Annotated in this window: 49 protein-coding genes and 1 pseudogene (2 of these 50 cut by a window edge); 26 read left to right on the top strand and 24 right to left on the bottom strand. The window is 62.6% G+C overall.

Annotated features, from left to right (window positions below):
* The 7 genes from ACVW1B_RS17585 to ACVW1B_RS17555 all read right to left on the bottom strand — a co-directional run.
* Positions 1 to 664, bottom strand: partial view of a hypothetical protein gene (locus tag ACVW1B_RS17585; RefSeq protein WP_456821826.1) — the 5' portion only. It extends 353 nt beyond the left edge of the window; only the first 664 of its 1,017 coding nucleotides appear in the window; the start codon lies at positions 662 to 664; its stop codon lies off the left edge, out of view.
* Positions 665 to 712: 48 nt separating this feature from the next.
* On the bottom strand, positions 713 to 1,351 hold the full coding sequence (locus tag ACVW1B_RS17580; RefSeq protein ID WP_456821825.1) for a hypothetical protein: 639 nt from the start codon (positions 1,349 to 1,351) through the stop codon (positions 713 to 715).
* A gap of 406 nt (positions 1,352 to 1,757) precedes the next feature.
* Positions 1,758 to 3,041 carry a hypothetical protein gene (locus ACVW1B_RS17575; RefSeq protein WP_456821824.1) on the bottom strand — a complete coding sequence of 428 codons (1,284 nt, stop codon included), beginning with the start codon at positions 3,039 to 3,041 and terminating at the stop codon, positions 1,758 to 1,760.
* Positions 3,042 to 3,100: 59 nt separating this feature from the next.
* Complete coding sequence (locus ACVW1B_RS17570; protein WP_456821823.1) at positions 3,101 to 3,565, bottom strand: hypothetical protein; 465 nt, start codon at positions 3,563 to 3,565, stop codon at positions 3,101 to 3,103.
* Between the two features lie 155 nt (positions 3,566 to 3,720).
* On the bottom strand, positions 3,721 to 5,094 hold the full coding sequence (locus ACVW1B_RS17565) for an AAA family ATPase (protein WP_456821822.1): 1,374 nt from the start codon (positions 5,092 to 5,094) through the stop codon (positions 3,721 to 3,723).
* Entirely contained in the window at positions 5,091 to 5,303 is a 213-nt protein-coding gene (locus ACVW1B_RS17560) for a hypothetical protein (RefSeq protein ID WP_456821821.1), read from the bottom strand. Before ACVW1B_RS17560 ends, ACVW1B_RS17565 begins: the two co-directional genes overlap by 4 nt.
* A complete protein-coding gene (locus tag ACVW1B_RS17555) occupies positions 5,300 to 5,590 on the bottom strand; it encodes a hypothetical protein (protein ID WP_456821820.1) in 291 nt (96 codons plus the stop codon). Before ACVW1B_RS17555 ends, ACVW1B_RS17560 begins: the two co-directional genes overlap by 4 nt.
* A gap of 439 nt (positions 5,591 to 6,029) precedes the next feature.
* On the opposite strand from ACVW1B_RS17555, the gene ACVW1B_RS17550 reads away from it, so the two are divergent.
* From ACVW1B_RS17550 to ACVW1B_RS17525, 6 genes and pseudogenes are all read left to right on the top strand, one after another.
* Entirely contained in the window at positions 6,030 to 6,389 is a 360-nt protein-coding gene (locus ACVW1B_RS17550) for a hypothetical protein (RefSeq protein ID WP_253636031.1), read from the top strand.
* A gap of 199 nt (positions 6,390 to 6,588) precedes the next feature.
* On the top strand, positions 6,589 to 7,761 hold the full coding sequence (locus ACVW1B_RS17545) for an efflux RND transporter periplasmic adaptor subunit (protein WP_456821819.1): 1,173 nt from the start codon (positions 6,589 to 6,591) through the stop codon (positions 7,759 to 7,761).
* Between the two features lie 23 nt (positions 7,762 to 7,784).
* Positions 7,785 to 8,480 carry an ABC transporter ATP-binding protein gene (locus tag ACVW1B_RS17540; protein ID WP_253608149.1) on the top strand — a complete coding sequence of 232 codons (696 nt, stop codon included), beginning with the start codon at positions 7,785 to 7,787 and terminating at the stop codon, positions 8,478 to 8,480.
* Positions 8,477 to 9,736, top strand: coding sequence for an ABC transporter permease (locus tag ACVW1B_RS17535; RefSeq protein WP_253608150.1), 1,260 nt, complete (start codon positions 8,477 to 8,479; stop codon positions 9,734 to 9,736). Before ACVW1B_RS17540 ends, ACVW1B_RS17535 begins: the two co-directional genes overlap by 4 nt.
* A gap of 129 nt (positions 9,737 to 9,865) precedes the next feature.
* A pseudogene (locus ACVW1B_RS17530) lies at positions 9,866 to 10,323 on the top strand (cupin domain-containing protein).
* Between the two features lie 408 nt (positions 10,324 to 10,731).
* On the top strand, positions 10,732 to 11,667 hold the full coding sequence (locus ACVW1B_RS17525) for a hypothetical protein (RefSeq protein ID WP_456821818.1): 936 nt from the start codon (positions 10,732 to 10,734) through the stop codon (positions 11,665 to 11,667).
* 17 nt (positions 11,668 to 11,684) lie between these two features.
* Here ACVW1B_RS17525 and ACVW1B_RS17520 read toward each other — a convergent pair whose 3' ends face one another.
* The 3 genes from ACVW1B_RS17520 to ACVW1B_RS17510 all read right to left on the bottom strand — a co-directional run bounded on the left by ACVW1B_RS17520 (position 11,685) and on the right by ACVW1B_RS17510 (position 15,185).
* Positions 11,685 to 13,067, bottom strand: coding sequence for a hypothetical protein (locus ACVW1B_RS17520; protein WP_456821817.1), 1,383 nt, complete (start codon positions 13,065 to 13,067; stop codon positions 11,685 to 11,687).
* A 27-nt stretch (positions 13,068 to 13,094) separates the two neighbouring features.
* Positions 13,095 to 14,180, bottom strand: coding sequence for a hypothetical protein (locus ACVW1B_RS17515; RefSeq protein WP_456821816.1), 1,086 nt, complete (start codon positions 14,178 to 14,180; stop codon positions 13,095 to 13,097).
* Between the two features lie 126 nt (positions 14,181 to 14,306).
* A complete protein-coding gene (locus ACVW1B_RS17510; protein WP_057019602.1) occupies positions 14,307 to 15,185 on the bottom strand; it encodes a hypothetical protein in 879 nt (292 codons plus the stop codon).
* Positions 15,186 to 15,314: 129 nt separating this feature from the next.
* Between ACVW1B_RS17510 and ACVW1B_RS17505 the strand changes: the two genes are divergently transcribed.
* Positions 15,315 to 15,944: a hypothetical protein gene (locus tag ACVW1B_RS17505; protein WP_141339674.1), complete on the top strand. Its 630-nt coding sequence runs from the start codon at positions 15,315 to 15,317 to the stop codon at positions 15,942 to 15,944.
* A 56-nt stretch (positions 15,945 to 16,000) separates the two neighbouring features.
* Here ACVW1B_RS17505 and ACVW1B_RS17500 read toward each other — a convergent pair whose 3' ends face one another.
* From ACVW1B_RS17500 to ACVW1B_RS17460, 9 genes are all read right to left on the bottom strand, one after another.
* Positions 16,001 to 17,587, bottom strand: coding sequence for a class I SAM-dependent methyltransferase (locus ACVW1B_RS17500; protein WP_253608156.1), 1,587 nt, complete (start codon positions 17,585 to 17,587; stop codon positions 16,001 to 16,003).
* Positions 17,588 to 17,592: 5 nt separating this feature from the next.
* A complete protein-coding gene (gene tssH, locus ACVW1B_RS17495) occupies positions 17,593 to 20,229 on the bottom strand; it encodes a type VI secretion system ATPase TssH (RefSeq protein ID WP_253608159.1) in 2,637 nt (878 codons plus the stop codon).
* Between the two features lie 96 nt (positions 20,230 to 20,325).
* Positions 20,326 to 21,390: a type VI secretion system baseplate subunit TssG gene (gene tssG / locus ACVW1B_RS17490; protein ID WP_225160383.1), complete on the bottom strand. Its 1,065-nt coding sequence runs from the start codon at positions 21,388 to 21,390 to the stop codon at positions 20,326 to 20,328.
* Positions 21,354 to 23,321 carry a type VI secretion system baseplate subunit TssF gene (gene tssF / locus ACVW1B_RS17485; RefSeq protein ID WP_253608160.1) on the bottom strand — a complete coding sequence of 656 codons (1,968 nt, stop codon included), beginning with the start codon at positions 23,319 to 23,321 and terminating at the stop codon, positions 21,354 to 21,356. The genes tssG and tssF overlap by 37 nt, the downstream gene beginning before the upstream one ends.
* 1 nt (position 23,322) lies before the next feature.
* Positions 23,323 to 23,871 carry a type VI secretion system baseplate subunit TssE gene (gene tssE, locus ACVW1B_RS17480; protein ID WP_253608162.1) on the bottom strand — a complete coding sequence of 183 codons (549 nt, stop codon included), beginning with the start codon at positions 23,869 to 23,871 and terminating at the stop codon, positions 23,323 to 23,325.
* A 68-nt stretch (positions 23,872 to 23,939) separates the two neighbouring features.
* Entirely contained in the window at positions 23,940 to 24,425 is a 486-nt protein-coding gene (locus ACVW1B_RS17475) for an Hcp family type VI secretion system effector (protein ID WP_016843423.1), read from the bottom strand.
* A gap of 52 nt (positions 24,426 to 24,477) precedes the next feature.
* On the bottom strand, positions 24,478 to 25,980 hold the full coding sequence (gene tssC / locus ACVW1B_RS17470; RefSeq protein ID WP_057019596.1) for a type VI secretion system contractile sheath large subunit: 1,503 nt from the start codon (positions 25,978 to 25,980) through the stop codon (positions 24,478 to 24,480).
* 17 nt (positions 25,981 to 25,997) lie between these two features.
* A complete protein-coding gene (gene tssB / locus ACVW1B_RS17465; protein WP_092082334.1) occupies positions 25,998 to 26,525 on the bottom strand; it encodes a type VI secretion system contractile sheath small subunit in 528 nt (175 codons plus the stop codon).
* Between the two features lie 128 nt (positions 26,526 to 26,653).
* Positions 26,654 to 27,967, bottom strand: coding sequence for a type VI secretion system protein TssA (locus tag ACVW1B_RS17460; RefSeq protein WP_253608163.1), 1,314 nt, complete (start codon positions 27,965 to 27,967; stop codon positions 26,654 to 26,656).
* Positions 27,968 to 28,317: 350 nt separating this feature from the next.
* Here ACVW1B_RS17460 and ACVW1B_RS17455 point away from each other — a divergent pair, with 350 nt between their 5' ends.
* The 9 genes from ACVW1B_RS17455 to ACVW1B_RS17415 all read left to right on the top strand — a co-directional run bounded on the left by ACVW1B_RS17455 (position 28,318) and on the right by ACVW1B_RS17415 (position 41,921).
* Positions 28,318 to 30,186 carry a type VI secretion system Vgr family protein gene (locus tag ACVW1B_RS17455; protein ID WP_253608164.1) on the top strand — a complete coding sequence of 623 codons (1,869 nt, stop codon included), beginning with the start codon at positions 28,318 to 28,320 and terminating at the stop codon, positions 30,184 to 30,186.
* 5 nt (positions 30,187 to 30,191) lie between these two features.
* Positions 30,192 to 30,755, top strand: coding sequence for a DUF6931 family protein (locus ACVW1B_RS17450; protein WP_225160378.1), 564 nt, complete (start codon positions 30,192 to 30,194; stop codon positions 30,753 to 30,755).
* A 12-nt stretch (positions 30,756 to 30,767) separates the two neighbouring features.
* Positions 30,768 to 32,144, top strand: a complete 1,377-nt coding sequence (tagH, locus tag ACVW1B_RS17445) for a type VI secretion system-associated FHA domain protein TagH (protein WP_253608166.1) — start codon at positions 30,768 to 30,770, stop codon at positions 32,142 to 32,144.
* Positions 32,145 to 32,192: 48 nt separating this feature from the next.
* On the top strand, positions 32,193 to 33,530 hold the full coding sequence (gene tssK / locus ACVW1B_RS17440) for a type VI secretion system baseplate subunit TssK (protein WP_028335406.1): 1,338 nt from the start codon (positions 32,193 to 32,195) through the stop codon (positions 33,528 to 33,530).
* Positions 33,531 to 33,814: 284 nt separating this feature from the next.
* Entirely contained in the window at positions 33,815 to 35,050 is a 1,236-nt protein-coding gene (gene tssL, locus ACVW1B_RS17435) for a type VI secretion system protein TssL, long form (protein WP_256558703.1), read from the top strand.
* Positions 35,051 to 35,095: 45 nt separating this feature from the next.
* Positions 35,096 to 38,638 (top strand): type VI secretion system membrane subunit TssM, encoded by a 3,543-nt coding sequence (gene tssM, locus ACVW1B_RS17430; protein WP_456821815.1) that lies wholly within the window; start codon positions 35,096 to 35,098, stop codon positions 38,636 to 38,638.
* Positions 38,635 to 39,336: a type VI secretion system-associated protein TagF gene (gene tagF, locus ACVW1B_RS17425; protein ID WP_309145026.1), complete on the top strand. Its 702-nt coding sequence runs from the start codon at positions 38,635 to 38,637 to the stop codon at positions 39,334 to 39,336. The genes tssM and tagF overlap by 4 nt, the downstream gene beginning before the upstream one ends.
* Before the next feature lie 6 nt (positions 39,337 to 39,342).
* Positions 39,343 to 40,119, top strand: a complete 777-nt coding sequence (locus tag ACVW1B_RS17420; RefSeq protein WP_253608172.1) for a PP2C family protein-serine/threonine phosphatase — start codon at positions 39,343 to 39,345, stop codon at positions 40,117 to 40,119.
* A complete protein-coding gene (locus ACVW1B_RS17415) occupies positions 40,116 to 41,921 on the top strand; it encodes a serine/threonine-protein kinase (RefSeq protein WP_253608175.1) in 1,806 nt (601 codons plus the stop codon). The genes ACVW1B_RS17420 and ACVW1B_RS17415 overlap by 4 nt, the downstream gene beginning before the upstream one ends.
* 8 nt (positions 41,922 to 41,929) lie before the next feature.
* Here the strand turns inward: ACVW1B_RS17415 and ACVW1B_RS17410 are convergent, their stop codons facing one another.
* A complete protein-coding gene (locus tag ACVW1B_RS17410) occupies positions 41,930 to 42,910 on the bottom strand; it encodes a DUF4424 domain-containing protein (RefSeq protein WP_456821814.1) in 981 nt (326 codons plus the stop codon).
* An 88-nt stretch (positions 42,911 to 42,998) separates the two neighbouring features.
* The gene (locus ACVW1B_RS17405) at positions 42,999 to 43,295 is read right to left on the bottom strand and encodes a hypothetical protein (protein WP_253608182.1); all 297 of its coding nucleotides are present in this window, start codon (positions 43,293 to 43,295) and stop codon (positions 42,999 to 43,001) included.
* A gap of 156 nt (positions 43,296 to 43,451) precedes the next feature.
* Between ACVW1B_RS17405 and ACVW1B_RS17400 the strand changes: the two genes are divergently transcribed.
* The 3 genes from ACVW1B_RS17400 to ACVW1B_RS17390 all read left to right on the top strand — a co-directional run bounded on the left by ACVW1B_RS17400 (position 43,452) and on the right by ACVW1B_RS17390 (position 47,969).
* Complete coding sequence (locus ACVW1B_RS17400; RefSeq protein WP_253608183.1) at positions 43,452 to 45,176, top strand: NHL repeat-containing protein; 1,725 nt, start codon at positions 43,452 to 43,454, stop codon at positions 45,174 to 45,176.
* A 139-nt stretch (positions 45,177 to 45,315) separates the two neighbouring features.
* Entirely contained in the window at positions 45,316 to 47,094 is a 1,779-nt protein-coding gene (locus ACVW1B_RS17395) for a caspase family protein (RefSeq protein ID WP_253609989.1), read from the top strand.
* 20 nt (positions 47,095 to 47,114) lie between these two features.
* Positions 47,115 to 47,969: a DUF4384 domain-containing protein gene (locus tag ACVW1B_RS17390; RefSeq protein WP_456821813.1), complete on the top strand. Its 855-nt coding sequence runs from the start codon at positions 47,115 to 47,117 to the stop codon at positions 47,967 to 47,969.
* Here ACVW1B_RS17390 and ACVW1B_RS17385 read toward each other — a convergent pair.
* Entirely contained in the window at positions 47,966 to 49,804 is a 1,839-nt protein-coding gene (locus ACVW1B_RS17385) for a caspase family protein (RefSeq protein ID WP_253608185.1), read from the bottom strand. The two genes, ACVW1B_RS17390 and ACVW1B_RS17385, sit on opposite strands and share 4 nt — an antisense overlap.
* 621 nt (positions 49,805 to 50,425) lie before the next feature.
* Between ACVW1B_RS17385 and ACVW1B_RS17380 the strand changes: the two genes are divergently transcribed.
* From ACVW1B_RS17380 to ACVW1B_RS17370, 3 genes are all read left to right on the top strand, one after another.
* Complete coding sequence (locus tag ACVW1B_RS17380; RefSeq protein WP_253608186.1) at positions 50,426 to 50,983, top strand: zinc-dependent metalloprotease; 558 nt, start codon at positions 50,426 to 50,428, stop codon at positions 50,981 to 50,983.
* Between the two features lie 88 nt (positions 50,984 to 51,071).
* Positions 51,072 to 51,527 carry a cupin domain-containing protein gene (locus ACVW1B_RS17375; protein ID WP_253608187.1) on the top strand — a complete coding sequence of 152 codons (456 nt, stop codon included), beginning with the start codon at positions 51,072 to 51,074 and terminating at the stop codon, positions 51,525 to 51,527.
* Between the two features lie 87 nt (positions 51,528 to 51,614).
* A complete protein-coding gene (locus ACVW1B_RS17370; protein ID WP_229158945.1) occupies positions 51,615 to 51,797 on the top strand; it encodes a hypothetical protein in 183 nt (60 codons plus the stop codon).
* Between the two features lie 48 nt (positions 51,798 to 51,845).
* On the opposite strand, the gene ACVW1B_RS17365 is transcribed toward ACVW1B_RS17370, so the two are convergent.
* The gene (locus tag ACVW1B_RS17365) at positions 51,846 to 52,841 is read right to left on the bottom strand and encodes a phosphotransferase (RefSeq protein WP_253608188.1); all 996 of its coding nucleotides are present in this window, start codon (positions 52,839 to 52,841) and stop codon (positions 51,846 to 51,848) included.
* Between the two features lie 128 nt (positions 52,842 to 52,969).
* Between ACVW1B_RS17365 and ACVW1B_RS17360 the strand changes: the two genes are divergently transcribed.
* The 4 genes from ACVW1B_RS17360 to ACVW1B_RS17345 all read left to right on the top strand — a co-directional run bounded on the left by ACVW1B_RS17360 (position 52,970) and on the right by ACVW1B_RS17345 (position 56,600).
* Positions 52,970 to 53,440: a copper chaperone PCu(A)C gene (locus ACVW1B_RS17360; protein WP_307720401.1), complete on the top strand. Its 471-nt coding sequence runs from the start codon at positions 52,970 to 52,972 to the stop codon at positions 53,438 to 53,440.
* A 135-nt stretch (positions 53,441 to 53,575) separates the two neighbouring features.
* On the top strand, positions 53,576 to 55,348 hold the full coding sequence (locus ACVW1B_RS17355) for a PQQ-dependent dehydrogenase, methanol/ethanol family (RefSeq protein WP_129965109.1): 1,773 nt from the start codon (positions 53,576 to 53,578) through the stop codon (positions 55,346 to 55,348).
* A 134-nt stretch (positions 55,349 to 55,482) separates the two neighbouring features.
* Positions 55,483 to 55,977: a c-type cytochrome gene (locus tag ACVW1B_RS17350; RefSeq protein ID WP_035631104.1), complete on the top strand. Its 495-nt coding sequence runs from the start codon at positions 55,483 to 55,485 to the stop codon at positions 55,975 to 55,977.
* The gene (locus tag ACVW1B_RS17345) at positions 55,974 to 56,600 is read left to right on the top strand and encodes a hypothetical protein (RefSeq protein WP_253608189.1); all 627 of its coding nucleotides are present in this window, start codon (positions 55,974 to 55,976) and stop codon (positions 56,598 to 56,600) included. The genes ACVW1B_RS17350 and ACVW1B_RS17345 overlap by 4 nt, the downstream gene beginning before the upstream one ends.
* A gap of 162 nt (positions 56,601 to 56,762) precedes the next feature.
* Here ACVW1B_RS17345 and ACVW1B_RS17340 read toward each other — a convergent pair whose 3' ends face one another.
* Positions 56,763 to 57,671, bottom strand: partial view of a protein kinase domain-containing protein gene (locus tag ACVW1B_RS17340; protein ID WP_253608190.1) — the 3' portion only. 765 nt of this gene lie beyond the right edge of the window; only the last 909 of its 1,674 coding nucleotides appear in the window; the start codon falls outside the window, past its right edge; the stop codon is at positions 56,763 to 56,765.

The following is a 57,671-nucleotide window of genomic DNA, read 5'->3' as shown; positions in this document are numbered from 1 at the left end:
TCAGCGGCGACACATCAGGTCGAGCCGCCTCGATGCGCTGCTCGAGCTGCTCGCGGATAAGTTTCTTGGCGAGAGCCACCGGGAACGGTGATGCCAAGACCGCCTGCCTGTCAGCCTTGAGGGTGCGGGTGCGGCGCGCGGCGCGCTCCAGTGCGTCGATGGCGGTTTCACCTGATTTGAGAGCCGAAGCATCGCCATCATACAGCCGAATGCCGCCATCCTCGGCATCGAGCAGATACCGTTCGAGGTTGGTCACGAGCCGAGCTGCGGACTGCCAGGACGTGCTCAGCTCGGAATTGCGCTCGGTCGAGCGGGCCAGCGCCGCGGTCGCATTCTTGATCTCTGTATTGGCCTCGATGAACGCGGGGTGGCTATCGTCGTTTCGATGTTCGGGCGGCATATTGGTGCGAAGGTTTTGCAGCCGACCTTCCCAGGTCTGCAGGTGCAGCCGCATTTCCGAGACACTGTCAGAAACCCGGCGCAAGGCCGCGTGTCGATCGCCCTTGATGTCGCGCAAGCTGAGGAGCTTATCGCGGATCTGGTGCGGAATACGGTCGGCGATGTCGGGTGCCAAGCGGAGCGGCTCGGCACCGGCCTCGCTGCGATCAGCCTTGGCCTTGGCTTCCACTCCCTCCGACAACGTCGCGCCGCGAATGATGCTCATGTTTTTTGCTCCCAAATCAGTTGCCGAATTCGTCGCGCATCGCATTGCTCACCGCAACTTGGCAAGAATTCGCCTTATCGTTGATGGACTTGGAGTGTCCGGATTCGGCGGCGCTGTCCGAAGGATCATCCAGTACAGCCCCATCCTACCTGTTGCTGGTGGCGTCGCTGCGGATCGATCTCGGCGCCAAGCGCCCGCCGCATAGCGGCTCAGGCCGCGCGAGATCTCATGCGCCGCGGCGTGGTCAGCGAGCTCGGCGAAGTATCGGCGCCGGCAGTCGACGATTAGCGCGTCCCGCTCGGCGTGCCTCGCCGGCATCACCACCGCGCGCAGCAACGCCTCCGCGGCCGCTGCCCTGTCCGAGACCGACAACTCGGCGCCGGCCTCGATCGCTGCGGCAATCCGCAGGTTTTCGGCCGCCGAATCGTACCCCTGGAAAAATTGTTCGCCGTCGGAACAATTCTTGTCCCGCTCGGCACTGCGGGGAGAATGGTCTGTCACCACGTCACCGGTGACATCGGTGGTTTTGAAACCTGCTCCTGCGCGCGTGTGCGCACGTTGTATGTTTGTATTACTAGTTACTGTGGTGACAGTGGTGACAATGCAGGATTGGCCGATGGTTTCCGCGTCACCGCTGCGCTTGCTGTCACCGGCTTTGACTTGTGCCGAGGGCGAAGCGAAGGCCATTCCTTAGGCACCTCGCCGATAGTGCCAAGCTCGTTTGTCCCCAGTGCGGACCTGGACGCGCAGCCAGCCACGGGCCCGCAGGCACCGTGCAACGCGGTTCTGCTCGGGCTGGCCCATCCTCGATCGGTCGACGCAGATGGCCTCCGATAGGATCTGAGCCACGGTCACCGCATTAATCCAAACGCTGGAAGGTAGCTTGAGCACTGGGTGGAACTCGGGGGCGAGAGCCCGAAGACGCTCGCCCCGTCCTGTTCGTTCTGGCTGACGCGAAGGGGAAGGGAACGCCCCTGCGATATCGAGGGGGGAGCGCTACCCCGGTCAGAATGGCGCTCCCCGCGTCCACCAGCGGGAGTCCGCCGCCGAGGGGGAGAAGGTCCCCTCATTGCCGCGCTGTGGACGTACTGCATCAGATGACATCCTCCGGCATTGCCGGCATGCTGCTGGCCAGTCCGAGCACGACGCGCGGATCGGCGTCGCCGCGACGGTAGACTGGCAACTCACGCTCCTCGGCTTGGCGGATCAGCTGCTCCTCCTCGCGCTCGGCGAGGATGATCTTGGCCCGGATGTCTGCCTCGCCTTGGGCTCGCTGCTCGTCAGTGATCGCGTTCGCGTCGTCGGAATACCGGTCAACTTCGGCGTCGATCGCCGTGATCAGCGTGTCCTTAAACGCGAAGCACAGGACGCCGAGGGCATCGGACACGCCGCCGACCGAATAGGCTTCCGGCGGGACCGTGAGATCTGAGCCGACCAGTTCCCGCGAAACATGGTGATTGCCGCGCACGCCGACGGTCGGCCAGAGGATGTCCTCGCCGTACTCGAGAGCGCCGAGCACGCGCGGAGGCTTGGCAGTGGCTTCGACCAGCTGGCGGACCTTGCCCTTCACCTGCGCCGATGGGCGGGGCTTTGCCTGGAGTTCGCGGAGGTCGGCGAACAATTCGGCGATCTCCTGCCGGATATCGGCGATCGCCTTTTTCAGGTCTGCGCCGGCCGGCCTCTTGGCCTGCTTGCCGTCGTGCGGAACAAACTCGACTGAATGGCTCAGCAATTGGCGTGAGTATGCGCGGCACCGCTCCTGAAGTCGGTCCAGATGCTCAAACTGCGGCTTGGTGTCTTCCATTCGAGCATTGAGCTTCTCGATCCGAACGTCGAGCTTTGCCTTTTCGGCCTGAAGCTTGATTACGGTCGGATGATCTTCAGGCAGTAGAAGAAGATTGCTGTAGCCGGGATGCGGCTGAGTGGAGGTCTTGATCTTGGCGACGATCTGCCCGCGCTCATAGATGGCGGCCTGCAAATCCTCCATCCACTCGCGACGCTTCGCACGAACCTCATCGAGTTGATCGTCCAAGCGCTCAAAGATCGCCTGCACCCAGTCGGGAAGCCGATCACGGACCAGCGCGAAGCTGGCGTTGGTGATCGGCGCGGTCGACGGTGCCAGCGCCTCGATGCTACGACCGAGAGATCCCTGCACTTCGGCAGTCCGAGCTGCTGCGGCTGCATCGTGCTCCTGAAACGCGTGCGCTGCTCGGCTGTAGGCGGCCTCCGCCTGTGGCGACAAAGCACTTGCGTTCGCCGTGCGCGCGGCGAGTGCTACCCGGGCGAAAGTCGCCCTTTCGGCCGGCGTTCTTGCCGTTGACCGGGCCTCGTTGGCCAGCCTCTCGAGATCAAGCGGCTCGTCGCGGTGGTCGTCCATCGATTGTCTCCTCGGTGATTCGTCCTGACCTTGCCTCACATCGTTGGCCATGAGCTGCCCTAGCTCGTGGCCAACAGTGCACGGATGCGCCGGGCAGACAGGGGCCGGTCGATCACCCTGAGGACGGCCCAGCAGTGACCCCGCAGCGTGTCCCGGTAGGCGATGCTGTCAGCGGTGCGGTCGCGCTTCCAATCGGGCCCGGACCGATACCGGGCCAGCCTCTGGGCGATGCCGTCGGCGGCCGCGCTGGCAGATTGGCCGGCGTAGAAGGTCGACATCATGGTGCGCAGCAGCTGCTGGTGTTCGGCCTGCGCCATCCTGGTCGACGCGCTGCGCTGGCCGGGCTTGGTCGGCATCAGCACCAGCGAGGCGGCGCGCAGCGCCTCCGCGGCCGCGGCACGCTCCTCCGGTGTCAGGTCGGCGCCGGCGGCGAGCGCCTCGGCGAGGCGGTGAAGGTCGAAAGATTGGCTCTCCGGCGTTACCGATCTTTCTTGAGGCGAGGGGAGCGCCTGCGGCCCTCCCAAAGGGCCGCGTTGGGCGCTTCCAACGCCCGGGGGGTATGGGGGGTTGGAAGCACAAGCTTGGTAGGAGGGTTGGAAGCGGTTGGTACCCTTGTTGGCAGGGGTGTTGGTAGGGGGGTTGGAAGGTCCAAAATTGAGTTGGTAGGGGGGTTGGAAGGTCACTGCGTGACCCTCTCGATGTGCTCCCGGCGCCGACTGGCGGGACCGGTTTCGACCTTCTTGATCTTGCCGGCATCAAACAGCCGCGACATCGCGCGGCGAAACGCGTCGGCCGTGGTGCCGTTCGCTTCCGGATCGATCGCGAACTCGGTGGGCGCGTTCCCCTTGGCGTTGCTGGCGTGAACGGTGCGACCCTGCGCGTTGCGCTTGTCCAGGAGGCGCAGGAACAGCTCGTCGACGTCCCGCTCGGCAGCGGCCTTATGGTGCGACGGAGCGCCGCCCATGCCCTCCGGAACGAACGTGAGGCCATCCCAGCGCAGGGTAACCTTCTCGCCGAAGCGGCCATAGTTGGACTTCTTGACCTCCAAGACCCGAAGATCCTGGTCCTCCTTTTCGGGGTCGCTCAGATGCAACATCGACCGCACCGAGTTGCGCCAGTCGACACTGTTGGCGGTGCCGGAGCCGTCGGACATGCCGCGGACGCTGGGGTGGTCCAGGAGCACGATCGCCGTGTCGTGCTCTCTGGCGACCTTCCGGAGCATTGCTAGGAAGGCGCGCACCTGTCGCCGAGCGATGGCTTCGCCGTCGAACACCGCTGCGATGGAGTCGATGACGACCAGGCGCGGTTTGTTTGCCGCGATCCACTTCTCGACCTTGTCGAACAGCGGTGTCTTCAGCACCCGGCCGGCGCGGTCGACGGTGACTAACCATGTCTCCTCAAGGTCGGGATAGTGCTGATGCAGGTTGTCGATTGCGTTGGGATCAATGCCGCGCTGCTTGCAGATGCGCTCAACCCGGTCGCGAATGTTTGCCTCTGGCTCCTCGCACGACAGGAAGAAAACAGGACCGCTCTCGACAACACACCCAAGCCAGTCGCCGAGACCCGCGGCCACCGAAACCAACAGCTGCACCGCTGTCTCGGTCTTGCCGGCGCCGCCGTTGCCCGAATAGAGGGTTAGATCGCCGCTCGGAATCCGGCCGTAGGCGAGCCAGCGCTGCTTGATCGGCTCCGTTCCTTTCCATGCCGCCGGCGTGATGGTCTGCAGGGCGCCCTGCGACTTGGTGCTGTCATCATTTGGCGACGACTGGGCGGCCTCGATCGCTTTGGCCATCAGATTTTCGATGGTGTCGGGCCCGTGGGTGGCGACGAGCCCAGCGGTCTCAGCAGCCGCCCAAAGACGCCCGGGGATATCCTCCTCGTCGGTCAGAAGGCCGTGGTGCTGCAATCGAGCATAGCGCTTGGTGAGGTCGACAAACCCGAGCAGCGCTTGGTCGCCTTCCATATTGCGAAGGAAGTAACCGCATTTTGCTAGCTCATTGCGCGCCTTGACGGGGGTGAGGTCGGCGAGAGGCGGAAACGTGAGCACATTCACAGCGACAACCTCGCGCCCAAAAAGGTCGCGAGTACTAACGCCGCTGCCTCAGCCTGAGAAACTTCATCGAACTGGGGCGACTGCCAATGGGTCGCCTTCGAGGTGTAGAGGACGGCCCACCGCGCGCCACCGTCGGCCGGATTGCGGACCAAGCCGATGGAGACGGTGCCGCCGATCGCCCGCGTGGCCTTTTGAACTGCGCTGCTCATCGCTGCGGCCCCGCGTCGAAGGCCAACTCAGCGAGCAGCGTCGCGGTGGGGAGGGGCAATCCGAAGGTGCGCCGGAGATGTTGCGCCTGGGCCGCAACCGCGCCATTGTCGACCGGTCCACGTTCGGACAGGACGGAAAACCCGTTTGAGTTCAGTGAGCGATTTTTTATCGATTTGTCCGAACGGCCTTTGAAAGCATGCAGCCGCCGAACCCCTTCCAAGCTGAATACGAGGGTTCGATTCCCTTCACCCGCTCCAACATCCGCTTGCGGTACGGTCATGTGCATTTGGCGCGCTTTGGACGCCGCGCTCGCTGGCTGATCTCCTCGAAACACAGACCGATCTCGACGGATGGCTGGCTCAGCTCAGCGCCCGGATCGCAACTGCTGGTCCTGCGCCAACTTCCGGAACAGCTTTGTGAGACGACCTTCGGGCGTGAGATGGCCCTGGCCGTAACGCCACCCGATTTCACGGAGGACCTGTCAAATGTCGACGGGACGAGTCACGTCCGTAGGCAGTGCTCAACGAATTCTTGATTTCAGAAGAAGAGACCGTTCGCGACTTCGACGATTCTGACTTCCCTGTCAGAAACTATCTCATTCGTCATCTCGGACATTGCTCGATTCCGGCGAGAAATAGGAACCGCGGCGGGTCAACGGCATTCAAGCGTTCGGCGCCGTCAGCCAACTTGGCGCCCCGGCGACGCAAACCAAACAGGAGTTGATGATGAGAAAACTCGCAATCCTTGCGGCGGGCGTATCATTGCTCGCGGGCACTTACCCCGGCCAGGCATCCGACCATCTGTTCACGGCGGTCGGTGCGGGCGGCCTGACGACCTCCAGCAATCCGTTCGTCAAAACCAATGGTCGATCAGCCGACATCGTGCCGGGGCAGGGAAGTCCGCTGTCCGGCGCAGATCACACCACCCCGGCGGCCGAAGTAGAGTCGTTGCTCACGCATCACTTCACTCAGCCCAACACCAATGCCAATCCCGGCAACGGCACCCTGAAGACGCCTCCACCGGTCACGGCCGGAAAGACGGCGCCCTCAGCCAACAGTCCACATACAGCGGTCTTCATGCCCTGATCCGGCCCAGGGCGATCACTTCGGATCGCGGCCGCGGCGGCGTGGCGACGTCCCAGGCTATCTGGGTCTCGTCGCGCCGTCTGCGGCATCGGAAAGCGCGGCAGCTACGCCTGCTCTCAGCACGGAGGACCGCATCGGTCGGCGCGGTGAGATCATCATTCGTAAGGTCGATCAACCGAACGTCCCGCGAAAGCTTCTGGTGCGTGGAGCGCTGGGAGTTCTTGCGGTTGCCGCAACCTATCCGTTGTGGGCTCCGGATAGTCCGGTCTCCGCGATCGGGGACGGTCAGGATGACCTGCGCTATGTCAGCATCGCCCGCGACAACGTCGTGCAGAATGTCACCGCTTCCGGAACGCTCGAAGCGGTCGACACGGTCGAGGTCAGCTCCCAGCTGTCGGGTCAGGTCGCGAGGTTGATGGCCGATCACAATTCCCCCGTCCGGGCCGGCGAGCCGCTTGCGGCGCTCGACAGCGCGACCTTTGAAGTCCAGGTCAAGGAGGCGGATGCTGCCCTTGAGGTCGCATTGGCGCAGCACGAGGAGGCCAAGTCGGTGATCGAGGGCGTACAGGCACGTCACGATGACGCTCTGCGTGATCTTCAGGTCAAGAGCACGCTCAGCAGAAACGGCAGCGTTTCCCAGCGTGACGCCGAGCGCGCCCAGATGGCGGCGCGGTCGCTCGCCTCCGAATTGTCCGCGGCCAAGGCGCGCGAGCAGATACGCGCGGCCGGAGTGACGGCCGCGCGGGCTTCACTCGAACGGGTTCAGCTCGATCTCGAGCGAAGCATCATCAAATCGCCGATCGATGGCGTTGTCATCCGGCGCAGCGTGGAACTCGGTCAAACCGTGGCCGCGAGCCTGCAGGCGCCGACGCTGTTCACGATCGCGCGCGATCTTTCGGACATGCGGGTCGACGCATCGGTGAGCGAGGCCGACATCGGTGCGGTGCGAACCGGGCAGCGCGCTCGATTCGGCGTCGATTCGTATCCCGGGCGCACGTTCGAAGGGCGCGTGCTTGAGATCCGAAAGGCGGCACGGATGGTGCAAAACGTGGTGACCTACACCGTGATGATTTCAGCGCCCAATCCCGAAGGCTTGTTGCTTCCCGGCATGACTGCAGACGTCCGCATCGTGGTGCAGGAGCAGCAAGACGCGATAGTCGTTCCCAATGCTGCGCTGAGTTTTCGGCCAAGGCAGGAAGGCGCAAGCCACCCCACTCCCGGAACAGGGGTGATCTGGGTTCGCATGAAATCGGGCGCTTTGAAGTCCACTGCCGTTTCACTGGGCGCCAGCGGCGATTCCCTGACCCAGATTCTGTCGCCAGATATAAAGATCGGCGAACGGGTCGCCATCGGTTATCGGAGCAAACCTTAGTGGAGCCGCCCGGCGGTTAGCGCATGAGTCCGCTCGTCATCCTCGATCATATCCACAAGCAACATCGGCTCGGCAACCAAGCCGTTCAGGCGCTTTCGGACGTCTGTCTGGAGATCGATCGCGGAGAATTCGTCGCCGTCGTGGGTCCATCGGGATCGGGCAAGTCGACCTTGCTTTCGATCCTGGGCTGCCTCGACCAGCCGTCGCGCGGGCGTTACCTTCTCCACGGCGAGAATGTGTTTGCGCAGTCGAAGATCCGCCTGAGCGAGCTGCGCAATCGACGCGTTGGAATTGTCTTTCAAAACTTCAACCTGTTGCCGCGCCTCACCGCGCTCGAGAATGTCGCGCTGCCGCTCTTCTACCGGACCGAGCCGCTGCGCAATCCGCTGGCGCGTGCGCGCGCCGTGCTCGAAAGGGTCGGGCTCGGCCTTCGGATGCACCACGTGCCCTCAAAACTGTCGGGGGGAGAGCAGCAGCGCGTTGCAATCGCACGAGCCATCGTCAACGGCCCGGACCTTCTGCTGGCGGATGAACCGACAGGCGCGCTGGACACGAGCACGCGTGACGCCATTCTCGCGCTGCTCTGCCAGTTGCAGCGCACCGCACTCACGGTAGTGCTGGTGACGCACGACCCCGAGGTCGCAGCGTGCGCGCGGCGCATCATCAGGTTACGGGACGGCGCGGTCGTCGGCGAACCGGAACGCCACGTCACGTCATGAGCCTCGATCCACATGGGATTTCGATGCGATCGTTCGGCTATGTTGCTCTGGCGTTTCGGTCGGTACGTGCGCACATATTGCGCTCCATTCTCGCTGTGACCGGCATTGTCATCGGCATTGCCGCCGTCGTGGTCGTCGTTGCGGTGGCGGAAGGCGCGCGTGCTGAAATCTCGAAGCAGATAAATTCGCTTGGCTCAAATCTGATGCTTGTGCAGCCCGGTGCGCAACTCGCGCAGGGCGTCCGGCATCAGGCCGGCACCATTCTCTCGCTCACAACGGCTGATGCGCTGGCGATCGCTCGCGAGGTGCCCGATATTGTCGTTGCGGCACCGTTCGTCGGTGAGCAAAAGACGACAATATCAGGGGACATGAACTGGTCGACCCTCGTAGCCGGTGTGACGCCGAATTTTTTTGAAGCGCGGGGGTGGAGGCTCGCGGAGGGCCAACTGCTTAGCGACGATCACGTTGTATCGGCCGCAAAAGTTGCAATTCTCGGCCGCACTTTAGCCCGTGAACTGTTCAAGGGCAGCGACCCGCTTGGCCGTTTCGTCCGTATTGATCGTTCGTCCTATCTCGTGATCGGAGTGCTCGCCGAGAAAGGCCAGGACTTCACCGGTCGGGACCAGGACGACGTCATGTTCATTCCGTTGTCGTCCGCGAAAATCTTCACGATTGGACGCAGCCAGGCTAACCCGGATGCCGTGCATAGCATTCTCGTGAAGACGGAGTCCGCTCAATCGATGCAAGCCGCGGAGGCGGCAATTGCGCAAGTCCTGCGGCTGCGCCACAAGATCGTGGGGCGCAAGGCTAACGATTTTCGCATCCAGAACCTCATCCAGATCGCCCAGACGAGCGACCGGGCCTATCGCCAGTTCACCTTGCTGGTGTCCACGCTTTCGGGAATCTCCCTGCTGGTCGGCGGCATTGGCGTGATGAACATCATGCTCGTATCGGTCACAGAACGGATCAACGAGATTGGAATCCGGTTGGCGTTCGGCGCCCGCCCACAAGACATCCGCGCACAGTTTTTGCTGGAAGGGGTACTCCTGTGTACCATCGGCGGACTGTTGGGACTCGTTGTCGGTTACCTCTGCGCACGCGTGATCCCCTCCGCTCTAGGCTGGCCTGTCGAGTTCAATGGACAGATGGCGTTGATCGCGATCGCCTGCTCCAGTCTCGTCGGTATTGTCTTCGGTCTTCTGCCCGCCGAACGGGCTGCGCGTTTGGATCCGGCGACGCTGCTAAGGTCCGGGTAGTCCGGGCGCGTGATCCGCGTCGCTGGGTGGTGGCCATGAGCTTTGCGAGACGGGGCGGGCCATTGCGATAGGCGCAGATCCACGCTTATGGTCGCGCATTCGCTTGCTGCCATCGTCCGAGGAAATGCCATGCCCAGGACCGATCTGACAAAAGTGCCGGAACGCAAGGAGACCGGCTATCCGGCGGAGTTCGCCGCGCCGTGCGCCGAGCGGGTGCGGCAGCGTCTCGGCGATGCCGGCGGGCTCGCCGACTTCGGCGTCAACCTGATGCGGCTGCCGCCCGGCAACTGGTCGAGCCAGCGCCACTGGCATTCGGACGAGGACGAGTTCGTCTATGTGCTCGCGGGCGAAGTGGTGCTGGTGGAAGACGGCGGCGAGACGGTGCTGCGCGCCGGCGATTGCGCGGCGTTTCCAAAAAAAACTCCGGCAACGGGCATCATCTGATCAACAGATCGCAGATGACGGCAACCCATCTCGAGGTCGGCTCGCGCTCGCGCGGCGACGTCATCACCTGCTCCGACATCGACATGATGAGCCCGAGCTCCGACGGCCGCTTCCTGCACAAGGACGGCACGCCGTACGAATAGCCGCACCAGCCGCGCCGGGCGCGAAATCAGGCGTTGCGGATTGGCCGGCGAAGGACCAATGTTCCGGCAAGGGAGCTTTGGTCGCGTCCATGGCGGAATGGTATTTCATCTGGGTCGACGGTCCGCGCGGACCCGAGCCGCAGAAATGGTCGTCGGACGCGCTGTGGGGCCAGCTCGCGCGTCAGGACGTGATTGTGCGTTTTCCCCTGAGCGATCGCGAGGCCGAATGCGCTCGGCTTGAGTCGGCATTCGCCCTTGCTGCTCCACGACACCAAGCGAAATCAACTGCCTCGCAAGGCCAATTTCCGCTATCTTGCTCGCTCAACCGGACAAGATGATCCCGGATGGATATGCCCGGCGCGATGGACCGTGCGAGATCCCGTCCGTGGATTAGGAGGGGGGGGAGCCATGCCGAGCTTCGTTCAGTTCCTGCAGAATTCGGGTGTGTACGCTGCGCAAAATTTCATGATCGTTCCTCGGGAAGGCTTCAACCTGGTCTGTCTCCGCGACAGCAAGGACGTTGGCCTGTCGTATGATCGCAATCGATTACTGGTCGAGGATGTGCGGCTCGATGACGTCGAACGTGTCGCTCAGGAATACATCAAGACCCGCTTCAGGGAGCAAAAAGGCCAGGAGCGCGACGACCAGTTGCTGCGTCTGCGTACAGCGCTGTATGCCACTGCACGGCCGGACGGCCCTGCGCGCGGCCTCAAGGTCTCGCCCAAGGATAAAGGCATTCCCGAGCTTAAAGCCGTACGCGGCAGCACAAGCATCAAGTTGGATGTCGCCATTCTGCCGCGCAAGGATTTCACGATCGCGTTCAAATTCCTCAAGTACCTCGATCAATCCGGCAATCTGATCAACGCCACGAAATGGACGCCGGACGACGTGCCCTGGTTCCTCACCAAGCTGAACTGGACGTTCGGGGCTCAGGCAAATATCTTCTTCACCCCGGCAGAGGCGACTTGGATGACGGTCCGGAAAGCCCTGGGGCCAAAAATCTCGCGGGATGTTTTCCGCAAGGAGATCGTCCCGTTCAAGGTACGCGGCGCCGATCTCACGTGTTTTCTCGTCGGCGACTATGACGCAATGGATAACGAGGCGGCTGGAGAATATCTGCCCGACGAGCAGGTCTTCGTGGTTGTCGATCAGGGCAATCCACCCGTGTTCGACTATGGCGAGGCGTTCATTGGCGTCATGGCGCACGAGGTCGGTCACTTCCTGCGCCACAAGCGGAACATTCCCGGCAATGGGCACCATAATCGAAGCGGCATCTTGCTTTCCAGCGGCATGGAAAGCCTGTCCCTGGACAAGCAACTCGTCACCGACCTCAACGCGTGGTGAGAGCGCTCGTTCTCCGCTCACGCTTTGGCAGCAATGTACCCGTAATAATTCATAAGGAAGTCCCCAATCGAGAGAGGCTTCTGAGCGCCACCCTTGCCCGGATGCGGGATCGCGTAATCTCCCTTGCCCCATGTGAACATCGTTGTCGTCACGTTTCCATTCGACACTTGTATCCTGTCACGCAAGACGACCCAGTGCCGCGTCAACACCGAGCCTTCGTCCGACTGGTCGTCATATTCGATCATGTTGGCGCTTATGAACAGGCATACGCGGTATCCACTGGCGAGCAGGGCGTTGGCTTCGTTGACGCTGTCGATGCCTTTGCTGAATTTCAGATTGGTCTCCTCGCGCACGTCCTGGTATCCGGCCTTGCGGAACCATTGCTCCATTTCGCTCGGCAAGGTGATCCCCGCGACGTCGCTTACTCTGCCGGTGTCGTCAAAATCGAGGAACCAATTTTCGGAGTCGCGAATGGAGGCGCAAGTCAGCCAATCGACGTGGTCCAGCGAGTAGGGCGGCGTGTAGTTTTTCACGTCCTTTCCCGGCTTGATCAGCAGGCGGCCGAGGTTTGCCTGCCCCTTCTGATACAGATCGATGGCGAACCGCGCATATTGCCCCGGCTTGTCGGATGCGTAGCTGAACATCAGCGCGGACGGACCGCACATGCTCGCTTGATCCTGATCTATGAGGCTCGGCTTCGCAATTCGCCTGAGAATACCTATCCCGACGCGGTGCGGGTCGAGCTTCGGAAAGAACGTGGTCCTCGTGTTCTTGAGGAAATCGCAGACCATCTCCGCGGCAAGCTTCTTTTGATCCGAGTTGAGGTCGTACGGTCCAACCCCGAGCCACTTCTTCTTTTCGTCGCCGACGAAGAGCGTGATGAGTTTCTTCGAAGTCGGAGAAAGCGTTCTGGAGGTGTTTGCAATGGTGGTCAGGTCGTCCAGCTCGAATGCGGTGACCATGCCGTCCGTGACGGTCGCCCTGATGATGTCGACGACTTCCGCGTAGTCCAGCCTGGAATCGTCGAGCAGACCCTTGCGAAGTGCGGCATCGACGGATGGCGTCGCGATCCCGTCCCATTGACCCTTGGGAGGAGGAGGCTTGGCGGCTGCCTTTGTCGCGAGGTCGACCAGCCGAGTGAATGTTGGCCCGCCGGGCCGGATATAGCCGTCCGGCGTGCCCGGGAAGTTCTTCTGCTGGAAATACAGGATCGAGTTGTAGAGGCTGTCGCTGGCGTGACCCGTCACGACCATTTGCGGTTTGAGCGTGGTCTCGGCTCCTCCGTCGGAAATGGCGATCTTGTTGAGGAGCGAGATGACCAGCTCCTGGTCTTGCTTCCAGTTCTGGCAGCTGCGACCCGTCGCGGCAAACCGACCGACTTTGTCTTTCAATTGCGGCATGAGCAATCACCAGCAATATGATCGTTTTCAGTGGCGGATTGCGGGTTCAACTATCGCATTGGTGGTCGGCTGAAGCGTCCACGCTAGCTTGTCGATGAACTCGTACTCAAATAGCGCCTGCGGATCGGTTCCGAAATAATATCCATACTGATGCAGAATCTTGGAGCCCTTGGCGACCATCTCGCGCTTCCATTTCAGGTCCTTGGCAGAGCTGAACTGAAATCCAATCACCACCGCATAGTTTTCGTACGCTTCGGCCACTTGCAGAATGGTCGCGCGCGTCAGGATGCCAGCAGGGTCTTCCAGACCTTGAACTCTGAACGCGGTGATGCGGTTCAGCAGATTTGATGCAACTTCCTCCTCGGACCAACCCATGACGCCCGCTGCAACGCCCTTTGCGAACCCCTCCTTGATGAACTTGACTTGAATGTTCTTGAGTGCCTCTCGGGCCGCGACCTTGTCAGCCACCATAAGGACCAGATCGGGGATCATCGCAGCGATGTTCTCGGCCTTGAAAGCCTCCTTTAAACCCGCCTTGAAGCCGGCCTTGGCCGCGCTCCAAAATCCTTCGCCAGCGACGGAGCCTGCCGGCGGCGGCGGGACCTCTGGCGGGGTCGGTGTGTTCCGCGGGACCTTCAGTCTCACCTCCGGTGCCCGGAAGTCGAGCGCTTGAACGCCTCTCCTGCGCATCGCAATGAGCGTTCCTCCGCTGTCCCTGGTCAGCAACACCGGATTCTTGATGCCGCGAGCCACTCCGCCTGCCCTGACCTGGGCAACAACATCGGAATCGAACGCGGAAAGCCCGTGATTCAAATCCTCATTGCCCCACTTCCAAACTTGCGCGCGGGGCACCTGGGTCATCATTTTGTCTTCGACGATCCGCAAGTCAGTGAGCAATTTTTCGCCGGACTGAGCACGCGCTCCCTTTAGAAATTCAAACTTGACCCGCGGTGAGATCAGAACCTCGTGACCGTCCTTGGCCAGATTGAGAATTTCATTCTCGAAGCGTCGGCTGAGCGCTTTCTCGGCGGTGCTCGCCGCAGCTCTTTGCCCGTTCTGTATGTCTATAAGAATATTGGTATCGAGCCAGACGGGGGGCTTTAAGGGCGCCATTGCAACAACACCATTGGCATAAACTGTAGGACGCATTTTGCGTCGGCGAGCCTATCCCTCAGTCGCGTCTGCTGAAGCGCCGGTTCAAGCGGCTCTGCCGCACCCTCGATCGCAGACATGCGATCGTCAGCGCGCGCCTTTCGGCTTGGAGCCAAGCAGATCATGCGTTCCACTGACGCTTAACGTTCCCGAGCACTCGAATCCTCCGAAAATGCCGCAGGAGCCGGTGACGGTGACGCGCAAGTCCTTGCGTTGATACAGGTCGACCGAAACGCCAAATCGCGAAAAATCGTTGGCGCTGTTCGGCAGGATCAGGTCGATGTGATCGATCGCCCAGCGCGGCAGGTGAGGATTGCTCTTCCAGAACAGTTCATTGACGGCGTGGTGGCCGAAATTCGGTCCGACCGTGAGGGCGCCGTCTGCGCCCTCAAACACGAAGCCGGTCTCGTCGATGTGAACATTGACCCGGTCCGGCGCTACCGCGAAATGCAGCGACGTGATGTCCTGCGGCTGCGGGTCCTTGCCGAACTGCGCGCTATAGTCGTCGCTCCATTGCCCTCGGCCGCGCCCGAGCCCGAAGCCGTGCCGGCCCGGAAGGTCTCGCGTCGAGAGCGGCCGGTCGGATAGCTTTGGGCGCCAGATCTCCCGGAATCCCTTGCCGATTGTGGCTGCCATCGACAGATCGAGGGCCCAATGCGACGGCTTCTCCGGGCTTTTGCCTTCGGCGAAGGCGTCGAATCCGTCCGACGTCTTGGCAATGCGCAGCGTCTTGATCAGGTCTTCCCAGTCCTTGGGCAGGAACGTGACGCCGTCGAGCGTGCTCGTCGCGGCCGCGACGCCATACTTCTCCAATTGGCGTCGGATATAGGCCTTCTCGTCATAGAGGCGGACATTGGGATTCGGCCCCGCGAAATATTTCGACAGATCGATCTGCGGCCGGAGCATGGTCAGCCGCGCCGCGATCTTGCGGTAAGTGTCGGTCGTGGTCGGGTCGGTGGTCGTCACGGGGCTGCCCTCCGAGTGAAAGCCAGTCCCCGATTTGTCTGATCCGGCCGGGGCCGGGTTCAACTGAACCTCCCAACCGGAAACGCCGACCACCATTCGTGGAGCAGTGTCAACAGCAAGGACGATCCGATGTCACTTCGGAGCAGGGTGCTAGACGTACTCAATGGCCCGGCGGTCGCACGCATTCGCTTCCGGTTTCCGATCCGTGGCAGCCACGTGACGATTGCACCGCAAACGTTCCATCACGTCGCTCGCGCGATCCGGTTGGGACAGGTCAGCGTCAGAGTTCCGACGGACCTCGCGGCAAATGTTGCGGCACAATATAACGACGTCGCGCGGACCCGGGCGGACGGTACGGTCGTCGCGGCGAATACGTTGGAGGTCGTGTCGGCGACGGGGCGAATGGACGAAGCCTATATCGTCCACGAGGCCTTGCATGCGGCTTACGATCTGCTGCGTACTGGCCTTGACGGCAATGCGGAGGAGGCGTCCGCCTATGTCTGTACCGCGCTCTACTGCCGCATGACGGGCCTGCCGCGACCCCGCTGGGCGAACGGCCCGATCTACGCCAATGCCGCGGAAGTCGCCCGAACGTTGCTGTCGCAATATCAGAAGGGTGATCCCGGCATTCCCTGGGTCGGCGAGCATGAATGGCAGATGCTGCGCGCCGGTGTCGGCCTTAGCGCGGTCTATGCCAGCGGACCCGGCGGCATTCTCACCGGGTGGCTGCTCGGCCAACAATACACCCACGACGGCTGATGGGACGTGGGGCGTCCGCTCCACAAAATGACGGGCCGGCTCCTTGCCGCCCGTCCTCAGGCCACCAGCAAACCCAGTTTGCCGACCGTCGCCAGCGAACGGTCAACGCTTTGTCGGGTTGACAGCAGCAACGGCTCGGCGGGCTGCCCGGCATCATCCAATTGCTTGACCTGGATGGTCGGTCCGAAGGTTTCAGTCATTTCGGCTGTGATTTGCTCGATCGTCCGGGAGCCGTCGAGCAGTTGCAGAAAGTGGCGCGTCCTGTCGTCCTCCAACTGCACGGTTTGGTGAAGCAGATTGGTGACCAGCGGGCCGCTCTGCGCCTGTCTGCGGGCGAGGAGACTCGCCTGCGGACAATCCGTGACTTCTTTCACGAGAAACGGCCGTGATTTCAGAAAGGAGACCTCGCCGCTGCAGGCCAGGATATAGAGCGCTTCCGTCAATATCCGTTGGTCATCGGCTGTTTGCCGGCCTTCCAGCAGCGTCCGGGCGCCATCGAGCAGTTCAGTGAACGAGAGTGCGCGCGGCCAGGCCCGGCCGAGACAAAGATGTGCGGCCTTCAGGAGCGGATTGGTCACGGTGATTCGGCTGCCGTCCTGATTTTCAAATTCCATCTCGGAATCGTCGGTCAGGCAGGCGTCGGGGCGACGTGGGCTGGTGGTGCTCAGCAGATAGAAGGCGGTGATGAAGTCGAGATCGACCTTGCGGTCAAGGGAGATGCCTTCGTGGCAGAGCAACGTACGCCGAAACCCGTTGCCGTCGATGAAGTCCTGATACTGATCGCGCGCCATGAACTCGCTTTCGGGAAAGCGCTGCAGCGTGGCGCGGACCTCTTCGGTGTAACCGGCAAGATAGCGTCGTGAGAAATCGGCGTCGCTCAGATATTGCAGCCCATGTCGGCCGGCGTCTTCGACGACTTCGTGCAGCAGGAACGCCGTCGCGCCAGAATCGAGATCGTCGTGAAAAAGCAACTCGTCCGGAGCCTTGAGCACGCGGTTGCACTGGTCGCGCATGACTGTACCGTGCACCGAGCTGGACTTCGATCCTTCGCTGAGAAATTTCACGATGGCGCGAGCTTGTCCCACTTTCTCCTTCATCCCGGTGATGCGCCGGGTGTGGTAGCGCATCATGTCGCGGACCATGTCGCGAAGATGCGAGAACGGGTGCGCGTTATAACTGACGTAGCAGAGCCCCTGTGGCGCCAAATTCCGTTTGAAGATGGACATCATCTTCTCGCGCACGATCGGTGGTACCCATGAATACACGCCATGGGCGATGATGTAGTCGAACTGTCCGAAGGCAGCGTCGACATCCATGATGTCGCAATGCAGAAGCCTGACGTTGCTCAAGCCCAATGCGGCGATGTTCCGCTGTCCGCGTTCGATCGTAACGCCGCTCAGGTCGATACCGATGAACTCGCTGTCCGGATATTGAAAAGCCATCGGCAACAGATTGCCGCCAACGCCGCAGCCGAGCTCCAGGACCCGGCAGCGCTCGACCGGAGCCGGCTGCATGCCGTAGACCGCAGCGAGCGTTGCCAGATGGTTCGGGTGGGTGAGCCCGTAGACATGCCCGGGATAATACACCTCATCGTATGGTGTGGTGCCGGTGGTCGGCTGGCGGTGCTCGGTCTGGATGTTCATCGCAGTCAGTTCCACGAATATGCAAACTTGTCGTTCACGATCGAGACGCGCGTCTGCTTGACCTCCTCCTTGGCGAGAGACTTGCTGAGGAATTCGCGCGACAGTTCGGGCAGCAGCGTGTTGGTGATGATGTTGTCGATCATCCGCCCGCCGGAGTCCGGATCGTTGCAACGGGATACGATGTGCTCGACGACTGCATCGTCGTAGCCGAAGGCAGCCTTGTGATTATCGCGGAGGCGCTGTCCGATCCGGTCGAGCTGCAATCTGACGATGCCGGCAAGCATCTCGTCCGAAAGCGGAAAGTAGGGGATCGAGACGATGCGCCCAAGCAACGCGGCAGGGAACACCTTCAGCAATTCCGGCCGCAGCAGCCTGGCGAGTTCTTCCGGCTCGTTGCGATACTTCGGATCGCGCGCCAGGCTCATGATGAGATCGGTGCCGACGTTCGTGGTCAGAATGATCAATGTGTTCTTGAAATCGATTCGCCGACCGTTGCCGTCCTCCATGACTCCCTTGTCGAACACCTGGAAGAAGATCTCATGGACGTCGGGATGGGCCTTCTCCACCTCGTCGAGCAGGATAACGCTGTAGGGCTTGCGCCGGACCGCTTCGGTGAGCCGGCCGCCTTCACCATAGCCGACGTAACCCGGAGGTGCGCCCTTCAAGGTCGAGACCGTATGGGCCTCCTGGAACTCCGACATGTTGATCGTGATCATGTTCTGCTCGCCGCCATAAAGGGTTTCGGCAAGCGCGAGGGCGGTTTCTGTCTTACCCACGCCGGACGGTCCGGCCAGCATGAAAACGCCGATCGGCTTGGACGGGTTGTCCAACTTGGCGCGGCTGGTCTCGATTCGTTTCGCAATCATCGTCAGCCCGTGGGACTGGCCGACCACGCGGCGATTGAGAATTTCGGGTAGCTTCAGGACGGTTTCGATCTCGTCGCGCATCATTCTGCCGGTCGGGATACCGGTCCAGTCGGACACGACAGAGGCCACCGACTGCTGGTCGACATGGGCATAGATCATCCGCTTTTCCGGATTGATGCCTTCCAGTGTCTCGAACTTGCCGCGCAACTCGACGCGCTTCGTCGCTCGATCTTCGTCGCCGTTCTCGGAGAGGATTTCGCGAATGCTGCGGATGTCCTTGACGAGCTCCTGTTCCTTGGCCCAGTCGGCCTCCAGGCCGGACAGCTTGGCCTTCAGCGTCGCTATGTCGCCGTCGATTGTGGTGATGCGCTCGCTGTTCTCGTCCCCGAGATCGCCGTCGCTGACCAGCGCTGATCGTTCGGCCTCGCGGGCCGCGATCGCGACGCGAGCGTCCTCGATCAGGGCCGGCGTCGCGCTTTGACTGATGGCTACCCGTGCTGAAGCTGTGTCCAGCAGGCTGACCGCCTTGTCCGGCAGCTGTCGGGACGGAATGTAGCGATGCGACAGGTTGACCGCGGTCACGATCGCGGCGTCCGAAATGCGAACGCCGTGGTGCTTCTCCATCGGGCCCAGGAGACCGCGCAGCATGATGCAACAGGTCTCGACATCCGGCTCATCGACCTGGATCGGCTGAAAGCGCCGTGTGAGTGCGGGGTCCTTTTCGATGTACTGGCGATACTCTGCCCAGGTGGTGGCGGCGATGGTCCGCAGCGTGCCGCGGGCGAGGGGAGGCTTGAGGAGATTGGCCGCGTCGCCGGTGCCGGCGGCGCCACCGGCCCCGATCAGCGTGTGCGCTTCGTCGATGAACAGGATGATCGGGGTAGGCGAGTTCTGTACCTCGTCGATCACCGAGCGCAGGCGCTGCTCGAACTCGCCCTTCATCGAGGCACCGGCCTGCATCAGGCCGATATCCAGCGCGCAGAGCCTGACGTTGCGCAGCGGCGGCGGCACCTCGCCGGCGGCAATGCGCTGGGCAAATCCCTCGACCACGGCAGTCTTGCCGACGCCGGCCTCGCCGGTGAGGATCGGATTGTTTTGCCGCCGGCGCATCAGCACGTCGATCAATTGGCGGATTTCGTCGTCTCGACCGAGGATCGGGTCCATCTGGCCCGATCTGGCCTTGGCGGTCAGATCCTGGGAGAACCGGTCGAGCGGCGTCGTCCCCTTGGGATTCGCCCGGTCCGTACCGTCAGTACCGGCACCGGCCAATCCGGAGCCGTCCATCGGACGCATGGTCTCCTCCTCGGAGCCTGCCCAGATGGCGCGGTGCTCCGCAGCCAATGCGTCGACATTTATCTTGGCGAATTCCTGCGAGATGTTGTTGAGCGCACGACGGATCTCGTTCGATTTCAATCCGGCGACCAGGAGATGTCCGGTGCGGATCTGGGTCTCGCCGAAGAACAGCGTGGCGTAGTGCCAGCCACGGTCGAGAATATCGATGACCGAATTGGCGACGCCCGGCATGTCGGTTTCGTTCTTGCGGAAACCGTTGATGACGCCCGCGAGGTCCGACAGCAGCCGCGCGCGGTCGAGCTTGTAGTGATCCACCGACAGGCTGAGGTCGGTCCGCTCCTGTTGCAGGATGTGAAACAGCCAGTGCGCAAGCTCCACGTTACGGTTGCTGACGCTCTTGGCGTGGCGAAGGGATTGTATGAAGGCGTCGTAGCCGGCCCGGTTCAGTTTGCCAGTCACGGCCTCAAGGCTGATGTCGGTCACGATGGCGCCTCCTGCTCAATCCCGGACGATGCCGGGTCGTCGCGGAAATCGGCTCGAATTCCCATGATGTTAGGACAATCGGAGCGATGCTTAGGTTCAAATCGGCTGCTGATCAGTCGCAGCGTTGCGCCGGGCTCTGAGACGCTCGGCAAGGTGAAAGCGTGCATCGCGCCGATACTCCTCGGTCGAGGCCCAGTTCGGCGAAACCCAGCTGGTCCATCCAAGGCGTCCGCTCTGCCCGAGCTTCATCGGGACAACCGCTCCCGCCGGAATGGCAAGTTCCACCTCCCACTCGAGTTCGTCGCCGATGTAGAAGTAGACGGCGTCAGCCAGGGGCTCGGACAGGTTCGGCGCTTCGGTGGGCAGGAACTGCTCGTATTGAGCAAAATCCTTCACGAACACGCGAACCCTGATCTTGTCTTCGACGCTGAACACACGCGAGCCCAGGAGCGCGTCGTGACCAAGCTTGGCGTGCGTCCCGCCGAGCCGGCTGCAATGGCTTGGGTCGAATGGGAGCCACGTGCCGACGAACTCGTCGATCTCGACCCTGACATCGAACAGCCCTTGCAGCAGCCGCGCCAGTCGTGATGCGGATTTCGCTCTCGGTGAAACCAGCCCGGCGAAGCTCAGCTTCGCCATGTCAGGCACGGTATCCCGATTGGCAAAAATATCGGAGCCGAGGCCGGCGAAGGAGCCGACATAAGCGATGAAGCGGTCGTCGGATGGCCGATCATGCTGGGCGATCGGCCGTGCGTCTGCCCAGGCTCGAAAGAACAACTGCAGAAAGCGTCCGTTCAGCAGGTCGAGAAAACGGGGGAAAGCGTCGTCCCGCATCAACTGCCAGCCGACGCTCTCATCGGTGGTAGCCAGCGGCAGCGCGCCCTGCGGTCCGAGCAGGCCGAGGAATTTGACCAGAATTTTGAGCCTGCCATCACGATCGTCGACCGAGCTCAGATTGGAGGCGGGAAATTCCAGATAGGGGGTTTGACCGAGGTCGACAAACTCCTCGCGACGCGCTGCACTGTCGCCGATCCGCGGTCGATCCGGATTGCATCGCTCGAGCTGGCGGAGCGTCTGAAAGAAATCGAACCGCCAGGGCTCGGCCTTCATCTGGTCGATCAGCGTCACAGCGGCCTCCGGGTGCCCATGCGGGCCGGCCAACGCATGATCTCGCCGCGCTCCGGGGTCGAGATGACGGTCTGGGTGAAGGTGTTGAAGCCTGAATAGTCGGCGAAGAAGCGTTCCAGCACAGCCCCGAGCAGGAACACGCCGCTGCCCTCGAATGCCTTCTCGTCAAGCGTGACCGTGATCTCCAGGCCGCGCGCTGCGCCACTGCCGGTACGCTCACGCACCCGCCGCACCACGGGCCTGCTCTCGACGCTGCGCACACCACGAATCTTTCGCTCCGTCGCGTCGTCGAACTGGTCGGCGAACAATGACAGCATCTCCCGCAGTGCTCCGGCGTTCTTGCCGCCGCTGCGTTCCACGAGGCCGAGATAGTTCAAACTCAGCATGTTGATCAGGCGCCAGCTGACGACGCCGCTATTGGCGATTTCGCTGCGGCTGCGCAACTGCGCCACCACCGGCTCGCGTGGTCGGGTGGGGCCGGCGATGCACATCAGCTCGAGCGAGGTGTCGTCCAGCAGGCGAAAGTCGGCTCCGCCCTGGCCGACCGGCAGATGTTCCGTGAGATGCCGGTTGGAGCACAGCGCGCGGACGCTCAGCTCGGCGGCGGATCCGTCGCCGCTCGGGTCGCCGGGCTCGAGCAGCGAGAGGAACATGTCCGTCCCGGTATAGTCCGAGGCCGCGCCATAGGTCTTCTCTTCGACGGTGCGCCGCCGCGGCAGCCGACGAACCGTGTAATAAAGTCCCTCGACCGATCCGGCCGTCCTGTCGACGGCGGCGGAGTACAGCGGACGCACGCGCCGCTTGTCCTTTTCCGCCGGAAAGTGCGCGTAAACCTCCAGCACCTGGTGCGGCTCGTATTCGAGGTAGCGGCTTCGGTCGGGCACCACGTGGTATTCGTAGGTGTTCGACTTGATCGGGATGCGATCACTGGTCTTTTCGAACAGGTTGATCGCCGGGGCGGTGTAGAGACTGAACGTATCCGCCCGGACCGAGGCGGCGAGACGCGAGTTGTGTTCATCGAACGCGAAGACGATATCGATGGATTTGCTGCGCAACCGCGGCATCACAGCGCGAAGCTGCGTCAGATTGACGCCAAGGAACTTGCGCGGAAACACGAAATATTCCCGCAATAACTCCGAGCCGCGAAAGACCCGGTTGTCGTTCGGAAACAGGGATTCGTTCTCGCTGAAGCCGACCTGCTGCACACAGTCGTTCGGAGCCCGGATGACGACCGGATCGCCGAAATCGTCGAGATAGCGAAAATAGAGCCCGACGCAGTTCGAGGTCAGTTGCTCGTAGAGTGCGATGGCATCCGACTCGGCGCCGGTCAGGTAGATGGGCAGTTCGCTGGTGCGGCAGCCGGCGAACCAGGTCTCCGGTTTGTTGCGAGTCTCGGCGTCCGCCGGCTCCTCGTCGAGCCGCGCGGCGGTACGGTGCGTCAAGGAGAGCCTGAGCCCAGCGATAACTTCTCCGCCGACTGGAATCCCGAGGGCCTGCAACGCGCCCGCGGTCGCAAAATATTCGGCGCCGGTGACGTCAAAAGGCCAAAGCACGATATCGCGGCAAAGCCGGAATCGGCAGGCGAGGCTCCGTTCCCTTTCGCGATAGTTCGCGTCGAAATAGGCGCCCCGCGCAATCTTCTTGCCGTCGCGCAATGCCGGATCGGCGTAGGTCGGCTGAATCCTGACCAGCATGGCGGACGGAGTTGGCGCGAGATAATTCGGAACCAACTGCTCAAGCAGGTTCGCCGTGAATTCCGGAAACTCGTGCTTGAGCTTGAGCTGGACACGGGCGGCGAGAAATGCAGCGCCTTCCAGCAGGCCTGAGATCATCGGATCCGAGCGGTCGCGGACCAGACCGCCGAGGCGCTCGGCGATACCAGGATATTCCTCGGCAAAACCTTCCGCGTGCTCGTACAGCAGCGACAGTTCACGATTGTAAAAGTCGAGGAATTCGCGGTTCATGCTATAATCGGTTGATCTGTATATCGCCGCTGTCGAGGTCGACGTCTGCGACGAATTCCACGGGGACGTTGAGCGGTTCGCACTTCAGGTCGGAATGCACGACAAAGCGCAGCTTGAGCTGCTCGGGGCCCACGGAGGTGTCGCGCCGCACCCGGATGGACTTGCGATCGAGTCTCGGCTCGTAAGTCGTCAGCGACATGCGCAGGGCATCGCTGAGCTCCTCGTCGGTGACTTCGTCGATCGAACGGTTTGCGATATCGGGGAAACCATAGTTCAAGATCGAGGTGCGGACGCAGCTGCGACCCGTCAGGTCAAGCGTCGATTCGAGGGCAATGGTGTTGAGGAGAGTTTCGACGTCCTGCGAAACCTCGCGCCTTAGCAGCGTCTCCGAGATCGGGAATCGACCGGCGCTGCGCCGTCCCGCTATGACTCGCTCACCGAACTGATCGCGCAGTTCGAGTGGTTTGCGCGCATCGCGCGCGTCATGAGCCGCACGAAAGGCCAGCATCAATGGCGGAGAGAGCCGATCCTTCCTTGGCGTAACGGTCATTGACGGTCCCCGTACAGCCGGCGCCGATTGCCGCTATGGACAACCGGCGCCGGGCAGGAAGCCTGCGATCAGGCCCATTCCTTGTTGGCCGCAACGTCCCATCCGAACACCGGAGACGCGCCGGCGCCGCCTTTTTCCGTCTGGGTCTTGTAGGTCATTTTGACCTTCTGGAAGTTCAGGCTGACGTTTTCGGTGAGGCGATCCTCGCCGTGCGATCCGCCCGTCGAGACGCTCGAGACCAGAACGTGCTTCATCTCGATCTTGAGATATTCGAGCGGGTGTTCACCGGCCTTGCGTACCGTGAGGATGGCGCTGTCGATGTGCTTTCCATTGGCGCAGACCTTGAAAAGCTCGGGCGTCGCCTTGTCCACGAAGTGCGTGAAGTGGAGGTCTTGAACCGCGACCTTGCCGGCGCCGCCGCCCGACCCGCTGTGGAACGTGCCGCTTTGGCTCTCGCCAAACGACCAGCTCAAAATGTCGATTTCGTCCTTGTGTTTGTCGTCGAGCGACTCGCCCTTGATCGGATCGAGTTTCAAAAAGATGTCGACAGCCATAGCATAGCCCTTTCAAAATTCTCTGATGAGTGACGGTTGCAATAGCGCGGCGTCAGGAGCTCGGGCCTGGCAGGCGCGAAACGAGACTGAGACCGACGTCCATCGCTTCCAGTTGAAAGTGTGGACGGAGAAAGAAGCGCGCGTTGTAATATCCCGGGTTCTCCTCGTTTGCTATGACCTCAACCTTCGCAGCGGCCAGCGGCTTGCGCGCTTTCTGAGCTTCTGACGACAAGGCCGGATTGGCATCAACGTATTCGTTGATCCAGGTCTGCAGCCAGACCGTCAGCTCATCCTTTTCCTTCATGGATCCGATCTTGTCGCGAACCATGCACTTCAGATAATGCGCAAAGCGGGATACTGCGAACATGTAGGGCAGGCGTGACGACAGGTTGTCGGACGCGGTTGCATCCACGCCCTTGTCGCCGAAATACTTCTTCGGCTTATAGAGCGACTGGGCGCCGATGAAGGCGGCCTTGTCGGTGTTCTTGCGATGGATCAGCGGGATCAGTCCCGCCTTTGCAAGCTCGTGCTCGCGACGATCGCTGATGGCGATCTCGGTCGGGCATTTCAGGTCGACGCCACCGTCGTCGGTCGGGAACGTATGCGTCGGCAGGTTGATGACCTCGCCGCCGGACTGGACGCCGCGGATGCGCGTGCACCAGCCGAACTCCTTGAAGGCGCGGTTGATGTTGACCGCCATCGCATAGGCGGCGTTGATCCAGCCGTATTTGTCACCGGTGTGCCCGTCCGTCTCCTCTTCGAAGGCGAACTCTTCCACCGGCTCCGATTTGGCGCCGTAGGGGAGGCGGCCCAGTGCGCGCGGCATGCACAGACCGAGATAGCGCGAGTCGTCCTGATCGCGCAGTCCCTTCCATGCGGCGTATTCCGGCGTGTCGAACACCTTGCCGATGTCGCGAGGGTTGGACAGTTCGGTCCACGAGTCCATTCCCATCAGCGTAGGCTCGGCGCCGCTGAAGAAGGGGGCGTGCGCGGCGCCGGCGATCTTGCTGAGATCGCGGAGCAACTGCACGTCGGTGGGGAGGTGGCTGAAATAGTAGTCGCCGATCAGGCAGCCGAACGGCTCGCCGCCCAACTGGCCAAATTCGTACTCGTAGATCTGCTTGAACAGCGGGCTCTGGTCCCAGCGCGCATCGGGATAGAGCCGCAGGTTCCGATACAGCTCGTTCTTGGAGACGTTCATCACCCGGATCTTGAGGTTGGCGTCGGTCTCGGAGTTGAAGACGAGGTAGTGGAGGCCGCGCCAGGCACTTTCGATCGCCTGGAATTCGGGCGCGTGCAGGATCTCGTTCATCTGCGCGGTCAGCTTCTGATCGATCCGCGCGATCATCTCCTCGATGGTGTCGAGCACGTCCGACTTGATGACGCTCGTATCTTTCAGCGCTTCCTGAACGAGCGTGGACACCGCGTTCTCGACTTCGGTCGCCGCACGTTCGGTGCGCGGCTTGAAGCTTTGCTTCAGCAGGGCGGCGAACTCGTCAGCCTCGACGGTCCCGACCTTGGCGGTGGTCTCTTTGTGGATTGCTTCTTTTGCCATGGTCCCCATTCCTTCCCTTAGCTGTTGCTGTCGGATTCGGTGGACTGGCTGGTCGCGCGCTCGCGCAGTGCGGCCATCAGTTGAGGATCGGCGAGGAGCTTCTTCAGCTGGTCCTCGGCACCCACCTTGCCATCCATGTAGCGCAGCAGGTTGGCGAGCTGTTCACGCGCTTCGAGCAGCTTGGCCGTCGCCGGCACCTGGCGGGCGACCGCCACCGGCGTGAAGTCGGATATCTTGTTGAAGCGCAGGTTGACGGAGATCTTTTCGTCGGACCCGTCGCTGAGACGGTTGGCGACGCGCGCCGTCACGCCGGGCTGGATCGCCGCCATGCGGTTGTCGAAATTGTCCATGTCGAACTCGAGGAACTTGCGCTCCTCGACCTTCGTCTTCTCGATGCCGGGGTTGTTGCCGGAAAGATCGGACAGGACGCCCATGACGAACGGCAGTTCGATCAGCCGCTCGGCATCGTAGGGATCTTCGTAAGTGATGTGCACGCGCGGTGCGCGGTTTCGGCGAATGAATTTTTGACCGCTGTCGGTTGCCATTGGGTTGCCCTCTTCACAAAAAAATCTCTGCGGAAGCCGACTTGCACGACGCAGGCAGGGAAGTGCCTCGGTCTTTCGTCGGCGGAGCTTCCTTCCGTTCAGTTAGTCCCGTCGAACGGAAGGCGGGTTCAATTCGATTTGTCGATCGCCTTCAGAGCGCCCTCGGGCAGCACTTCGTTCAGCAGGCTGAGGAAGTCTCGCTGTGAGAGTTCGCGTGCGCGATCGACCAGGAACGGGATCGGGCTGGACGGCTCCGCGGCTCGGAAGAACGACGCGACCTTGCTCAGCAGGTCCAACGCCTGGGCTCTGTTTTCGGCTGCAAAAACAGCGTCTTGAGCCTCGTTTTCGGCCGCGGATGGGAGCGAGGTGGCGAACTCCGCCATGCGCTCGATCGGCAGGTCGAAGACCTTGTCGCGACCGATATTGATGGCGGCGCTCTCGACGTGGGCCGGCATCAGCATCCGCATCACTTCGATAAACGATTTGCCAACCATGTCCTGCGCCTGCCGCACCAGCAACAGCGCCGGGCTCGACGGTTCCTTTCGAGCGAAATAGTCGGCAGCCGCCGCCAGCGCCGCGGACGCCTGTCCGGGTGACATCACTGCGCCGGCGATTTCGATCGGAGGCTGCGGGCCGTCTTGAGCAGTCTCGTCCGGAGACGGGGCAATTGCGGCCGGATCGCGTGCAGCGACCAGAGTCGCGAGCCAGCCGGCCATGCCATTCGCGACACCCGCCAGCCGGTCGAGACTGATGGGTTGCCCCGAGTTCAACTTTTCGTGCCAAACCGATTTGATGCCGGCGATCTCGGCAGCGACCGCGGAACAGCGGGCGCTCACCGCCTTGAGGGTGTCGAGATCGGTCTCGCTGACGATGCGCTCGATGGTTCCGAGATCTGGCGTGTCGACATCGGCATCGCCGGCGGGAATTTCGCCCTTGGCAATCTGATAGGCACGGTAGTTGAGGCTGCCGTGCCTTCGATTTTCGATCAGGGGGAGGAATTGGAGCGGGTTGATCACCGTCGGAAACACGTCGATCGCCTCGATGGTGACGGCACGAAAGGCATAGTCGCCGTCCTCGCCCCTCGGGTGAACCGCTTCCCATTGTTCGCGGAGCAGCAGGGTGGTTGCCCGCAGGCAGCCGAGGAAGCCGTCGAGATCGCGGTTCAGGATGGAAAACTTGGCGAGCAGCATGGTCAGGCGCAGATCGCGGGTGCGAGCCAACAGGGGCTGCGCAGCGGCGAACTGGCCGGCAATATCGATGGCCTTCGGGTCGAAGCGTCCGCGCTCTCCATTCGCGTTGACGACCTCGAAATACGACATCGGCAGCAGCGATTCCGCAGCTGCGAAGAAGTTCAGGTACTGGACGTCGCCGGCCGCATCGAGGTCTGGCCCGCAGGGATCGTCGGGGTCGATGGGCTGGGTCAGGGATACGACGTCGAGCATGCAAAGAGGATCCGTCTGCGGGCCCCTGGCCCCTCTGCCAGGTCCATGACATCTAGCGGATCACGCGGGGGATCATGATCCGATTGACTGGTAGGTCAGATCAACGCCGGCCTCGGTTCATTCCCGCGATGATGGCGGTTTCCCGTGAACCAGCAAGCGCTTGGAACCGACTATATGAGTGCCGCAGTGGCTTCCCCGGGCGGGTGCGTTGCCGCGTCAGGAGAGGTGACACCGAGCGGACTTGCCGGCCATCCCACCGATGGCCGGCTCGGATTTCGGTCGTTCGTGCTTGACCGCCCGATGCGCCGGTTGCGCAGCTCGTGCGGTCAACGAGGGAGTTTAACGCCCACATGGGCCAGCTTACCCAGGATACCCGCCTCTGCGAGCTCAAGACCCCCCTTGGCAAGGACGTTCTGGTTTTTGCCCGGTTCGAGGCCGCCGAAGGTCTGAGCGAACTGTTCGAATACCGCATCGAATGTCTCAGCGAGGAAGCCGATCTCGACTTCGATCGGGCCATCGGCAAGCAGTGCACCCTCACCATCAAATTGCACGAGAAGGAACGCGAGTTCAGCGGCATTCTCACGGAAGCCCAATGGCTGGGGGTGAAGAACGACTATTTCAGTTACCGGATCGTGCTGAGGCCCTGGTTGTGGCTGCTGTCGCGGACCACCGATTGCCGGATCTTTCAGGACAAGAAGGCGCCCGACATCATCAAGGAAGTCTTCAACGAGCGCGGCTTCACTGATTATGAGTCCAAGCTTACCGAAGAGGGCTCATGTCCAAAGCTCGAATACTGCGTTCAATATCGCGAGACCGATCTGGATTTCGTGTGCCGGTTGATGGAACAGCACGGGATCTACTACTTCTTCAAGCATGAAGGCGGCAAGCACACGCTGGTGCTGGCCGATTCCAAGTCCTCGCACAGTCCAATCAACGGCCTCGCGAAGATCCCCTACATCCCGCTCACCGGCTCCGATCGTCGCGGCGAGCAGCATATTTATGAATGGGCGTCCGAGCGCCGGTTCCGCACCGGGAAGATCGAGCTCAACGATTACAACTACCAGAAGCCCAACGCGCAGATGATCAGCGACGCCAAGGGCTCCGAGCACTACACACGATCCGAGATGGAGTTCTACGACTATCCCGGCAAGTTCAAGGAGAAGTCCGACGGCGAGCGATATGCGAAGATCCAGCTCCAGGCCGAGCAGGCGATGGATCGGCGCCGTCGGGGCAACGGCGACGCCGTCAACCTTTTCCCCGGCGGACTAACCAAGCTCGAGAAGCACTCGAAAGACTCGCAGAACGTCGAATATCTCGTGGTACGAGCCGCGCATTCGTTTTCCATCGAATCCTATCGCACTGGCGGCCCCGGCGACGCCGGACAGCATGTCTACTTCGGCAGCTACGAATTTCTGCCGAGCGATCGGCCGTTTCGAACTCCCATGACGACGCCGAAGCCGAGGATCAACGGCATTCAGACAGCCAAGGTGGTGACCAAGGACGACAATTCGAGCGAGGAGATCGACGTCGAGTCGCTGGGCGAAATCTATGTTCGCTTTTTCTGGGATCGGAAGAAGAAGCGCTCGTGCCGGTTGCGCGTGGCGCAAGTCTGGTCCGGCAAGCGCTGGGGCGGTCAGATCATCCCGCGCGTCGGGCAGGAGGTGGTCGTGGAATTCCTGGAAGGGGATCCCGACCGGCCCCTGGTGATAGGGACCGTCTACAACGATGAATACAAGCTGCCTTACGACCTGCCGTCCAAGAAGACGATTGCGGGTCTGAAGTCCGACTCGACCAAGGGAGGAGGCGGCTACAACGAATGGAACTTCGAGGACAAGAAGGGGTCCGAGAAGATCACCGTGCACGCCGAGAAGGACTACGACGTCACGGTCCGCGACACCGAGACCAGGACCATCGGTGAGGCGGCGTTCGGCGGCGATACTCGTAAGACCACGCTCAAGAACGGCAACGACAAGCTTGATATCCAATTGGGCGGTCAGCACGTCAAGCTGGCGATGGATCAGTCCGTCGATGCGGGCCTGAGCATCACCCTCACGGCCAACGTCAACATCACCCTGCAGGTTGGCCCAAGCCAGATCATCCTGTCTCCAGCCGGCATCGTCATCAACGCGCCAACCATCACCATGACCGCGCAGGCCGCCATGGCGCTCGCGGCCGGCGGCCCGCTGGTTGCCCACGGCACGCCAACCATTGTCGGCTGACAGCCATGAATCAGGTTCGGTTCAGCACAGTCCACGATCTCTTTGAAGCCTATCCGCTGGCGCGCTACGACGTCGGCAAAGCCGCTCCGGATAAACTGTCGTTGGATTTCCTGCAGGAGGCGGCCGATGCGGGCAACTGGCACCAGGCTGTATCCTTCTGCGCGTATCTGCTCCCCAGGCGCGTGGCCGTCGCCTGGGGCTGTCGCTCGTTGCGGCAGATGTTCGACCATTTCGACGGCAATGAAGGCAGGTCGCTCAGTTTTGCCGAGACCTGGGTCCGGCAACCGGACGAGCAATCGCGCAACAAGGCTTTGGCGGTCGGCAACGCCAACGATCCCGAGCAGCCGGCGACCTGGCTGGCGCTGGCGGCGGGTTGGTCTGGCGGAAGCGTGGTTCCCGCGGAATTTGCACCGGTCGAAGCCAAGCCGGACCAGACAGCGCGAGCGGTTCGCGCAGCCCTTTTGATCGGCCTCTGCCGGCTTACCCGTGAGTCCAGGGACCGGATAATGACGGCCTGCCTGGAGGATGGTATTCAATTGGCACGCGGCGAACCGCGCCCTCCACGCTGACGAGACGATGTGATGGTGCTTCGCTTCAACATCGAGAACGAGCCGAACCTTCCAGACGGCGGCCCTGTGTCATTTACTGTCACCGGAAGGCGTTCGGTCGACATTGGCCGGGACCGCCATCTCGACTGGACATTGCCCGATCCGGCACGGATGATTTCGGGGAAGCATTGCGAGGTCCATTATCGCGACGGCGGCTACTGGCTGCACGACGTCTCGACCAACGGCACCTTTCTCAATGGTGCCGACCAGCGTATGCGGGGAGCGCATCGGCTGCGCAACGGCGATCGGCTCGTCATCGGCCACTATGTCATTGGCGTTTCGCTGGACCTGGATGAGCCTGCCGAGGGCACGCCGAGCCATGGTGCGCAGCAGCAAGCTCCGCTCGCTCAGCAGCACGCCGATTACCACGAGCTGTGGGCTCCCGGTCGCGACGTGCCGCCGCCAATCGACCCGCAGCAGTTGCGAAAACCGCGCGAGGCCGCGCGGCCCGTCAATCCGGAATTCCTGGACTGGGCAGCGAGCGTTCCCGCGGCGGGTGTGGATCCTGTCCGCCATTCGCCGCAGATGCCTCAACGCGAGCCGCCGCTGCACGACGACATGAGCTGGGCAGCCGGTCCGGTCGCCACGCCAAAACCGCCGGTCGACGTGCTGCACGCGATGCCGACGCCGCGCCGACCGTCGGTATGGGCCGACGACGAAGCGGCTGCCCCGCCACCGCCGGCGCCTTCACCGGCAGGGCATGTGGGAGCGCCGCGGCCGCAACTGGCCGAGCCGGCACCGGCCACGGCCGCGTCGATCGGCAATCCGGAGTTTGCGCGCCTGGTCGCACGTGCTGCCGGGCTGCCGGACGGTTTCTTCGCCGACAAGACCGAAGCTGAACTCGCGGAACAGCTCGGCGTCATCCTGCGCATGACCGTGGAAAACTTGATGGCCCTGCTGCAGGCGCGCACCCAGGCCAAGCAGCTGACGCGCAGCACCAGTCAAACCACCATCCAGGCCATCGAGAACAATCCGCTGAAATTCTCGCCGACCGCGGAAGACGCGATGCGTATCCTGTTCGGGCCGCCGACCCGCAGTTACCTCGATGCGCCGCATGCCTTCGCCCAGGGCTTCAAGGACCTCAAAACCCATCAATTGAAGACTTATGCGGCAATGCAGCATGCCGTCCGGGGACTGATCGCCAGTATCGATCCGACGCTGATGGCGCGCGAGCTCGAGCTTCAGCGCGGCGCAAGATCCTTGTTTGGCTCGAACAAGAGCAAGCTCTGGGACGAATTTTTGACGCGCTGGAACGCGCATCTCGGTCGCGACGAAAGCGCGCCGATCGATACCTTCATGCTGCATTTCTCCGAATATTACGACCGCGCAGACAAGTCGGGGTCAAAGTGAACTGTCGGTGACGATGCAGTCGCCGATCATTGCCAAGTGGATGTAGGAATGTCCTGGTACAGCAAAGTTTTCTGGTCGGAAGGCCTGTTCCTGCGACCGCATCATTTGCAGCAGAACGATCGCTATCTCGAGCATCTGCTGGAAAAGCGCGTTCGTTACACGACACCGTATCCCTGGGGCTTTGCCCAGCTCGAGATCGATAACGATCTTACCCAGCAGAGCAAATTCGCCGTGCGCAGTGCGACCGGCGTCATGCCGGACGGAACGCCGTTCGATATTCCTGCCGACAGCCCGATCCCGGAAGCCATCGAAGTGCCGGATTCGGCCGCAGGCCAGATCGTCTGGCTGATGATGCCGGTCGCGGCGCCCAATACGCGGGAGGTGGATGAGGATCGCACCGACAGCGCAAGTCGCTACGTTCGGACTGCCGAAACGTTTATCGATTCAACCTCGGCGCTGCGCATCGAAGAAGAGATCGACGTTGTCTATCCACGCCTGTCGTTCGAGCTGCGCAAGACGAGCAAGCCGGGATACATGGGTCTCGGCATCGCTCGCATCCTCGAAGTGCGCGACAAGAATATCCTGTTCGACGACAAGTTTGTGCCGCCGATGCTGGTCTGCGCCGCGCATCCGGTTGTCGATGGCTGGCTCAATCGAATCATCGGCTGGGTCGAGACCAAGCTCGACGAGCTTGCACGCTACGCAGTCGATCCGTCGTCCGGCGGCGGTTTGCAGAGCGTCGATTATCTCGTGCTGCAGGTACTGAACCGGACCATTCCGGTGCTGACTCATTTCAAGCGATCCGGCAGCGTACATCCCGAGCGGCTGTACGAGGAATTGCTGAGGTTTGCCGGTGAGCTTGCGACCTTCGCGACCACCGAACGACGCGCACGTGACTACCCGGCATACGATCACGACAACCTCGAATACGTCTTCACGCCCCTGGTGCGCGACATCCAGGATTTCCTGAGCGCGCGGCTGGGCAGGCGGGCGATTCGTCTGGAGATCATCGAACGCGCCCAGAACGCATTTGTATCGCCGATCCGCGATCGCGCGTTGTTCCGAAATGCGACCTTGGTGCTGGAGGTCGCCGCGCGGCGACCTCTCGTGGAGATTCAGAATGAATTCCCGCATCTGTTCAAGGTCGGGCCCAACACGAAAATGACCGAGATCGTGCACGCAAACCTGCCGGGTTTGACCTTGGTGCATCTGCCGACGCCGCCACCGCACATCCGAGCCATCACAGACCACGTCTATTTCTATCTCGATCGCAAGTCGCCGCTGTGGCCCGAGTTCAGCACAGCGGCCTCGATCGGGATGCATTTTTCCGGCGACTGGCCGGAGCTTGAGTTGTACCTTTGGGCCATCCTGGAAGAGCGGCCATGACCGACAGGGACAAGCCGGTTAATCCTTTCGGTCGGGGTGAGCGGACCATCATCCGTCCGAACCCCGGCGGGAAGATGCCGCCGGCTCCGGCCCCTCAACCTCCGGCAGGCGAGGGACCTGCCAGCCGTCCAGCGTACTCACCATCGCCCATGGCTTCGCCTGGTGCCCCCTCGCCGCCCTCATTTTCTCCCACACCGCAGAGCGCAAGCTACGCCGCCCCGCCGACCAGCCAGCCCTCAGAGGAATGGATTTCGACGCCGGCGCAGGCTCAGGCGCCGCAACCGATGCTGCCGCCCGGACCGCCCTTGCGTGTCGACGATCTGGTTGCGCCAAACGCCAATCCGGTAATGCGCGCCGGCGGCCCTTTGCTGCAGTTGCTCGGCCGGCTGCGCGTCGCGCTGATGCGGGCGTCATTCGCGAGCCTGATGGAGCAGGTCGCCGACGCCATCAAGTTCTTCGAAAAGGATATCCGCTCGGCGGGCATTTCCGAGCACCAGGCCAATACGGCAAAGTATATCCTGTGCGCGACCGCCGACGATATTGTGCAGCACATTCCGACCGACGACCGGCACGTCTGGGCCCAATACTCGATGCTCAGCCGGTTCTTCGGCGAGCGCGTGGGCGGCGTACGCTTCTTCGAGATTCTCGACCATTTGAAGACTGATCCGCTCGTCAACTATCCGGTGCTCGAGCTTCAGCACGCCTGCCTTGCGCTCGGATTCCAGGGCATCCACCGGACGTCGCCGGGCGGACTTGCGAACCTCCAGATGATCCAGCGCAACCTCTATGAAACGCTACGCCGGGTTCGGCCCAAGCCGACCAACGATCTGTCGCCGCACTGGCGCGGACAGGCCTTGGCCGGTCGGCGGAAGCGCTTGCGCATTCCGGTCTGGCTGGTGGCGGCCGTGGTCGCCGCGCTGCTGACCGGATCCTATTTCGTTCTGCGAACGTTGCTGGCTGGCCGCGCCGAGAATGCTGCGCAAGTCGCGCTGGCACTGCATCCCGGCGATCCGATCGAGCTCAAGCGCCGCGTCGTTGCGCCGCCGCCACCACCGCCTCCGCCGCCACCGCCGGACCGCATCACCCAGCTGCAGCGCATTCGCAACGCGCTTGCGCAGGAGAAGACGGCGTGCGCCATGACCGCGGATCAGACCGCGAGCTTCATCGTGATCAGGGTGTGCGATCTCGCATTGTTTGCCTCGGGCCAGGCAACCATCCTGGATGGTTTCAAGCCGATCGCGGCCCGCGTTGCCGCGACGCTCGACAAGGAGCCGGGACGAATCCGGGTGGTTGGCCATACCGACAGCTCGCCGATCCGCACCGTGCGTTTCCCCTCGAATTTCGAATTGTCGGTCGAGCGCGCCAAGGCGGTTGCCGCCGCGCTGAAACCCGGCCTGGCCGATGGTTCGCGCGTTGATGTCGACGGCAAGGGATCGGATTCACCAATTGCCAGCAATTCGACACCCGAGGGACGTGCCAAAAACCGTCGGGTCGAAATTTTCATCGAACGTAGCGAATAAGCGGACGCCAGAAGCTCACGCGATAAGCGACAGGTACCGGTCAATATGCTCGCCAAGGACATTCTACGCATCGTTCTCTATGGAGTCGGGCTCAGCTCGCTTGGAGCAGTGATCTACCTTGCCGGTCCCTTCGTTGCTTTCGGCGACTGGCATCCGTTGGAAAATCACATCGTTCGCCAGATCGCGATCCTGCTGCTCGGCGCGGCGGCGGCAGGCATCACCGGCCTTCATTTCTTCAAGCGACGCAAGAATGCCAAAGAGATCGCCGACGGCGTCAGCGCTGCGGACCAGGCTGTCAGCGACGAGCCGGTGCTCAAGGAGCGCATGAAGGATGCGCTCGCAACGCTCAAGACCGCGAGCGGCAACAAGTCCGGATATCTCTACGATCTACCCTGGTACGTCATTATCGGTCCGCCAGGTGCGGGAAAGACCACTGCGCTGGTCAATTCGGGGCTCAAGTTTCCGCTCGCGCGCGGGGCGACGCCGGCGGCGATCGCCGGGGTCGGCGGGACTCGCTACTGCGATTGGTGGTTTACCGAGGAAGCGGTGCTGATCGATACCGCCGGTCGCTATACGACCCAGGATTCAAACAGCAAGGCCGACAAGGAAAGCTGGCTGTCCTTCCTGGACATCCTGAAAAAAAATCGGTCGCGCCAGCCGATCAACGGCGTTCTCGTCGCAATCAGTCTGGAAGACGTGCTGACGCTGCCGAAGCAGGAACTCGCGCTTCATGCCGATGCCATCAGGATGCGGCTCCTCGAGCTGCATCAAAGGCTGAAAGTGAGCTTCCCGGTCTACGCGCTGTTCACCAAGGCCGATCTCGTTGCCGGTTTCACCGAATATTTCGCCTATCTCAGCGAGGCCGGCCGGCGCCAGGTCTGGGGCGCCACGTTCCAGACCGCCGACAAGACCCAGAATCTGGTGGGACAGGTCCCGGTCGAGTTCGATCGCCTGCTGGAGCGTCTGAGCGAGGAAACGCTCGACCGTCTGCAGGACGAGCCGACGCCGCAGCACCGGGTGCAGTTGTTCGGCTTCCCGGCGCAGATGGCGCGGCTCAAGCCGCAGATACACGATTTCCTCAACCAGATTTTTGAGCCGACACGGTATCACGTGAATGCCAATCTGCGTGGGTTCTATTTCACGTCGGGCACCCAGCAGGGCACGCCGATCGATCAATTGATCGGATCGTTGGCGCGTACGTTCGGCGCGGAGGAAGTCGGTGCCGGATCGTACTCCGGAACCGGCAAGAGCTATTTCCTTGCCGATTTGATTTCGAAGGTCATCATCGGCGAGGCCGACTGGGTCTCGACCGACCGCGCTGCGGTGCGCCGCGCCTTGATCCTCAAGACCGCGGCGCTGTCGCTGATAGGTTTGGTGGCGATCGGACTGGTCGGTGCGTGGCTGACCAGCTACAAGCGCAACTCCGACCTGATCGAGCAGAGTTTGCAGGCGGACAACGAGTATGCGGCCGCCGGGGCGCCGCTCATCAAGCAAACGCTGATCGCCGATCACGATCTCGACAAGGTGCTGCCGCTGCTCTATCGGCTGCGGAACGCCCCGGCCGGCTATGCCTCACGGAATGAGCCGGTCGCACTGTCGGCGCGCTACGGGCTCAGTCAGCACGCGCGCCTGTTGTCGCCCGCGAAGGCAGCCTATCACACCGCGCTTGAGCGCATGTTCAGGCCTCGCTTGCTGTACCGTTTGGAAGAGCAGCTCAATGCGCGCATCAACGAGCCTGCCTTCGTCTATGAGGCGCTGAAGGTCTACCTGATGCTCGGCGGCCTGCAATCCCCGGACCGCGAGCTCATCCGTTCCTGGATGCAGCGCGACTGGGCGGACAACCTCTATCCTGGCGCGACCAATGCGGAAGGGCGGCGTCTGCTCGACGAAAATCTCGTCGCCATGTTCGACCTCGAAACCGAGCAGCCGCCGCTGGTCGAGCTTGACGGACGGCTGATCAAGCAGGCCCAGAATTCATTGGCGCGCCTCAGCGTCTCGCAACGCGCCTACGAGTTCCTGAAGTCGGAGGCTCGAGGATCGACCGCCGGCGACTGGATCGCCAGCCGCCGAGGCGGTCCGGACGTGGCAGTTGTCTTCGAAACCACGACTGGGCAGCCCCTGGACAACGTGCGGGTACCCGAGTTCTTCACCTACAACGGCTTCAATCAGAAGTTCATCGCTCGACTGCCCGGATTGTCGGAGCGCATGAAGCGGGAGCGGTGGGTCTTGGGTGACGCCGGCCAGCAATCGGCAATCGACCAGCAGTATGACAATCTGGCTGGCGATCTGCTTAGCATCTACTCCAATGAGTTCGTGACGACGTGGCGGACCGCGCTCGGCAGTCTGCGTCTGAAGAAATTGCTCGCGGACAAGCCGAAATACGAGGTGCTGAGGGCGCTTTCGGCGCCGACTTCGCCGATGCGGCAAATCCTGGAGTCGGTGCGCGATGAGACGATGCTGACCAAGGAACGCCCGAAGCCGGCGAGCGGCGGCACGCCGGCCGCGCCGCCCGCGGTGACCGCGCCGGCGCTGTTCAACAACGCCCAGGATGGTACGCCCGGTGCGGCGATCGAGTCGCAGTTCAAACCCTACCATGCAGTGCTTGAAGGGGAGAGCACCCGCCGGCCGATCGACTCGACGATCGCAAACCTGAACGACATCGCGCAGAATCTGACGCTGATGGTCGAGAATCCGCAGCTGACGGCGCAAGCAACGGCGGGGCTTCAGACCCAGGTTGCGGCGCTGCGCAACAATGCCTCGCGTATGCCGCCACCATTTTCCGATATGCTGCGGGCGGCGGCCGCGGAGTTCGAAGGCAGCATCGCCGCCTCCACGGCCGGTCAGATCCTGCAGTCGTTGCGCGATCAGGTCACGCCGGTCTGTCAGCAGACGGTGACCAACCGCTACCCGTTCGTACGGAGCAGCGGTCAGGAAGTCCCGCTCGCGGACTTTGCCAAACTGTTCAGCCCGAACGGTGTCATGGACAAGTTCTTCACTCAGTTCCTGGCGCCTTATGCGGATACGTCGCGATCCGAATGGGTCTGGCGGAAGGAGAGCCCCGTCGGCCGATCGTTCTCGCCCGATACGCTAAAGCAGTTCCAGAACGCAGCCTATATCCGCGATGCCTTTTTCCAGACTGGCGGCGGTGTGCCGGCGGTGTCCTTTGCGATCCGGCCGCCGGCCGCGGCCGGACCCGGCATCACAGTCAAGACCGAGATCGGCGGCACGACGATCACGAGCCCAACCACACCAGGACCAGCCGCAGCTCCCTCCATGTTTGGTGCGCCGCAACCCGCTCCGCCGCCGCAGAGCAATTCACCGACGACGGTGCTCTGGCCCGGCCCATCGCCGCGGACGGCAATTTCGGTCAGCAACGAGACTGGCTCGCCGTCCGTACTCGAGCGCATCGGCCCCTGGTCATTGTTCCGAATGCTGGAGGCCGGCTCGCTGGTCGCCAAGGCGGAATCCGCCAGCGCAACGTTTATTGTTGCCGGACGTGAGCTCAACTATCAGATTTCGACCGGATCGCTGCGCAATCCGCTAAACCTGTCAGTGCTCCGCGAGTTTCGTTGCCCGACCGGAATATGACCATGCGATGCGGCTTATTCGGCAAGATCGGCGCGAAGCGTGATTTCATCGCGATCGCGACGCCGCGCAGCTTCCTCGAAGTCTGGGAGCCGTGGGTGCAGGCCGCCATCTCCGCAAGCCGCCATCAACTCGGCGCCGGCTGGCAGGAAGCGTTCCTGACCGCGCCGATTTGGCGATTCTGGCTTGGCGCCGCGATCTGCGGCACCACCGTCGCGGGAGCGATCATGCCCTCGCTCGACGGTGTGGGGCGATACTATCCGTTGACGCTGCATGCGGTGCCGGATGGTGACGCCGCGCTGTCGCCGCCGCAGATCGACCCGCAGGACGAGTGGTATGGGCAAGTGGAGACGTTCCTGCTCTCGACCCTGGACCGGGCTGCGACGTTCGAGCAGATCTCCGATGCACTGGATCGTCTCGCGCTTCCCCGTCTGCGGACGCCGGGGACCGATCGACCGCCGGTCGTGTCGCTGAGTGATGCGACGCTGGGAATGGTTTCGACGGTCGATGGGTTTGCCGAGTCGTTCGGCACGCTCTGCGGCGCCAACCCTCAAGTCTATGCCGCGGCTAGTTTCTGGTGGACCGCCGGGGGCGAAGGGTTCTCGCCGACCGCACTGTGTTGCCGCGGATTGCCGGATCCGTTTCGCTATTCCACGTTGCTGACCGGCGACGTTGGCCGCGAAGTATCCGGGACGGGATGACGCGCGATGGCACACGTCCCCTCCTTGTTCGATGTCGGTAGCGTCACTCACGCCGGACGGGTGCGGGCGCGGAACGAGGATGCGTGCCTGGTAAGAACCGACGTCGGCCTGTGGGCCGTCGCTGACGGTATGGGCGGTCACGAGGCGGGCGATCTTGCCAGCCGCATCGTGGTGGAGTCGCTTGATTCCATCGGCGCGCCGGACTCCGCGGCGGACCTGCTGGCGCAATGCGAGGCGCGTCTGTTCAGCGCCAACCAGCAGATCCTGGCACTCAGCCATGAAAGGCAGGGTGCCATTGTCGGGACCACGACGGCAGTCCTGCTGGTGCGCGACGGCCATTATGCCTGCATCTGGGCGGGTGACAGCCGGGTGTACCTGATCAACCGCCACGGCATCACACAGGTGTCGCACGATCACAGCGAGTTGGAGGAGCTGATCGCCGATGGCGCGCTGTCGCGCGAAGAGGTCCAGGACTGGCCGAGCAATGCCATCACCCGTGCTGTCGGTGTCGTCGCCGACCCCGAGCTCGAGGTGGTGACCGGTCCGGCCGAACCGGAAGATATCTTCGTGATTTGCAGTGACGGCTTGACACGGCACGTGCGGGACGACGAGATCGAGCAGCACGCGGCCACCCGCCTTGCCCAGACCGCCTGCGACGACATGCTCGCGCTCGCACTTGATCGCGGCGGACTCGACAACGTCACGATCGTGATCGTGCGATTGCTCGCGCCACGATCCTCAGAGCCGACGAGGACGCCGCTTGATCAGGAGCCGCGACCATGACCGCGAACGATCCGTTTCGGTCATCCTACCGCGGTGTGCCGGCCGGCACCCGGCTCAACGGCATTTACGAGATCGAGGCGATGATCGGGGCAGGCGGCATGGGGGAGGTCTACCGATGCCGCGAGATCCAGACCGGATCGCCCGTCGCGGTCAAGATGCTGCTCCCCGACATGGTCGACAACGAGGCGGCGCTTGCGCTGTTCCGCCGGGAGGCGGCGGCGCTTCACAATCTTCCGCACGAAGCAATCGTTCGCTACTTCCTGTTCACGGTCGAGCCCGCACTGCAGCGCCCGTATCTGGCGATGGAGTTTGTGAACGGACGCTCGCTGTCGAACATGCTCGACGATGGGCCGCTGACCTTCGAAGCGCTGATCAAATTGATGCGGCGGGTCGCATCGGGCCTTCAGGCCGCTCACGAGCACGGCATTATCCATCGCGATGTCTCCCCCGATAACATCATCGTGCCGCTCGACGATGTAAGGCGGGCGAAGATCATCGACTTCGGGATCGCCCGATCGACGCAGATGGGCGACAAGACCATCATCGGCTCCGGCTTCGCCGGCAAGGACAATTACGCGTCGCCGGAACAGGTCGGCTTGTACGGCAATGATGTCACCGCGAAATCCGACGTCTACAGCTTTGGTCTCGTGCTGTTCCATGCCCTGACCGGACAGAAGCTCGATATGGGCGGGAGCCAGTTTCAACTGGTCGAGAAGCGTCGGCGCGTGCCCGATCTCGGCGCAGTGGACATGCGCATCAGGCCGCTTCTCGAGAGGATGCTGCAGCCGGACCCGGCCTTGCGCCCGACCATGGCGGAGGTCGCCAACGGGACGCCGGCGGGTTCGGCGCAGCCGTCCGCGGCACCGCTCTACGGCTTCGATCCATTGGGGAAGCCGGAAGCCGGGACGTCTGCGCGGCAGGAGCGGGTGCCATCAACCACACGGAACTCTCGCCGCATCTGGCTCAGCGCTTGCGTCGCGGGGCTGCTGCTTCTGCTGGGCGGCGGTGGGTACACCTTCTATAAATTTGTCTGGAAGACATCGGGCTTGGCGGCCTTGCCGCCGCCTCCGAAACTCGCCGGGACATCCGCGCCGACGAGCGAGCCTGCTCCGCCACCGCCGGCACGTCAGGAGCCGGTGAAGCTGCCGTCTCAGCCGACGTTGACGCCGTCTCCGTCCCTCGACGGGCCGGGTCGAGCCGAGCGCATCCGCAAATATGTTGCCCAGTATGCGGGCGGCGACTGCTTCTTCATCCTGCCTGTTGCCGTGAGCTCAAGCGCAGCCGTCATTGAAGGCTTCGGCGCTTCGACCGCCCCGTTCGATACCTTCGACAAGGCGTTTCGAAAGGAGCAGGGATTTGAGGCTTCGGTCGGCGTCAGGCAGGTGAATCAGGCACAATGTCCGGCCGTCAAATTCCTCAGTCAGGTCGGAAGCGATCAAGCGCGGGCGCCGCGCATCAACCTGTCGGCGACGGAGCTGAAGGCCGGCGAGACCCTCAATGGGACCGTCGAGAATTTTGCCAACCGGGTGGTGGAACTGCTCATGGTCTCGGATCGCGGCGAGGTGCGGAGTTTGTCCTACCTCCTGAAGCCGGGCGTCGACTCGCTTTCCTTTGCCCTGCCGATGGAGCGTACGACCGGTCCGCAACTCCTGTTGGCCGTCGCAGCCCCGCGGGTCCTGGATTCATTGCGCCAGCCGCGACCGATGGCTGCCGACACATTCTTCCTGCAGGCAACCAGCGAAGCTCAACGCGGCAACGTGACCATCACCGCGGCTGGACGCTATGTGATGCTCACCAATTGAGCTGCCGTTCAGAACTTGCCGATCATCAGGATCTTCAGGTCGGCATCCGGCTTGAAGTCGCTCGCCGTGAACTGCCGCGCGTTGTCGGCAGATGACGGCTTGAGCCGCCCTGGACAAAAACTGACCAGACGGTCGTCGCCGCCCGGATCGATCGTCAACGTGAAGGACCGGATTGGACCCGCCCAGTTCGCACCCGTCTTGAGCACGTAGGAAATACGCCGCTCCTGCAGCTTTGCGGTGTTAGCCTGGCTGTCACCTGTGCGCTTGTCCAATTCGGCAAGGAAGGCATCCGTAACGCAATAATCTCTCCGGTATCGCTCGACTTCCGGGCCTAGCGCCGCGCTGTGACGCAGACCGGAGCGCAGGACCGTGTCGGGGCTGGAGCCGACGCTCGGGCGATATTGATGTTCGACCGTGACGGTACGCCCCGCTGGGAACACTTGCTCGCGAACAGCCGACGTCCTGGTTATCCAGCCGGGCGTGTATTGCTGGCGACCGTTGTCGCTCATGCCGGCAGGCATCAGAAGGCCATCATCGATCAGCTTCGTGCGGGTTGTCGCCGGCAGGTCGGCCACCCGTATCTCCCGATCACCGAGCGGCAGCAAAGGCAGCTTGAACTGACGGAGGAGGGCGGTGACATCCTTGTTGCCGACCATGGCGCGCTGGTCGATGGCCAGCGGCACCGGGTTGCCGTCGATCCTCGTCTCGAACGCGACGAAGTTGACTGGATCGCTCGATGGAAGCGCAATGCTCTCGGCTTCGGACAGGTCGATGTCGGGCAGCGGAAAGGCGACCGTGAGTGCAACCGGCTTGCTCGTCTGGTTGACGAATTGGTAGCGAACGCTGACCCGGTCCAGCCCGATACGAAGCTCCTCGCTCGCCATGGCCACGTCCTTGGTGCGGACGAATTGCAGCCCGCCGATGGACAATTCGGCCGCCGAATCGTTCGCCCGCGCAGGCCAGCCGGTTGCGGCCAACAGGGCGATCATCAAGGCTCGCGACCTCAACGACTGCCCGCTTAACGCTCCATTTGCCATGCCGGCCTCCATGCGGCGCCCCAGCGTCTGCCCGTGTGGGTCAATCGATCGCCTGGTAAAGGTCGCCCCATTCCGGTTTCCAGACGCCATCGGGGTCGCAAACCACGATCGCGAGCTTCATGTCATTGGCGAGACGGATTGCGCCGCGAAAGGCATCCTGGGCCGGCATATGGGCGCTGACCTGGTCGCTGCTCAGGCGTCCCCCGCTTGCGGCGGCCGGCAACACGATTGACCCGGAGGCGCCGGCATTGTCGCGTCTCAAAACCAGAGTAATCGCGTCGGGCTGGATTTCACTGACTTGCTCAAATCTGTTTCTGGCCATGATTTTGCACTGCAAGCTGAAGGAGTTCGGACTATCACCGTCCAGTGAAAGAGTTGAACGGGATCGGGGTTGCTCGCCACTAATTGACGCTGCACTCGCGCAGTCTTGGATTAGGCAGTCTTGGATTAGTCGGACTGACGCCGCATTCGGTTCGGTTACATTGAGGCGGATATGCTTCGTCGATCTAGCTGGATCTGGCTCTCTATCGTCGGCGCGGCCATAGCTGCCACCGGGGCTAGGGCCGACGACGCGGTCGTGCGAAGCTTTGCCGGCGGTTCGGCTGCATCCATGGTGGGGATCGTCGCGGCCAGCCAGGACGTCGAACTCGCGGGCCCGCAAGCGCTCAGCGCTGACGGACAGGGAAACCTGTTTGTGCTCGATCAGATCAATGGCCGCATTCTGCAGTTCGACCCGAAACAACCGAACACGGCTCCCGATATCCTGAAGATGCCTGGCGATGTGCAGCCCACCGACCTCGTCGTCCATAACGACGACATCATGGTTTGGGACGGCGGCGTGCGGATGCTGAAGGCGGCAGCAGGACAGTCCACACGCGGGCTTGGCGGAGACGTGATCCAACTGGAGGAAGTCTCATCCCGCGGAACCGACGACCAGGTCGCCATTTCGGCCTTCGCACAGATGGGCTCGCAGGCGCTGAGCAGCCCGACCGACTTGCTGGATCAGAATACGCGCGCGGCCATCGTGAGGACGACGCGACAGCCCGACCGGCAATATATCGCCTCGCGCAGCAAGGGATCGGTGATCGCCGATATCATTCCCGACAAGGGCAATGCCGGCGTTCGGGTCGAAATCCAGACCATGGTCTCCAACGAGACCATCGGTCAGCTCGGCCTGCGCGTCCGCAACCAGCTCGGCACCGTGGAGTTTCTCGAGATCGACAACAGCGACCGCTTCTACGTGCTGGCCGAGGACATTCCTCCGTCGGGCAAGAATGCCTCCACCTTCGTCGCACGCTATGCCGCGAACGGACGCCTTGAGGGCATCTACGAGCTGCCGCTGGAGAATACGCCCGTGACCCGGCGGTTCGTCACCGTCTCGGGCGACGGCGACGTCTATTTTCTGCGCACCAAGCCGGATGGTGTCGAGGTGGTCGGTGTCGGCTTCCGCCCCCTGGGGAAGGTATCCGTCATTGACGTCAGGCCGTCGCGCACGGCTGCCGCGCCGGCGGCGGCGCAGCCGGATATCAAGTTCAATGCGACCGCCGCTGTGCGGCCGTCCAATCGCCAGCAGGCGATCGAGACGGCCTTCGCCTTTGAGGGCATTCAATGGAAGCTGACACCGGCGAACTACGGTAGCGATCCCGACAGCCAATGCTCCGGTTTCAGTCGTATTCGCCGGCCGTGGTATCTGCAGGGCAAGGTAAACCAGGAAGTGCGCGGCGTGCCCTATTGCTGGGGCTGCCACGGTTCGCTTGCGAATTTCCGGCAGCGGATCGACAGCGGGACCCTGGCGGGCAATGTCTGCACCCGTAACGAGCCACGGCCGGATGTGGCCGGTGTCGACTGTTCGGCGTTCGTCAGTGCCACGTGGGGACTTTCCGTCCACTACACGACCGCCGCCATCCCCGCGATCGCCGCGCCCGTGACCAATCCCTGGGACCTCAAGCCTGGTGACGCCCTGAACAAACCGGGTTCCCACGTGATGTTGTTCCTGCGGTTCACCCCGGATCGCAAGGCCGAGGTCATGGAATCCTCGACGGGTGGCTGCAACGGTCGGGTCTGCCGCAACGTCTACCCGCTCGCGAGCCTGCTTGCGCGCGGTTACGTTCCGGTCCGCTTTCGGGCGTTCGCAGACGATCAGACGACCGTTTCCGCGAACGCCTATCAGGAGACCGAGGCGCCGACAGGCCGCAAGACGGCGAACAAACGGCGCTGAACCTGAAGTCTTGCCAAGGCTACAGATGAACATGGATCACCGCCTGCGCGCTGGTTTCCGGAGGTCCGGACGGCATTTGCCTTTCTGTCTTACCGGTGCGGTTCCAGGGCGGACCTGCTTGATATCGAGGTGGATCGCGATGCGAACGCTCAGGGGCTTTGATCGAAGGACCGGTTGGCTGTGTGCCGCCATCCTGCTCGCCGCGTTGATCGGCCTGCCACTCCAGCGCGCGCATGCGGCGGGTGAACTGTCGATAAGCAATCCCGACGGTGCGGCGCTCCGGGCCCTCGTCATCGGCATCGACGACTACCAGCATGTACGCAAGTTGAAGGGCGCGGTCGCCGACGCCAATGACATCGTGTCCAGCTTGAGAACCATGGGTGTCAGCGATGTGGTCGAGCTGACCAATGCACAGGCGGACAGGGCGAGCGTGCTGCGCGAAATCAGCTCACTGGTGGAGCGGACCAAGAGCAACGATCTCGTCTTCCTGTCGATCGCAGGTCACGGCACGCAGGAGCCGGAGCGGATCAAGGGCTCGGAACCGGACGGAATGGAGAACGTGTTCCTGCTGCCTGAATTCGCGACCACGCCGGCAGGATCTGTCGAGCGCATTCTGGGAAGCGAATTCAACCATTTCATCCGGCAGTTCGAATTGCGCGGCGCAAGGGTGATTTTCGTCGCGGATACCTGCCATGGCGGCGGAATGGTGCGCGATATCGATCCGCGGGCGGCTGAGATGAGTTTTCGGCAGGTGCCCCGCTACACGCTGCTGGTCGATGAATTGAAGCCGGTGTCGAGCAGCGACGACCCGAAGTCCGAACTCGATCTCGACCACACCGCGTTCATCGCCGCGGTCGATCGGCACACCAAGGCGCCGGAAGTGCGGATTCCCGGGATCGACGGCCTGCGCGGCGCCCTGAGTTATGCCGTTGCGCGCGCCGTGGAGGGCAACGCGGACATCAATCATGATGGCAAGGTGACCCTGAAAGAGCTTTTCAGCAATGTTCGGCAGGTGGTCTATCAACTGTCCGACCAGCGCCAGAATATCGTGACGGTATCGTCGCCGGCACAGATGCCGGAAACCGAGGTCGCGTTCGAACTGACCCGCGGCGTGGTGCTGATCCAGGGGACGGCGGCGAGAGCTGCCTCCGGCCAGGTCGCTACCGTCGCGTCCGCCGAGAAGCAGACCCCTGCGCCGCCGGCCGTTACGGCCAAGTCGCAAACCGCTCCAACCAGTGCCGCTGCGACCGCCCCAGCCGCGCCCAGTGCCGCACTGCCGCCCTTCCGCCTCACCACGCCGATCCGCTTGGCAGCGCTTGACGGCAAGATGAGCTATTTCACCAGCGTCAAGCCGCAGGACGCCAGCGTGCAGGCCGTTCAACCGACTGATAATCCCGACCTGATCTGGGACCCCGTGTCCCATGACGTGATCGCCTGGGGCGACGTGGTCGCCTATGGCGTCGACGTTGGCGGCTTGACGACGGTGGTCAACCGAACCGCGGCAATTCGCGAGCTGAAGCGCATGGCGACGCAATCGCCGCAGCTGATGCGTATTTGGCCGGATGATCGACAGCAGCGCAGCGGACAGACCGTCGAGGTCGAATTGTCCGACGTCGGTTCGCGGGCGGTGCTGCTATTCAACGTGTCCGGTGATGGAACCATCCAAATGCTGTATCCGGTGGGTTCCGATGCCGCGATGGCTCGGTCAGCAAATCTGCGGCTGCCGCTTCGGGTAGGCGAGCCGTTCGGCGCCGAGCAGATCGTCGCGGTAACCTCGCAGCAGCGGATGGTGGATCTGGAGACGGTCCTGATGCAGCTCAACCGGCGCCGTGCCTCGGGGCAGGTGATCAAGAGTCTGGAGCGCTACCTGCCGGCGGACGCGCGGATCGCGTCAATCGGCTTTTTCAGCGTTCCCTGACGAAGCTGTGACAGCCGGTCATGTCGCCAGCGAAACTGGTTTCCCGCAAGCAATCCTGGTTCGCGATCGCGCTGCTGCTGGCAGGAAGCGGGGCCGCGTGGGCGACGCCGCCGCCATCGGCCGCTCCATCGGCAGGAGCGACGAACGCTCCGTTGCTCTGGCGCGTACAGACCCCGCGCGGCCCGGCAAATGCCGCCGGCGTGGCGCTTGAAATCCTGCCGGGTCCAACCGTCAACATTGGCGGCAAGGTGTCATTCGGCGTAACCGCCAGGAAGCCCGGCTATCTGATGCTGGTGGATGTTGATGCGGAAGGGCGGATGAGCCAGATCTTCCCGACTGCCGAGCTATTGGCGCAGTCGGTCGGACCCGACATGAATCTTGTCAAGCCTGGCGTCCAATTCATCGTTCCGACCCCGGCGGCACAGCAACGTGGATTTGAATATGTCGTCGCGCCGCCGGCCGGGTCCGCCGTGATCGTTGCGATCCTGAGCGAGCGACGTGTGCAATTGCTCGATTTGCCGGACATTCAGCGCAAGCTTCAGGGGCCGGCCGACACGTTGAGCTATCTGTCGGATTGGACCAGTCAGCTGCGGATACCGGACAGCTGGCGGCGGAAGACTGTTGCCGAACAATTGGTCGTTCGACATCAAATCATACTCCATCAAGTAGGTCAGCGATCGCATTGCTCAGGCTGCCCGGGCGGTCGAGGAGACCGTCCCGCGCGATCATGTGGTGAATATTCTTGTGGCCGAAGCTGCTGTCCGGCGTCTTGCGTGCAGGGCCCCGCGGTTTGGCTCCCTTGCCCCCGGCATTGCCGATTGCGGGGAGGAGACGGCGGCCCGATCTCGAGCGTGCCGCCTTGCATGCCGTCCTAGTTGCAGACCTCAACATTGCCGGTACCGCCGCCGGGACCTCCGCCGCCACGGTAATCGAGATGACACCCGCGACGGACCGGGCGGCATAGATAAGCATCACACACGATCTGGCCGCTGCCACCAGAGGGTCTGGCCGTCGCCTGTCGTCGGGGAACGTCGGCTTGCGGCTCGGGCCTCTCACGGACCGGACGATCGGCGCGCGACGGCCGCTCATCCGTGTTGCGCTTCGCCACCGGCTTTTTCCCGCGCCGCTTCTCGCATTCGTTATCCTCGTTCAGGAACGAGCCCTCGGCGCAGGTGATCTTGCGGCACTGGTCGCCGTCGGCCTTGTAGCCATGTTCGCAGATCAGCGGGCAAACCCGGGCCGGCTTCAGCTTGATCGCATCGAGCGCATCGAGGCTTGCAAGCTTGACGTCAAATTTGGTTCCGGCGTGCCGGTTGAACAAGGTCAGGGAGCGACGCGAGGCCGCGTTCCACTCACCGTCGATGGAGCCTGTGAAACAACCAACCCGGCTCAATTCGCTCTGCACCGATTTGGCAAGATCTTCCTGCGGCGGCGCCGTGTTCAGGGCGGCAACCTTCGCGCCCTCGCTATTCTGCGATGGGGTAGCGGTTGCAATATTATCCGGCTTGGCGCTGTCGGGCGCGGGTCCGTTCGCGGAAAGCATGGCGACCGTTGAGGTTTGGGATGCGGTCCGCTTCCGTTCAGCCTCAGCAGCTTGGTCCTGCGCCGCCTGCTTTGTTCTTTCTGCCGCGATACGGGCATCCTCCGCGGCCTTGAATTCTGCGGCCGCCTTTTCCTGCTCCGCTCGCTGGGCACCTTCGGACGCAAGCCGCGCCTTCTGCTGCTCCGCTTCCTGCGCTTTCCTGGTGGCGGTAACGCGCGCGTCCTCCGCGTCGATCTGGTTGAGCTGAAGCTTGGCCAGATTTGCATAATAGCCGTCGGGATGCTGGGCGAGGAACGCGCTCATGGCGGCCTTATTGCCGACCTGCAGGGCCAATTCGTAGTCGCGACGGATCTCCGACGAGGCGTTAACCGCCGGCGGCGCCGGCCCTTCTGCCTTTGGCACGAGCGCAACGTCCTCACCGCCCAGTGAGCCGTAAACGTAAGGCTCCTGCCGGTTGCCGGTCGCTTGCAAGACATCATCGCGGACGAAGCCGAAAGCCCTGCGCAGGTCCAGTCCAGGCTTTGCGATATATTTCACCAGCGCCGTCGCGTAGGGACTGTTCGTGCTGTTGCCGTCGAGCGCGGTCAGTCCGGCCTTCGCCGCAAACGCGATCAGCGTATTGGATACGGCGGGTTCTACCCGGGCGAGCCCGCGGCTGATCGCGCGCGAAGCGACGGTTCGCTTCATGGTGTCGGCAAAAGGATTGTTGCGGCAGGCATCAACGATCACGACGCGGAGCTGCTTGGCGGGCTCGATGGCCAGCAGGACACGATCGAGCGAGAAGGCCTCGTCATAGATATCGGTGTCGCGTTCAAGTCTGGCATCCGTCGGGATCAGATAATTCGTCCCGTCGATCTCGATTCCGTGACCTGCATAGTAGACGATGGCGATGTCTGCATCGCGAGCTTGATCGGCGAAATCCCTCAGTGCCCGCCGCATGTCGCTCGAGGTCAGGTTCAGCCGAGACTCCACCAAATCGAACCCGGCGCCCTTCAAGGTCGCGGCGATAGCGGTGGCATCATTGGCAGGATTCGGAAGTAATGGCGCATTTTGATAGTTCGAATTGCCGACCACCAAAGCCACTCGCTTCGTTGCCCAGGCTGGCTGAGACGCCAGGAGAACCGAAGCAGCAAGAACAACAAGAACTCGGAGGAGCGTGTAGCGCATGGCGAACGTCCAAAAATCGGCTCGAAACAACGGCAGCTTTATCGAAGGTGGCCGCGCGCAAACTCCACTGCGTCAAGCGTTACGGGCGCCGGCATACCTCCGTAGAGAACAAACTTGAGTCCAATCCATTCCTGATGTTGTCGTCCGGGGCAGCGAGATTGTTCAAGGATACACCGAAGCGTGTAGGGCCGGTGGTGCACGGCCGAACAAATGTCAATTGACCTGTAAGATATTGAAATATCTGTCTTTTATCGTTAGCGCCGGAATGGCTGGCAGTGCCGGCATCCGCCTGGGCTTCGCCAAGCGAAGTTCCATCTCTCGATAGTGATCTCGGAATTGAACTCGCATGCTCAAGCGATGCTCGTGCCGGATCGTCAGCGTGTGACGGCCGCGTCGTTAGTCTCGGTGGCGTCGACAGGGTTCAGCCCGTTCGTCTCGGCCGTTTGTCGCAGCCTCGGGCCTCTTCCATAGGAGCGCGAACTGCGTCTATCTGGAAGCAACGCCGATCCGTTCGAGCTGAGACGTGCGAGTCCCGAAAGAATCGAAATCTGCGTCCTCGGGATCCGGACGTCGACGTGTGGACGCCCACCGCAGGTGTCGTCGAAATCTCTGGAGACGCACATGTCTATTCCACTGAAAATCTACATTACGCCATTTGCCGAGAAAGGTGTCGCCGAGCCGCAAAAATGGAGTGGCGAGGCCGCCAAGAAGGCACTGGATGTGGTCAATAAGATCTGGGCGAAGGCCAAGATCGGGTTCGTGATCAATGATTACGTGGAAGATAAACCGCTCGATATGGCGAAGAGCGCGCGCAACAATGACCAGCGCGTGCTGGATGTTCTCAGTTTCCGGCATGCTCCCGACAATGCGGTCCACATCTATCTCGTCAATCCGATAGTCAATCTCTCGGCCGGTGGCGGCTCGTATCTTCATAGCGATCCCGAGCCGGCAAGCTTTGTCCAATGGTATGGCAATGACTTTGCCAACGGACGCGCGTGGGCTCATGAACTTGGGCATTTGATGAGTCTCGACCACGTCGACGTAGATTACGCCGATGAGAAGCAGGCCGCCCTGCGCAGCAACTTGATGACGAAGGGATTGAGCGTGGGAAGCGATTTGACCGGTCAGCAGATCAGCACGGCCAAAGGTTCAAAACTGGTGAAGCGATTTGGCGGCTGACCGCGGAACCTCCTCGCTGCCGCCTTCCATGAAACCAATTGCAGTCGGCCCGATCGCTCGTTCGCCCGCCAACCGCCGGAGAGACGCCATGCCCAAGGTCGACCTTGCAAACGTGCCGGAGCGCAAGGGGACCGGCTATCCGGCGGAGTTCGCCGCGCCGTGCGCCGAGCGGGTGCGACAGCGTCTCGGTGATGCCGGCGGGCTCGCCGACTTCGGCGTCAACCTGATGCGGCTGCCGCCCGGCAACTGGTCGAGCCAGCGCCACTGGCATTCGGATGAGGACGAGTTCGTCTATGTGCTCGCGGGCGAGGTGGTTCTGGTGGAGGACGGCGGCGAGACGGTGCTGCGGGCCGGCGATTGCGCGGCGTTCCCGAAAAACTCCGGCAACGGGCATCATCTGATCAACAGGTCGCAGATGACGGCGACCTATCTCGAGGTCGGCTCGCGCTCGCGCGCCGACGTCATCACCTGCTCCGACATCGACATGATGAGCCCGAGCTCCGACGGCCGCTTCCTGCACAAGGACGGCACGCCGTACGAATAGCCCCACCTGTCGCGCCGCGCACGAAATCGGGCGTTGCGGATTGGCCGGCGAAGGACCAATGTTCCGGCGAGGAGCTTGGTCGCGTCCATGCCGGAATGGTATTTCATCTGGGTCGACGGTCCGCGCGGACCCGAGCCGCAGAAATGGTCGTCGGATGCGCTGTGGGGCCAGCTGGCGCGTCAGGACGTGATCGTGCGTTTTCCCCTGAGCGATCGCGAGGCCGAATTGTCGCTCGACCAGCTCGCAAGGCTGCACCCGGTGCCGCAGTGAGCTGCGCTGCAGTTCTTTCCGTCGACGTTCAATCCGCCGGGGTGAACGTCAGACCGAAAGATCGAAGCCGGGCGTCGCGATTTCGGTCAGGAACGCGGCGACGAACATCTTGCCCAGCACATGCTTGGCCGCCGGCGTGCCGGCCTTGAGCCGGCCGGCGCGTGTGGCCTCTGCGAGCTCGGCAAGCGTCGGTGCCGCAAGGCTCGTATCGGGTACGGTGCGCGGCGCCGTCGCGGATGCGCTGAGCAGCACGCCGGCATAGTAGAGCCGGGTGAGCGCGCGGACATGTGCGAGCCGTGCGCGCCGCGCCTCGTCGAGCCGGCGGCCGAGCCAGGCACGATGCAAAATGCTTTCCAGCTCCGGCGTCCGCGCCAGGCTGTCGCCGACAATCGCGAGGTCGACCAGCGGATCGGTGCGATAGGCGGATTCCCAGTCGATCATCCAGAGCCTGTTGCCGTCGAACAGGATGTTGGCGGGGAGCGAGTCGTTGTGGCTCGACACCGAGTTGGCCTCATCCCAGGCATAGGCCGCGCGGATGCGCGCGAGGTGCTCGTTGCAGCGCTCAAGCACGCCGGGCGCGAACAGGCCGGTGCGGCCGACATGGGCCCAGAGCCGGGCCACGATGTCGGGGTAGCGCACGAAAGCGGGAAAGGTCGGCGTCGCCTGCAGGCGCGCCAGCAATTCGCCGAGCGCCTTCGCCAGCGCCGGCAGGCCGCCGGGATAGCGGCCGAGCGGCTGCCGCTGCACAAAATCCATCACCGCGACGCGCGAGGCCTCGTCGACATAATGGAGTCGCGGCGCGATGCTGGCCTCGGCGGCGATCCTGAGCGACACATACTGAAACGGATTGCGCAGCGGGCTCGGCATTCCTTCGATTCGGAGCAAATAATTCTCGCCGCCTGCATCGATCCGGAACAATTGCGCCGACGTTGCGCCGCCCGAGACCGATGTGACCGCGTCGATCGCCGCGGTGCCGATCACCTGACGCAGTGCGGCATGTGCTGCGTCGCGCTGTGCCGGCGGAAGTTTATCGAGAGCACTCATGCGCAAGAAGCTAGCATGGCCGCTATGCGTGCCCAAAATCGCGTTAATGCAGCGTTCGCGATCTATTGCTGGCAGCGCACGACGAAGCATGAAACAATGCTGCAAAAATCATGTTGGGAGAGAACTTGATGTCGTTCGAGCGGGAGTTGCATTGCGCCGTTGCGTGCCGATCATGGATCGCGTTGCCATTATTCTGCCTGATCAGCACGTTCGGAGTGATGCATAACGCCGCCGCGAACGAGTCCTTGCAGATTGTGGACGCGCGCGTGCCGGCGGTCGACAAAGCGGGCGGGGACCTTCCCTTGACGATGACGATCAAGAACGAGGCCGACAGCGCCGATGCGCTGCTTCGTGTCCGCTGCCCGGTTGCGAATTTTTCCGAGCGTCATACTGTGGATCGCGGCGAGGGCGCACCGGCGATGCGCTCGATATCCAATATACCAGTACCGGCAAAGGCAATGCTCGAGCTGAAGCGTGACGGTTATCACGTCATGCTGCTGCAGATGCGTCAGGCGCTCACGCCGGGCGAGACGTTCAAATGCGCGATCGTTTTTCAGAAAGCAGGCACCATCGAGACGGAGGTACAGGTCCAGAAGTGACCTCACAGAAATGACTCAACAAGACGGCGGGTGGTGCACAGCCATGCGCCGGGACTCAAGGCTTCTCGCGTGATCGCCCGTGTGTGACGGGCGGTTCGATCAATGAAGAATGCTAGATCCGGAGGAAATGAACTCATGACAAGGTTGAATTGGGTAAAGTCGCATATGCTCGCCGCGGCAGTAGCATCCGCAGCGACGTTCGCGGGCTCTTTCGCGCTCGCCGACGATGTCGGCCAGGACCGTCTGCTCAATGCTGACAAGGAAGCAGGCAACTGGCTGCACCACCACAAGAACTATTCGGCGACGCGCTTCTCGTCGCTGGCCGATATCAACAAGGACAACGTCAAGAATCTCAAGGTCGCCTGGACCATGCATCTCGGCGGCGTCGAGGGCGGCGGAATCTGGTCGCATGGCGGCCTGGAGGGGACGCCGATCGTCGAGAACGGCTTCATGTATGTCACCGACGGCTGGGGTTCGGTCTACAAGATCGATGCGCATGGCGGCAAAGGCGTGCTGCTCTGGAAGATGGATCCGAAGACCGACCATGACTGGGCCGGTGCAGTCGCCTGCTGCGGCGTCGACAACCGCGGCGTCGCATTGTGGGGAAACCTCGTCGTCTCGCACACGCTCGACGGCCGCCTGATCGCGACCAACAAGGAGACCGGGCAGGTCGCCTGGCAGCGCCAGGTCGCCGATCCCGACAAGGGCGAGGTGATCACCGGCGCACCGCTGATCGTCAAGGACATGGCGATCACGGGCGTGGCCGGCGCCGAATACGGCATTCGCGGCTGGATCGCGGCGACCGACCTGAAGAGCCAGAAGGAAGTGTGGCGCACCCACACCATCCCGGGCAAGGACGAGGCGGGTCACGAGACCTGGAAGGACGACAAGGACGCCAAGGCGAGCGGCGGCGGATCGACCTGGGTCACCGGCAGCTTCGACCCCTCGACCAACACCATCGTCTGGGGCGTCGGCAATCCCGGACCGGACTGGGACAACGAGTACCGGCCCGGCGACAACCTCTACACCGACTCCTCGCTTGGTCTCGATGCCGACACCGGCAAGATCAAATGGCACTACCAGCACACGCCGAACGATCCCTACGACTATGATAGCGTGGCGGAGAACGTGCTGGTCGACGTCCCCGGTCCGAACAACACGACGCAGAAGCTCGCGCTCGAGGCCGACCGCAACGGCTTTGCCTATGCGATCGACCGCAACAGCGGCAAGTTCATCTGGGGTCTGCCGTTCGTCAAGAAGGTGACCTGGACCAAGGGTCTCGACCCCGAATCCGGCAAGCCGGTGGAGTATGATCCGAAGCAGGGCGTGCAGCGCTACAACGCGGCGGTGACGCCAAGCCGGACCAACAAGGTGACGGACATCTGCCCCGGCAACATGGGCGGCAAGAACTGGCCGCCGACCGCGTACAATCCGAACCTGAAGCTCTGGTACATCCCGGTGATCGAGAGCTGCAACCGGATCACGGTCGAGGAGACGACGCCGGACAAGTTGAAGAAGCGTGAGTTCTTCACGGGCGGCGGACCGAGCCAGCCGGTCAAGATCACCGGCAGCGTCACCGCGATCGACGTTACCACCGGCAAGGTGGCAGGGAAGGCGGAGACCGAATTCCCGAACCTCGGCGGCATCCTGGCGACGCCCGACCTCGTGTTCTCCGGACAGCCGTCCGGCGAGGTGATCGCCTACGACGCGAAATCGCTGCAGCAGCTCTGGCAGTTCAACACCGGCGGCGGCGTCAATGCGCCTCCGATGACGTTCTCGGTGGACGGCAAGCAGTATGTCGCGATCCTGGTCGGCCTCGGCGGTGCCTGGGACAAGTGGTTCATCGATGCCACGCCCGAGCTGAAGCGGATGCAGCCGGGCTCGATGCTCTACGTGTTCGCCCTTTGACGTCGCAAGCGCGGGAGGCCTCTCACCGAGGCCTCCCGCGTCGATTTGGCCGAGAAAGACAAGAAAAAAGACAAGAAACAAGACAAATGAAAAAAATATCGCTGGTTGGCGCGTGGCTCGGCTGCGCGCTGGTGATGGGATTTATCGGTACCGCGCAAGCGCAGTCGGCGAGCGATCCGACCGATGCGGGCAAGGCGGTGTTCAAGCGCGGCAATTGCGTCGGCTGCCACAAATGGCACGGCAATGGCGGCGGCGGCTATGGCGGCGACGCGCTGTCGCTGCGCAAGACCGAGCTGACCCGCGAGCAGATCATCGAGACCGTGACGTGCGGCCGGCCGGGCACCGGCATGCCGTTCTTCGTGCGCGGCTCCTACGACACCACGAAATGCTACGAGATGACCCGGCAGGACGTCGCGGACCGCATGCCGCCCGAAGCGAATGTGTTCCTGCGGCCGAACGAGATCGAGGCCGTCGCCGACTACGTGCTCGCCCGCGTCAAGGGCAAGGGCGAGCCGACCTACGATGAATGCATCGCGTTCTTCGGCGATGGCTCGCGGGTCTGCAACATCTACAAGGAGGCCGGCCACGCCGCCGCGCCGTCCGATCAGAGCGAGAAGGCAAAGCCATGAGCAAGCAAGGATCGGCAATCCGTGGCTTGGTCTTCGCTGTCACCGTCACGGCAGCGGTGCCGGCGATGGCGACCGCGGGAGACCTGCGCGACATCAGCGTCGGAATGGCGATCAGCAGCGTGCCGGACGCGGGCTACATCAACCTGACTTGCATCGGCGAGAAGACCCACAGATTGGCTGACTGGGCGCAATGGCAGGCTTGCCAGGCCGGACCGGACCAGCTGCGCGGCATCCGCTTCGAGTACGATCGCGAGAGTGGGCGGGAAGGCACCATGGTCGGCGGCCATCCCGCGATCCTCACCGTCATGATCGACAAGGACGCCAAGATCGCGGCGCTGATGATCGAGACCGATCCGAAGGCGCGGCTCTATCTGCGCAAGAAGGCCTTCCTGCTCGGCCTGCAGGCGAGGTCGCGCTATGGCGAGGACGGCTGGACCTGTTCCAAGGCACAGCCGGGCGCCGACAAGCAGGAGGTCGGCGGCGTATTTGTCGACGAGAAATGCACCAAGACGATCGACGGCCGCACGGTCGAGATCGAGCGCCATCTCTACCGCGAGCCGAACAAGGAGCTCAAGGACATGACCGACGAGACCCGCATCACGATCCGCCGCGCCGGGTCCTGAGCTGCAAACTGAAATAGCCAAATTTCAGCTGCCTAACTGATCTAAAATGACTCTCTTTCTTTTCGTCATGGCCGGGCTTGTCCCGGCCATCCACGTCTTTTCTTACGCGATTGCAGCGAAGACGTGGATGCCCGGCACAAGGCCGGGCATGACGGAGCTACTCTAATGCCGAGCCAGCAGCACCACGACGATCAGGGCCAGGATCGCGCACAGCACCTTCCAGAAGGTCACGGGATCGCGGTCGTGCAGCGATTTGCGGGTGGTGACGGCGGGGCCGGCCCAGGTCGCGCCGTTTTCCAGTTCGTGCGCGAATTCGATGGCATCGCCGAAGCGTTGTGCCGGGTCGACGCTGAGCGCCTTGCCGATCACCGCGTCGAGCCAGGCCGGCAGATCCGGCCGGTAGCGCGACAGCGGCGCGGGCTTGCCGAAGCGCGGCCGCGAGAACGGCTCGATCTCGCCGAACGGATAGTTCGCCGTGAACATGCGGTAGACCGTGACGCCGAGCGCGAACAGGTCGGAGGCCTCGTCGCCGGCCTTGCCGCCGAACAGTTCGGGCGCCATGTAGCTCGCGGTGCCCGGAATGTCCTCGGCGGGAAAATCCTCCAAGAGCGGCACCCGCGCGACGCCGAGATCGACAAGGCGCAACCCGCCGTCCTTCAGCAGGATCACGTTGTCCGGCTTGATGTCGCGATGGATGATGCCGGCGCGGTGCAGCGCGGTGACCGCACGCACCAGCTTGGTTGCGATCGCGATGCCGTCGGTGAGCGACAGCCGCGGCGCGCGACCAAGCCGTTGCTCCAGTGTTTCGCCCTCGTAGAGCGGCATCGCCGAATAGAGCCTGGTCTGCCGCTCCGCCGGCACCTCGATGATCTCGCCGATCCAGAGGCTGCGCACGCGCGCGGCGACCCAGGCCTCGCGCACGAAGGCGAGGCGGTAGGAGCCTTCGCTCGCGACCCGTGGATGGGGAAACTTCAGCACCACGTCGCGGCCGGCGCGCTTGTCGATCGCCTTGAACAGGCGGCTGTAGCGTCCGTCGGACAAGACGTCGCCGAGGCTGAAATCGTCGATCGT

The organism is Bradyrhizobium sp. USDA 4502, from assembly GCF_054063355.1.
Note: the sequence above shows the minus strand (reverse complement) of the source record. Positions and strands in the feature narration are given on the sequence as shown.

Bases quoted from the DNA above. Each gene is read 5' to 3' on its own strand.
- ACVW1B_RS17360 (WP_307720401.1), top strand. From the start codon at position 52,970: ATGTCGTTCGAGCGGGAGTTGCATTGCGCCGTTGCGTGCCGATCATGG.
- ACVW1B_RS17575 (WP_456821824.1), bottom strand. From the start codon at position 3,041: ATGGACGACCACCGCGACGAGCCGCTTGATCTCGAGAGGCTGGCCAAC.
- ACVW1B_RS17370 (WP_229158945.1), top strand. From the start codon at position 51,615: ATGCCGGAATGGTATTTCATCTGGGTCGACGGTCCGCGCGGACCCGAG.
- ACVW1B_RS17450 (WP_225160378.1), top strand. From the start codon at position 30,192: ATGAATCAGGTTCGGTTCAGCACAGTCCACGATCTCTTTGAAGCCTAT.
- ACVW1B_RS17515 (WP_456821816.1), bottom strand. From the start codon at position 14,180: ATGGCGCCCTTAAAGCCCCCCGTCTGGCTCGATACCAATATTCTTATA.
- ACVW1B_RS17475 (WP_016843423.1), bottom strand. From the start codon at position 24,425: ATGGCTGTCGACATCTTTTTGAAACTCGATCCGATCAAGGGCGAGTCG.
- ACVW1B_RS17390 (WP_456821813.1), top strand. From the start codon at position 47,115: ATGTCGCCAGCGAAACTGGTTTCCCGCAAGCAATCCTGGTTCGCGATC.
- tssK (WP_028335406.1), top strand. From the start codon at position 32,193: ATGTCCTGGTACAGCAAAGTTTTCTGGTCGGAAGGCCTGTTCCTGCGA.
- ACVW1B_RS17535 (WP_253608150.1), top strand. From the start codon at position 8,477: ATGAGCCTCGATCCACATGGGATTTCGATGCGATCGTTCGGCTATGTT.
- ACVW1B_RS17355 (WP_129965109.1), top strand. From the start codon at position 53,576: ATGACAAGGTTGAATTGGGTAAAGTCGCATATGCTCGCCGCGGCAGTA.
- tssC (WP_057019596.1), bottom strand. From the start codon at position 25,980: ATGGCAAAAGAAGCAATCCACAAAGAGACCACCGCCAAGGTCGGGACC.
- ACVW1B_RS17395 (WP_253609989.1), top strand. From the start codon at position 45,316: ATGCGAACGCTCAGGGGCTTTGATCGAAGGACCGGTTGGCTGTGTGCC.
- ACVW1B_RS17350 (WP_035631104.1), top strand. From the start codon at position 55,483: ATGGGATTTATCGGTACCGCGCAAGCGCAGTCGGCGAGCGATCCGACC.
- ACVW1B_RS17420 (WP_253608172.1), top strand. From the start codon at position 39,343: ATGGCACACGTCCCCTCCTTGTTCGATGTCGGTAGCGTCACTCACGCC.
- tssL (WP_256558703.1), top strand. From the start codon at position 33,815: ATGCTGCCGCCCGGACCGCCCTTGCGTGTCGACGATCTGGTTGCGCCA.
- ACVW1B_RS17410 (WP_456821814.1), bottom strand. From the start codon at position 42,910: ATGATCGCCCTGTTGGCCGCAACCGGCTGGCCTGCGCGGGCGAACGAT.
- ACVW1B_RS17505 (WP_141339674.1), top strand. From the start codon at position 15,315: ATGTCACTTCGGAGCAGGGTGCTAGACGTACTCAATGGCCCGGCGGTC.
- tagH (WP_253608166.1), top strand. From the start codon at position 30,768: ATGGTGCTTCGCTTCAACATCGAGAACGAGCCGAACCTTCCAGACGGC.
- tssF (WP_253608160.1), bottom strand. From the start codon at position 23,321: ATGAACCGCGAATTCCTCGACTTTTACAATCGTGAACTGTCGCTGCTG.
- ACVW1B_RS17415 (WP_253608175.1), top strand. From the start codon at position 40,116: ATGACCGCGAACGATCCGTTTCGGTCATCCTACCGCGGTGTGCCGGCC.
- ACVW1B_RS17550 (WP_253636031.1), top strand. From the start codon at position 6,030: ATGAGAAAACTCGCAATCCTTGCGGCGGGCGTATCATTGCTCGCGGGC.
- ACVW1B_RS17560 (WP_456821821.1), bottom strand. From the start codon at position 5,303: ATGAGCAGCGCAGTTCAAAAGGCCACGCGGGCGATCGGCGGCACCGTC.
- ACVW1B_RS17500 (WP_253608156.1), bottom strand. From the start codon at position 17,587: ATGAACATCCAGACCGAGCACCGCCAGCCGACCACCGGCACCACACCA.
- ACVW1B_RS17525 (WP_456821818.1), top strand. From the start codon at position 10,732: ATGCCGAGCTTCGTTCAGTTCCTGCAGAATTCGGGTGTGTACGCTGCG.
- tagF (WP_309145026.1), top strand. From the start codon at position 38,635: ATGACCATGCGATGCGGCTTATTCGGCAAGATCGGCGCGAAGCGTGAT.
- tssB (WP_092082334.1), bottom strand. From the start codon at position 26,525: ATGGCAACCGACAGCGGTCAAAAATTCATTCGCCGAAACCGCGCACCG.
- ACVW1B_RS17460 (WP_253608163.1), bottom strand. From the start codon at position 27,967: ATGCTCGACGTCGTATCCCTGACCCAGCCCATCGACCCCGACGATCCC.
- ACVW1B_RS17345 (WP_253608189.1), top strand. From the start codon at position 55,974: ATGAGCAAGCAAGGATCGGCAATCCGTGGCTTGGTCTTCGCTGTCACC.
- ACVW1B_RS17380 (WP_253608186.1), top strand. From the start codon at position 50,426: ATGTCTATTCCACTGAAAATCTACATTACGCCATTTGCCGAGAAAGGT.
- ACVW1B_RS17455 (WP_253608164.1), top strand. From the start codon at position 28,318: ATGGGCCAGCTTACCCAGGATACCCGCCTCTGCGAGCTCAAGACCCCC.
- ACVW1B_RS17365 (WP_253608188.1), bottom strand. From the start codon at position 52,841: ATGAGTGCTCTCGATAAACTTCCGCCGGCACAGCGCGACGCAGCACAT.
- ACVW1B_RS17580 (WP_456821825.1), bottom strand. From the start codon at position 1,351: ATGGCCTTCGCTTCGCCCTCGGCACAAGTCAAAGCCGGTGACAGCAAG.
- tssE (WP_253608162.1), bottom strand. From the start codon at position 23,871: ATGACCGTTACGCCAAGGAAGGATCGGCTCTCTCCGCCATTGATGCTG.
- ACVW1B_RS17520 (WP_456821817.1), bottom strand. From the start codon at position 13,067: ATGCCGCAATTGAAAGACAAAGTCGGTCGGTTTGCCGCGACGGGTCGC.
- ACVW1B_RS17385 (WP_253608185.1), bottom strand. From the start codon at position 49,804: ATGCGCTACACGCTCCTCCGAGTTCTTGTTGTTCTTGCTGCTTCGGTT.
- ACVW1B_RS17375 (WP_253608187.1), top strand. From the start codon at position 51,072: ATGCCCAAGGTCGACCTTGCAAACGTGCCGGAGCGCAAGGGGACCGGC.
- ACVW1B_RS17555 (WP_456821820.1), bottom strand. From the start codon at position 5,590: ATGCACATGACCGTACCGCAAGCGGATGTTGGAGCGGGTGAAGGGAAT.
- ACVW1B_RS17540 (WP_253608149.1), top strand. From the start codon at position 7,785: ATGAGTCCGCTCGTCATCCTCGATCATATCCACAAGCAACATCGGCTC.
- tssM (WP_456821815.1), top strand. From the start codon at position 35,096: ATGCTCGCCAAGGACATTCTACGCATCGTTCTCTATGGAGTCGGGCTC.
- ACVW1B_RS17400 (WP_253608183.1), top strand. From the start codon at position 43,452: ATGCTTCGTCGATCTAGCTGGATCTGGCTCTCTATCGTCGGCGCGGCC.